Below are 57,671 nucleotides of genomic sequence, written 5' to 3' on the forward strand. Positions count from 1 at the left end.
ACCCCTGGGGGATGGCCATCCCCCAGGGGTCGCACCCATCATCAAACATCGGATGCAGTTTGAACATGCAAGGGGGCCACACGGCAGGTCCTATCAATAAAGGGCGGCGCATCGCTGCACCGCCCCTTCATTCAACATCCCTTCCGAAGAAGGGCGCCTCTCAGAACTCCGTCCATTCTTCCTGAACCACCGCCGCAGCACTGGCCTGTCGGCCGCCGAAGGCCTTGGCGACCTTGCCGGCAAGGGCGCGGGCCGGTGAGGCGACCGGGCGGGCGTTTGCGGCGGCAACACTGGCGCGCGGCGCCGGGGCGGCCTGGCCGAGCTTGAACTGGCGCAGCAGCTCGTCCAGCGCGCTGGCTTCCTGGGCGAGCGCATGGCTTGCCGCGGTCTGTTCTTCGACCATGGCCGCATTCTGCTGCGTGCCCTGATCCATATTGTTGACGGCGGTGTTGATCTCCTGCAGGCCGATCGACTGTTCGCGGGTGGCGGTGACGATCGCGCCGACATGGCGGTTGATCTCCTGCACCTCGGCGACGATCGCCTCCAGCGCCTTGCCGGTCTCGCCGACGAGGGAGACGCCGGCGATGACCTGTTCGCCTGACGTGGTGATCAAGGCCTTGATCTCCTTGGCGGCATTGGCCGAGCGCTGGGCGAGTTCGCGCACTTCCTGGGCGACGACCGCAAAACCCTTGCCGGCATCGCCGGCGCGGGCCGCTTCCACACCGGCGTTGAGAGCCAGCAGGTTGGTCTGGAAGGCGATATCGTCGATGACGCCGATGATGTTGGAGATTTCGCCCGAAGACTTCTCGATCTGCTGCATGGCGGAAACCGCCCTGCGGACGACATCGCCGGATTTTTCGGCGCCGAGGCGGGTGCGCTCGACGAGATTGCCGGCATCCTCGGCGCGCTTGGCGCTGTCGCGGACGGTCGTCGTCACCTGCTCGAGCGCTGCTGCGGTCTGTTCGACGGCAGCGGCCTGCTGTTCGGTGCGGTGGGCCAGATCGTCGGCGGCCGAGCGGATTTCGCCGGCGCCGGCATTGATCGCCGAGGCGTTGCGGCCGACCGACTGAAGGGCGGCCTGCAGCTTTTCGACGGCATTGTTGAAGTCGTTGCGCAAGCTGTCATATTGCGGCGCGAAGGGCGTCTGGATGCGCGCGGCGACATCGCCGTCGGCAAGGCCGGCAAGGCCGCCGGCCAGGGCGTCGACGGCATGGCGCAGTTCGCCTTCCTCGCGTGCCTTCTGCTCATCGCTTGCCTGGCGCTGGCGCTCGGCGTCATCACGCATACGGTCGGTTTCACCGGCAAGGCGCAGCTTCTCGATTGCCGCCTGCTTGAAGACCAGCACCGATTGGGCCATGCGGCCGATTTCGTCGCCACGCTCGACAGCCGGAACCTCGATATCGTTCTGACCGCCGGCGAGACGATCCATGGCCGCCGTCATGCCGACGACCGGGCGGACGATGGTGCGCGACATCAGCCAGGCGAGCAGGGCGGCGGCGAGCGAGGCGAGAATGCCGCCGGCCAGCAGCGTCGTCTTCAGATCGCTGTTGGCCTCGGCGCGCACCGCAGCGAGCGCATCCGACTTGGCGCGGGCGGTGGCCTTGATCTTGGCCGAGGCCTGGCGGAAGCCGTCGAGCTGGCCCTTGGTTGCGTTGACGCCGATCTTGACGACCTCTTCGATCGGCATGTCGGTTTCCTTGCGTGCCTTGGTCTGCGGCTCGGCAAGTTCATGGAAATAAAGGTCGGCCGCCTTCTGCATGCCGTCGATCATCTCGATCAGCTGCGGCTCGGCCGCGGCCGTCTGCCTGGCGGCGGCAATCGCCTTCAGCATGCGCTCGCGATTGGCGAAGACATCGCCATAGGTGCTGTCGCTACGGAAGAGGATGAAGCCGCGCAGGTTGACGGCCTGCTCGAGCATCGCCTGCAGCGCATCGTCGATCTGATTGACCAGCAGTTCGGACTTTTCCTGCTCGGCGGAAGCGGCCGCCGACGCCGTCGCCTTGGAATAGACGAAAGCGGAAACGGCGACGAAAATAAGAATGAGGGCTGCGAACGTGGCCGCAAGCTTTCCGTTCAAGGATATGTTTTTGGCGGACATCGGTGATTTCTCCTGGCGACAGTCGACGCGGCGAAAGGCGGGAGCGCGAGACGCGCAACCGCAAACCTTCTGAATTGGAACATGATCGGCGGGGAGACGCCTTGCGCCTTCATGGCACGAAGCGGTTCAAACGAACCGCTGCAATCGCGCCAAAGCTATGCGGGCGAGCTTTAGATTTGCTTAAATTATCCGTCGCTGCAGCGGCCGCGCCGATGATTAAACGTGCTTAATTTCTCTGGTTATGCATGTTCGTTATCCCGGAAGCGCTGTCCGCTTCCGGGCGACATGCATTAGGGCGTCTTCGATTCCGCTTCCGGCGGATTGAGGATCAGGATGTCGAAATCCTTCTCGGGATCGAAATCCTCCGCCGTCATCCGGAAGGTCGTCGGGCCGATCTTCTCGACGTTGCTGCCGCAGAAGCTGATGAGACTGCCGGGCTTGCCCTTGTCGATCGTCAGCTGGAAGCGCCGGATCGGCCCCGCCCAGTTGGCGCCGGTCGACAGCACATAGGAGATCCAGCTTTCGGTATAGTTGGCGCCGCCGGCCTCGGCCTCCCCGGCCCGCTGCCGGACGGTCCTGACGAAGTCCGCATCCAGGCAGTATTTGCGGGAATATTCCTCGAAGCGTTCGCCTTTCGCCTCGCCACCTTCGAGAAAGCTGATGGCGACGGTGCCGCCGACGGCCGGCGTATAACGATGCTGGACACTGACCTTCTTCTTCGCCGGAAAGGTGGTGCGCCACCAATAGGTCGAGCGCAGCGTCCAGAGCGGCACGAGAGAGATGCTGGCATCGCCCTCGTCCATGGGATAGACGAGACCGCGAGCGGTCCAGTCCTTCTGGACGGTTTCGGGGAGCTTGGCCAGTGCTGCGGCCGTCTTCTGGCTGTAGGGCAGGACCGGAATGGCGTATTTGGCGAGCTCGTCGGTGACGTCGATGCCGAGCGAGACGACGCGCTGCTGCAGCTTGGCGGTGATCGGCCTGCCGTCCTGCATGGTGGAGAAATGCAGGAAATTGTCGCTGTCGTAATCCGATATGGCGGAGGTGTTGTCGACCTGGCCCGTGATGTCGGGCATCGGGAAGGCGACCAGGCTTTCGACGTCCTTGTCGGACGTGTTCTCGAAGACATAATCGACACGCACCTGCGACGCGGAGATGAAGAGATCCTCCTCCGCCATGCTGACATCGTCGGACTGGGCAAAGATCAACCCACCGGTCCTGACCTCGGCCATGGTGTCGTTCGCCAGCGCCGGCGATGCGATCCCCGCCGCGACGAGAAGAGTGAAGAGCTTCAGCATAAAACACCCCCGTGTCTGCGGCCGCCCCGCGATTGCCGCGGCAGAATTATCGCCGAAAGCTTTTGAGGGTCAATGACGCTCCCGGGAACAAAACGCTTGCAACCGGCGGCTTTGCCGGTCATTCACAGCCGATGTCCGATCAAAACAGCCAACGCCTCGACCAGCTTCTCGTCTCCCGCGGCCTTTTTGCCAGCCGCTCGCGGGCGCGAGACGCCGTGCAACGCGGCACCGTCAGGATCGCCGGCCAGGTGGTGACGAAGGCTGGCGCGCTCATCGGCGAAGATGCCGTCATCGAGATCGACGATCCGGCGCAGGACTATGTCTCGCGCGCAGCACTGAAGCTTGCCGCCGCCCTCGACCATTTCCGGCTCGATCCCGCCGGCCATCACTGTCTCGATATCGGCGCTTCCACTGGCGGTTTCACCGAGGTGCTGCTGCAGCGGGGTGCCCAGCATGTCACCGCGATCGATGTCGGCCATGGGCAGATGCACCCGCGCATATCTGGCGATGCACGCGTGACCAATCGGGAAGGCCTCAATGCCCGCAATTTGACGGCTGACGATATCGGCCGACCCGCCACCTTCATCGTCTCCGACGTTTCCTTCATCTCGCTGAAGCTGGCGCTGGCGCCGGCTCTTGAGATCGCCGAGCCGGGCGCCGTCGCCGTGCTGCTGGTCAAGCCGCAGTTCGAGGCGGGGCGCGAGGCGATCGGCAAGGGCGGGTTGCTGAAAGACCCCACCTCCGCGCCCGCCGTCGCCGCGGAACTCGCGCGCTGGTTCACCGAGGACATGGGCTGGAACAGCCTTGGCCTCATCCCCTCCCCGATATCAGGCGGCGACGGCAATCGGGAATACCTTCTGGCAGGATTGAAACCGTGAGCACCGAAACCGTCACGATCGAAAAACTCGGCGCCCAGGGCGACGGCATTGCGAGCAGCGCCGGCGGACCTGTCTACGTGCCCTTTTCCCTGCCTGGAGAAAGCGTGGCGATCGCCCGCGTCAAGAGCCAGGGCACGATCATGTCGATCACGACCGCCTCGCCCGACCGGCAGGAGCCGCCCTGCCGGCATTTCGGCCCGGACGGTCTCAACGGCACCTGCGGCGGCTGCACGCTGCAGCATATGGCAGATGGTCCCTACCGCGCCTTCAAGCGCCAGCTGGTCGTCGATGCGCTGAGATCCAAGGGGCTGACGCCTGATGTCGGCGAGATCGTTCCGGCCCGGCCGGGCGAGCGCCGCCGCGTGGTGTTTGCGGCGCGCAAGACCGAGAAGGATATGCTGATCGGTTTCAACCAAGCCGAAAGCCATCATATCGTCGCGATCGAGGAATGTCCGATCTCTTCGGCAGGGATCATCGCCCGGCTGCCGGCGATCAGGGCGATCGGCGCCTCGCTTGCGACCAATGCCGAACCCTTCCGCATTGCTGTGCTCGAAACGCTGTCCGGGCTCGATGTCGCCGTCGACGAGGTGAAGAAACTGTCCGACCCGCAGCGGCGCAAGGCGATCGAGACCGTGCTCAGCCTGCGCGGCATTGCCCGTGTTTCGCTGAACGGCGAAATCCTCGTCGAGCCGACAAAGCCGCTCATCGATTTCGGCGGCGTCCAGGTTTCGCCGCCGGCGGGCGGCTTTGCTCAGGCGACCAAACCGGCGGAAGAGGCGATGGCGGAACTGGTGCTTGCGCATATCGGCAAGGCCAAGCGGATCGCCGATCTCTTTGCCGGCGCCGGCACGTTTTCGCTCAGGCTGGCGCGCATCGGCCGGGTGCATGCGGTCGAGGCCGAGGCAGCGGCGCTTACAGCCCTAGACCAGGCCGCCCGCAAGACACAGGGGCTGAAGCCGGTCAGCGTCGAAAAACGCGATCTCTTCCGCCGTCCGCTGATGACGCAGGAGTTCAAGCCCTACGACGCCGTCGTCTTCGACCCGCCGCGGGCCGGCGCGGAGTTCCAGTGCAAGGAACTCGCCCGCTCCGCGGTGAAGAAGATCGTCGCCGTCAGCTGCAATCCGCTGACGCTGGCGCGCGACCTCGCAATCCTCGTCGAGGGCGGTTATCGCATCACCGGGGTGACGCCGATCGACCAATTCCTCTGGACCGCGCATGTCGAGGTGGTGGCGACGCTGGAGAAATAGGCACCGATTGCCTTTGGCGTCAGCGACGCATGAAGGCTTCGAACGCGGCCCGGGCCTCGGCGCTCTTGAGGCGCGCCGCAAAATGCCGGGCCTCCTCGTCGATGCGGGCGATCATTTCGCCGCGCTCGCCGCGGATGAGATCGCGGGCGATGCGCAGCGCTTCCGGCGGCTTGGCCGCGAGGCGCGCTGCGGTGGCAAGCGTCAGGCTATCGACCTCTGCGGCTTCAACGACCTTCCAGACCAGACCCGCTTCCTTCGCCTCTTCAGCCGAAAAGGCTTCGCCGGCCGCAAGCAGGGCGAAGGCGCGCTGATGGCCCATCAGCCGCGGCGCGACCAGGCTGGAAGCCGCCTCCGGCACCAGCGCCAGATCGACGAAGGGTGTGCGGAATTGGCTTCGATGCGAGGCGATGGTCAGGTCGCAATGGAGATGGATCGTGGTGCCGATGCCGATCGCGAGGCCATCGACGCCCGAAACGATGGGTTTTTCGGCATTCACCAGCGCATAGAGGAAATCGAGGAGCTCCGGCCCCAGGCCGCCGCCCATCGCCGCAGCGAGAAAATCGCCCATATCGTTGCCGGCCGAGAAAGAGCCTTCGGTGCCGAGGAAGGCCGTGGCGCGGATCTCGGGATTGGCGTTCGCCGCATTCAGCGCATCGGTCATCACACGGTACATGGCCCGTGTGATGGCGTTCTTCTTTTCAGGCCGGTTGAAGCGGATGAGCTGGACGCCGGGATAGGCGGCAGGCTGCTCGACGACGATATGATCGGTCATTGATTTTCCTCTCAGGTCAGCAGGATGCGGGCGGCGGCAAGGCTTTCCGCGCCGTTGACGACCCGGTCGCGAAGGGCGGCAGACTCGGCGAGCAGATTTTCGGCGGCAAAGCGGCAGAGTGCGATGCGGCCTTCGCCCGCGCCATCGGCGCTCTCGGCGAGAGCGCCCTTGGCGAGATAGCAGCCGGTAAGCGTAAGCCCGAACAGGCGCTGGTAGGGTGTCGCGCCGGCGAGCGCCTCGGCGGTCCTGCCATCGGCAAGCATCTTCAACAGCCAGGCGGTGGTCGCGTCGAGGTCGGCGATAGCGGCGTCGATCCTGGCAGCCGTTTGACCGAAGCCACCGAGATTGGAGTGACGGATCCTATCGGCGATCGTCCTGAGTTCGGCGATGAAGCCTCTCACTTGATCGCCGCCGGAGAGCGGCAGTTTGCGGGTGACGAGGTCGATCGCCTGGATGCCGTTGGTGCCCTCGTAGATCGGGGCGATGCGGGCGTCGCGGAGATAACGCGCCGCACCCGTCTCCTCGATGAAGCCCATGCCGCCATGCACCTGGATGCCGAGCGAGGCGACGTCGACGCCGGCATCGGTCGAAAAGGATTTGGCGATCGGCGTCAGCAAAGCGGCGCGCTCCTGCCAGTGGCGGCTGGTCTCGCCGGCCCGATGGGACATGTCGATCGCATGGGCGCAGGCATAGGAGATGGCGCGTGCGCCCTGGGTCAGCGCCTTCATGGTGGCGAGCATGCGGGCGACGTCGGGATGTTCGACGATCGGGCTCATGCCGGCGCCGGTCCAGCCGGGCGCCCTGCCCTGGGTGCGTTCTCTGGCATAGGCGAGCGCCTTCTGGGTGGCGGCCTCGGCGATCGCCACGCCCTGCATGCCGACGGCCAGGCGGGCATTGTTCATCATCGTGAACATGCAGGCGAGCCCCTTGTTCTCCTCGCCGACCAGCCATCCGACAGCGCCCTTTTCACCGCCGAACTTTCCGTCGCCATAGATCATCGTGCAGGTCGGCGAACCGTGGATGCCGAGCTTGTGCTCCAGCGAGTGGCAGAACAGATCGTTGCGGGGCCCAAGCGAGCCGTCGTCGTTCACCAGGAATTTCGGCACCAGGAAGAGCGAGATGCCGCGGGTGCCGGCCGGCGCATCCGGCAGGCGGGCGAGCACCAGATGGATGATATTGTCGGCCGCGTCATGTTCGCCCCAGGTGATGAAGATCTTCTGGCCGAAGAGCCGGTAGCTGCCGTCGGCGCAGCGTTCGGCGCGCGCCTTGAGCACGCCGAGGTCGGAGCCGGCATGCGGCTCGGTCAGGTTCATGGTGCCGGTCCATTCGCCCGACACCATCCTTGCCAGATATTTCTCCTTCAGCGCCGCGCTGCCATGGGTGCTGACGGCCTCGATGGCGCCCATCGTCAGCGTCGGGGCGAGAGCGAAGGCCATGGAACCGGAATTCCACATTTCGAGTGCGGCGACATTCAGCATATGCGGCAGGGCTTGGCCGCCGAAAGCTTCGGGCGCCGTCAGCCCGTTCCAGCCGCCGGCGATCCAGTTGCGATAGAGATCGCGCCAGCCGTCCGGCAACCTGACCTCACCGTCCTCCAGGCGCGCACCCTGGCGATCGCCGATATCGGCGAGAGGCGCCACTTCCTCTGTGGCAAAACGTCCCGCCTCGGAAAGGATGGCATCGATGAGATCCTCGCCGAGATCGCCGAAAAACCCTTCTGAAATCGCCTCGCCCATGCCGGCTACGTGCTTCAACGTGAACGCGATTTCCTCGACGGGCGCCTTGTACATGCTCTTTCCTCCCTGGGATCGGCCCGCACCTCGGCAAAGCCCCTCCGAGGCAAGGGCTAATTGATTTTTACGTAAACGTCAATTTCGATTTCCCGGTCTGCCATGCGATAGTTTACCCCGCATGACGCTTGGCTCTTGCAACCTTGCACAAATGAACGTCATGGAGAATCTCTAATGCATGACGCCCGGAAGTGTGCAGGATGCGGCGCGCTTCAAAGGAATGACATCGCCTTCGCAAAGGACCGGCGACCAATGGATACATTGCCCGTCAATATACCCGGCTTCGTCTGGGCCTATCGCTTCTCGCCGGATGAAAAGACGGCGGTGCGGCTGAACAATAGTGCGACGGTGGCGGAACTGACCGCCGACAACTGTTTCTACTGGCTGCACCTCAATCTTGTCGACGCCCGCGTGCCCGCCTTGCTCGAGACGCTCGCCGGGCTGACGGAGGACGCGAAATCGGCGCTGACGACGCGTGACACGCATGCGGCCATCACCGTCGACGAGCAGATGCTCTACGGCACGCTCGTCGACTGCCAGCGCGACTTCGCTCAGGACACCAACAATCTCGGCTGGCTGCATTTCGCCATGTCCGACCGCTTCATCATCACCACGCGGCTGCAGCCACTGCGCAGCGTCGAGCGGGCGCGGGCGCTGATCGAGAAGAATCCGGGCAAATTCTCACGGCCGGTCGATCTGTTCGAACTGCTGGTGATCGAGTTTCAGCGCACGCTGATCGCGATCGTCATGGAACTTACCGAAGAACTGAACCAGATCGAGGATATCGTCTACGACAATGCGCCGCGCGACGAACGCCGGCGGCTGGCGCCGGTGCGGCGAACCGTGGTGAGATTGCATCGACATCTGCGCACGGTGCTGGCGCTGATGCGCCGCGCGGCGGCGGCCGACGACGACGAGATGCCCTTCGGCTTCGACGACGTGGCGCGGCGGCTGACGAGCCGGCTGGAAACGGTCGATCACGATATTTATGCGCTGCAGGACCGGGCCCGCCTGCTGCACGAAGAAATCGATTCGAAACAATCCTCCGAGACCAACCGCCATCTCTACCTGCTGTCGATCATGACGGCCTTCCTGCTGCCGCCGACGCTGGTGACCGGTTTCTTCGGCATGAACACGGCCAACCTGCCCTTCGCCGTCGGCGACTACGGCACCGAATACGCCGTCGCCCTGATCGTCGCGTCGATTGCCTTTGCCTGGTGGCTGCTGCGGCGGGTCAATATTCTTTGAGGGGGAGGCTTGACGTGATTGTTGGGCGGAGAGGCTTGGGTTCGGTCCTATTCCATCAAACGTCGCTGTACTTGCCACAGAACTCGTCCCACCCTCAGTCGTCCTCGGGCCCGGCCCGAGAATCCACGTAGGCCACCTCCATCAGCAGCGGAGATGGATCCTCGGCTCAAGGCCGAGGATGACGGAGGGTGAGGTAGCGTCCGGCCAAACTCACCGGCGACGCTGTGACGGGCCTCTTCGCGACGAACACGGCCCACGCCCTTCGCCGTCGGCAACAACGGCACCACTACGCCGTCGCGCTCATCCTATGGATATTCTTTGGGGGCGGCGTGACTGCCGGGCTCGCGTCCTCCAATTTCCTCCCACGTCGCGGCACTTGGCAGAAAGCGCACCGCACTCTCCGTCATCCTCGGGCTTGACCCGAGGATCCACGGCCTCGCTCTTAAGCGGGCATGGATCTCGGCTCAAGGCCTGCGATGACGGAGGGTGGGGCAAGGTTCCGGCCAAACTCGCCACCGAGGCAACACCTCGCCCGGAACGGTTCTTGCACGGTTACTAATGTATTCACCGTGGGGAGACCTAATGTCATGAAATGGTGCACATCCGCAGAGTTTGCCCCTCTGATGCTCGTTGTGAGTGGGCCGGAAAAATACAAGCTTGTTGCAACCCTTGGGCAGGCCGCCGAGATGCTGACCGTCGGCTGGCCGATCGACGATGGAGACGAATATCTTATTGCGATCAGGGCGTGCCGGGATGCAATTCATGGGGAAATTCCGGCTCGGGACGCGCGAGCAGCGCTTATCCGTGCCGCCGACGAAGCTGGCATTTCGGTGATCACCGTCGTTCACTGAGTTTCGCAGCGGCGGCGGGTGACTATTCTTTGAGGGTAAAAGATTTGGGATTCTGAGAGTGGCGTTGCCTCATCCGCCTGCCGGCACCTTCTCCCCGTTTTCCGGGGAGAAGGTGAGGGTGAGGGCAAATGCGTCACCTCAATAAGGCGAATAGCACTGCTGGCGAGGGCCGTTATAGGGCTGGAAGGTGTTGTCGTAAGCCCGATAGGACCGGTAGCGATTGGCGCACCAGGCGACGTGAGCCGAACCCATGCGGGGCGCGGGCTCGACGTAACGCGGAGCGGCGATGGCGCCGCCGATGACTGCGCCGGCGCCGAAAGCGGCGAGCGGATACCAGTAGCCGTTATAATGGCGGTAGCCCGGGCGGTAATAAGAATATCCGCGATAGCCGCCGTAATAGCCCGGCCGGTAGTAGGCGCCAGGTCGATAGTAGGCGCCGGGGCGATAGCCGGGCCGGTAATAATCGCCGCGATAGTAGCGGCGATACTGGACATTCTCGACGGCGGAGGATTTTTCCACCTGCGGGGCGGTGGGCATCTGGATTGCCTGCGACGGCACGAAGCCCGTCAGAACGACGGCGGCGGCCAGAACTGCGGATGCGATCTTATTTCTCAGCCCGATCATTTCTCTCTCCCATTCAAACAGCGAGCACCGCCTGCCCGGCAACGCCTTCGCGCCCGAATGGTTCCGAAAGCGGCCGAGGGCCGACCGCTTTCCTTTTTAGAGAGGTCGAACTGAACCGGAGATTAACCGGCGCCGGCGATGCGATCAGGCGACGGCGGAGATTTTCGACTGGTCGCCCTGCAGGCGGTTCACCATGAAGTTCGAATACCATTCGAGGAACTGCATGACGCCGCCCTCATGCAGGGAGGAATAAGGCCCGGGCTCATAGGCCGGCGAGTGAATGCCGAAAGCATTCTCCTCGACGATGCGGCGATCCTGGTCGTTGGTCTCGGTCCAGACGTGGGTCAGTTCCTCGAGATTGTAATCCACGCCTTCGACGGCGTCCTTGTGGACGAGCCACTTGGTGGTCACCGCCGTCTCGTTGGCGCTGAGCGGCAGCACCCGGAAGGAGATGGCGTGGTCGCCCAGCAGATGGTTCCACGTCGTCGGATAGTGGAAGAGCAGCATGGTGCCGATATGGCTGATCGAGATATCGTCGGCGAGCGGGCGCTTGACGGCGCGCTTGCCCGACATTGTGTAGCTTTCGGCATCCTCGATCAGCGGCATGCGGGCGGTGCGGAACTGGCCGTCCGGCGAAATCTGGAACTTGCTCGGCAGGCCGGCGGCCTCGCAGCGCGCCCAATGGCCGGCGATTTCGGGATCGTCGGCGCCGCCATCCGTGCCGGTGACGCTCGGGGCTTCGGGATAGGTGCGGCAGAGTTCGGGGTGATTGGCGGCGCAATGATAGCACTCGCGGTTGTTTTCCCAGACGAGCTTCCAGTTGCCCTTCTCGATGATCGTGCTCTGGAAGGCGACCTTGCTCTCGCTGATCCGGTGCGGCGCGACATAGGGCTCGATCTTGTCGCGCACCGTCTGGAAATCCGGAGCGGTGTTGGCCAGGCAGATGAAGACATAGCCTGCGACGACTTCGCAATGGACGGGCTTCAGATTGAAGCCGGTCTTATCGAAATCATCGCCCATGTGGCGGGCGAAGGCGAGCTTGCCTTCGAGATCATAGGTCCACTGATGATAGGGACAGACGAGGCGCACGGAGGAGCCGTGCTCCTTGGTGCAGACGCGCGAGCCGCGATGACGACAGCTGTTGTGGAAGGCGCGGATGACATTGTCTTTACCGCGGACGATGACGACGGGATAGCTGCCGATCTGGACGGTGAAATAGGCGCCAGCCTTCGGCAGTTCGCAATCATGGCCGATAAACAGCCAGTCGCGGTAATAGATCATCTCCATGTCGAGCTGGAAATAATCCTCGTCGATATAGAACGGCCGTTCGAGGCTGAAGCCCTCCCGGCGGTTCTTGAGCTGACGCAAAACGTTGCTGCGAATATCCATCTTCATGTCCTCGTGCACCCGGTTGCCGCCTGACGCTGAAGGCCGGCGGAAGCGCGCCCGCTTCCTTCTCCTTCGAGAGAATTGTTCATGGCGGTCATTTAATCACCTGAGCCCATTTAATCATCTGGGTTGTCTGCCGCTTGGTTGTAATGCGACATCGGCTTCGAAATTGACGACAGGATGCAAGCAGCCCGTTCGGAGCGATCGCATCCCCCGACTCCGCAGGTCATTATCGTCAATTGCGACATGGCGTAAAGACCCGATCCGCCAAGAGCGAGGCTGCCGGACAGCCGGAATTATCGCATTTGCGACATCGGCGGATATCGGCCCTGCATGCAGGCGGCGACCGGCGCCGTTTTAACACCGCCTTAAGCATACGCTCCTATCCTGCTGACGATCCGAGACCGACGAAGCACGCGAATCATGGCCAAACTCCGGTATTTCGACGCGAAAGAAACGAGCAGATCGCAGGAGCCGCAGCTGGTTGCCGCGCATTCCGAATTCCTGCGCACCGGCCGCATTCCCCGCGAACGGCGGCACTGGCTGGCCGAGGAAAAGCGCTATCTCACCCATGACGAGGTCGCCGCCAAAACCGGACGCAAGCTGCAGGTGGCCGGCGAGAGGACCCATCAGCACATCAACGGCTTTCACCACTCGATCCAGTTTCCGAAGATGATCTTCCACCGGACGCTGGAGGACAGCCCGCATCTCGGCTATTGCCACGTCACCGCAGCGCGGACGAAGTTCGCCCATTATGAAGAGGTGAGCTGGGCCTTCTATATCGCCAATTTTTATTCCGATATCGGCGAGAACGACAACTTCTTCGAACGGATCGATGTCGGCTATTCCCGCATGTATTTCGCCGTCGCCATCAAACCGGGCGAGAACTCCGCGGAAAAGATGACGATCGACCGGTCGGTGCGCGGCAACGGGCTGCTCTTCCGCACCCACGATCCGCAAGCGGCGATCCGCAACATCCTGCTGCTCGGCGCCCGCAACGAACAGCTGCGCGAAATCATCCGCCAATTGTGAACAAACAAGGCGATTGATCGCGGGCGGCGGAAAGCCTAATGACTGCCGGAACCAGACACGGGCAGCACATGGCACGCATCATCGACATAGAGGCAGACAGGCAGGCAGCGCTCGAAGCCGCCTCAGCCGCACTCGCCGACGGCTTTGCCATCGCCATTCCGACCGAGACCGTCTACGGCCTTGCCGCCGACGCCACCAATCCGGCGGCGATCACCCGCATCTACGAGACCAAGGGCCGGCCGCGCTTCAACCCGCTGATCTGCCATATGGCCGATCTTGCGATGGCCGAAGAACATGCCGAATTCGATCCCGTGTCGCGGGCGCTCGCCGCAGCCTTCTGGCCCGGCCCGCTGACGCTGGTGCTGCCGCTGAAGCCCGAAAGCCCGATCCATTCGCTGGCGACCGCCGGGCTCGACAGCGTCGGCATCCGTGTGCCGAAGGGTTTTGCGGGTGCCCTGATCGCCGCCTTCGGGCGGCCGCTCGCAGCCCCCAGCGCCAATACCTCGGGCGCGATCAGCGCCACGAGTGCCGCCCATGTCGAGGCCGATCTCGGGGCGAAGGTGCCGTTGATCCTCGATGCCGGCCCCAGCGCCGTCGGCGTCGAATCGACGATCGTCAAGGTGGAGGGCGACCGGCTGCGACTGCTTCGGCCCGGCGGCCTGGCGGCACGCGAGATCGAGCGCGTCGCAGGCAGGCCGCTGCTCAGGGCGAAGACGGCATCGGCGGCCATCGAGGCACCGGGTATGCTCGCCTCCCATTATGCGCCAGGCGCCGCCGTGCGCCTCAATGCGCGCGCCGTCGAACCCGGCGAAGCGCTGATCGGCTTCGGCAGTGCCGCGGTCTCCGGCGCGCAGGCTGCGCGGATCGTTCTCGATCTCAGCCCGCGCGGCGACCTCGCCGAGGCGGCTGCCAATCTTTTCGACTATATGAAGCGGGCCGATGCCAGCGGGGCATCGAGCATCGCCTTTTCGCCCATTCCCGAAGAGGGGCTCGGCGAAGCGATCAACGATCGCCTGCAGCGGGCAGCCGCGCCCCGCGACTGACAGACCTTATAGGACGCGAGATAGGATCGATCTGATGAGCAGCCCCGGCATTTCCACCGATCTTCTCGCCCGCTTCGCCGCTATCGTCGGCGACAAATATGCGCTTCGCGACGAGGGGGATCTTGCCCCGCATCTGATCGAAAACCGCGGCCTCTATCATGGCTCCTCCCCCCTGCTGTTGAAACCCGGCTCGGTCGCGGAAGTCTCCGCGATCATGAAGCTTGCGACGGAGACCGGAACGGCGATAGTGCCGCAGACCGGCAATACCGGCCTCGTCGGCGGCCAGACGCCGCGGGCCGGCAAGGCCGACATCATCCTGTCGCTCGAGCGCATGAACAGGATCCGCGATGTCGATCCGGTGGCGAACGTCCTGGTCGCCGATGGCGGCGCCATCCTGGCCGAGGTGCAGAAGGCGGCCGAGGCGCATGGGCGGCTGTTTCCGCTGTCGCTCGGCTCGGAGGGCTCCTGCCGCATCGGCGGCAATCTTTCCACCAATGCCGGCGGCACGGCCGTATTGGCCTACGGCAACATGCGCCAGCTCTGCCTCGGCCTTGAAGTGGTGCTGCCGACCGGCGAGATCTGGGACGGGTTGCGCCGCCTGAAGAAGGACAATACCGGCTATGACCTGCGCGATCTCTTCATCGGCGCCGAAGGCACGCTCGGCGTCATCACCGGCGCGGTGCTGAAGCTGTTCCCCCAACCGCTCGGCCATCAGGTGGCCTTCGCCGGGCTGAATTCGGTCGAGGATGCGCTCGGCCTCTTCAACCTTGCCGCCAGCCTCTGCGGCGCCTCTCTGACCGGTTTCGAGCTGATGCCGCGTTTCGGTGTCGAGATCACCACCCGCCATATCGACGGCGTGCGCGATCCCCTGGACACGGCCTATCCCTGGTACGTGCTGATCGACATTTCGACGTCCGACTCGGCCGAGACGGCGGAGCGGATGATGAACGGCGTGCTCGAACAGGGTTTCGAGGCCGGCCTGGTCCTCGATGCCGCAATCGCCGCCTCGGTCGCCCAGCAGAAGGCGATCTGGCACATGCGCGAGAGCATGTCGGATGCCCAGAAGCCCGAAGGCGGGTCGATCAAGCACGATGTTTCCGTGCCGGTGTCGCGTATCCCGCATTTCATGGCCGAGGCCGAAGACGCGGTGATGGCGGCGATGCCGGGCGCCCGCATCTGCGCCTTCGGCCATATGGGCGACGGCAATATCCATTACAATATTTCCCAGCCGGTCGGCGCCGACAAACCCGCCTTCATCGCCCGCTGGCGCGAAATGAACCATATCGTCCATGGGCTGGTACTGGCGCATGGCGGCTCGATCTCGGCCGAACACGGCATCGGCCAGCTGAAGCGCGACGAACTGGCGGCGATCCGCCCGGCGATCGAAATCGACCTGATGCGCCGCATCAAACGCGCCTTCGATCCGGCCGATATCATGAACCCGGGTAAGGTGGTCAGTCTCGAGGTGTGAGGTCGACGAGACCAAGCCTGTTCGGCGATATCAGTCTGAAGAAAGACCCCTCCCCAACCCCTCCCCACAAGGGGGAGGGGCTAACTTGCGGCCCGGATCGGCGGCCAAAAATCAAAATCTCGCACGCTGTTACCGTTCCGCCGTCTCCGACGATGCGGTTTGTGCAGGACAGCGCGGCATTCAAGCCCCTCCCCCTTGTGGGGAGGGGTTGGGGAGGGGTCTTTCTTCTGCCGGAATTGCCTCAGGACGACTGCGTGCCGCCGCCGGTGAGGATCTGCAGTGCCGGCGATTGCTGGGTGCTGTTCTGGACGTCGTACATGGCGGTGAAGCGGCGCAGCAGTTTGTCGACCTTCTTCGGATCCTGGAGATCCTCGAGCTTGACGAAGCGGTTGATCAGGTCGGCCTGCTTGGCGACGTCCATGCCCGAGATCTGCGACGGCAGGCTGTAGGCCGTGGTGATGACCTGGTAGAGCGCTTTGTCGCCGAGGATCGAATAGATCGAGGTGATGCTCGGGGCCTTGCGGCTGAAATAGAGCGCCAGGCGGACGCCGTCATTGCTTTCACCCTGCTGCGTTTCCATCGTCTGCTGGACATAGAGCTGCTGGGTACGGTCTTCCGCCGCCTTGTTCTGAATCGTGCCCATCTTGGCGCGGGTCAGATTACCGTCCTTGTCGAAGTTGAAGGCGGCGACGATATCCTTGAAGCGGGCATCGGCCTTGGTGTTGAGATAGCTCTTCTTGTCGTCGGGATCGGAGGTGAAGATCTTCTTCAGCGTCGCCTTGTCGTAATCCTTCGGGTCGAGATTATTCGCCTTCAGCACCAGATCGGTCAGGCGGCTGTCATCGAGGAAATCGTCGAGCGACTTCACCTTCGCCATGCCCTTGGCGAAATAGTCGACCTCGGTGGTCGCATCCTTCGACGCCTTGTCCTTCACCGGGCCGGCCTTCAGCAGCATGGTGACATGCGCCTTGTAGTCGGTGGCGTATTTGGCCATGGTCGCGTCCGGCAGCGCCTGGAAAGGTGCGGCCGCCTTGCCGTCGGGACCGAAATTGAAGGCGCGGGCAAGGTTGGTGATGCGCTCGTCCTTCAGCGAGGCGATATAACCCTTCGGGTCATAGGCATCGCTCGTCAGGATCTTGCGCATCATCGAGCGCGATACTTCCTGGTCTGTCAGACCGAAGGCCTGCAGCGCCACATGATAGGGATCCGGCAGATCATCGTTGCTCTTGGTGAAATCGGCCGACGAATTGCTGCGCATGAAGTCGTTGACGGTCTTGATGTCGGAAAAGTTCAACAGGCTGCTGCTGTCGGCCATCATGCTCGAATAATTGGATGCGACCTCATCGATCGCCTCGTCGCGCTCGTCGTCGTAACGCGCCATATAGTTGTCATTGGTGGTCTGCGCCTGATCGGCCGTCTGGACCGAGCTTACCACCGGCAGCGACCCATCGGCGGCAAAATTGAAATCGGCGTTGAGATCGGCGTGGCCGGCGGCGGCCGCCGCCGTCGCATCGGTCAGGATGCTCTTCAGATCGGCGTTCGAAATGCCGGTCGGCAGATTATAGGTGCTCTTCAGGAAATTGGTGATCGCGTCATCGGCGAGAAGGTCGTCGACATTGCCGATCGTCGACATCCGCGCCGAATAGTCGTCCGTGCGGGTGCTGGCGGCGAACTTCGTGTCGCGGATCTGGGTGGCCGTCTGGGCGGCCATGCCGTCCTTCAGCGTGCCGTCCGCCTTGAAGTTGAAGGCGGCGGCAACGTCGGCATAGGTGCCGGTGCCGCTCTGGTCAGTCAGGATCGCGCGAAGATTGACGTCGGTGACCGTCGGCGGGATGCCATAGGCATTGCGCACGAAATTGTTCAGCTTGCTGTCCGACAGCAACTGATCGACGTTGGAGATGCCGGCGATCGTCGCCTGGTAGTAGACCGCCGCATCGTCGGCCTTGCCAGCGGTGCTGGCGCTCTGTGAGGCGCTCTGCGAGGCGTAAAGGGTCGCGACCGATCCGTCCGCCTTGAAATTGAAGAGATCGTGGACGTCGCTGTAGCCCTGGGCGCTGGCCGCGGTGCGATCGACGAGGAAGGTCCTCAGCGTCGCATCGGAAACGCTGTCTGCAATCTGCATGCTGGTTCTGAGATAGCTGACCGCAACGGAATCGGACATGATGTCGTCGACACTGGTGACACTGCCGATCATGCTGTCGAAATGCGCCGCGTTTGCCGCGGACTTGTCGGTGGTCGACTTGCGCTGCGCTGCGGTCTGAATTGCCGAACCGTTGATCGAACCGTCCGTATTGAAGTTGAAGTCGGCATTGAGATCGGCGTGGCCCTGGGCCGCGGCATAGGTCGAATCGGTCAGGATATTCTTCAGGTCGGCATTGCTGAAACTCGTGCCGAGGCCATAGGCATCCTTGATGTAACGCGCCATGACGCTATCGGCCAGCAGATCGTCGACATTGGTGATGGCACTCGACTGCGAGGTCACGGAATAATAGTTGGTCGTGCTCGATGCAGCCGATTTCAGTTTGTTCGCCTGGTCGACCGACTGGACGCGCGCCGTGCTGGAGGTCGACCCGTCAGCCTTGAAGTTGAAGGCATTGTAGACGTTGGTAAAACCCATCAGCTGGGCATAACCCGGATCGGTCAGCACCGTGCGCAGCGCTGCGGCGGTGAAGTCGGCGCCCATGCTGTAGGCCGTCGTGATGTAGGAGGTTAGGCGTTTGTCGGCGACCAGATCGTCGACATTGGTGATCGTGCCGATCTTCGCCGTGTAATAGGCCTTGTTATATTCGGCCGCCGTCGCGCCGACATAGTAGACATCGGAACCGACCGAATTGTCGATGATGACCGATTGGGAATTCAGCGTATAGGTCTCGATGACCGACGCCTTCTGCGCGGCGGTCTGCGCCGTGCCGGTGACGGTGCCATCGGCATTGAAGCTGAACTGGGCGGCAAGCGCCTTGTATTTGTCGCCGCCTTGCGTGTTGACGACGCTTGAGGGGTCGTTGAGATCGCTCGTCAGCACCTGGCGCAGGAAGTCCTTCGACGCATAGGTGGGATCGATGTTGAACGTCTTCAGCACATAGGTGCGCAGCCGGGTGTTGTTGACCAGGTCGTCGACCGTCTGCACGCTGTCGATATTGTTGCTGTAATAAGTGCTCTCGGCGCTCGCCGCCTTATCGGCATCGGCGAAGGACTGCTTGTAGAGGCCGATCATGTCGTCCTCCTGCGCGTCCGTCTGCACATCCTTGGCAGGCGCATTGAAATTAAAGGCGGCGGCGAATTCGCGGTAGCGGGTATCGGAGAGCTTGTTGGCGTAGCTGTTCGGGTCGGTCAGATCGCTTTCCAGCACCTTTTTCATGAAGGCCTTGGCGTAGGTCATATCCTCGAGGCCATAGGCCTTCATCGCATAGCTGTAGAGCTTGTAGTTGCCGAGGAAATCGTCGACGTCTTTGACCTTGTTGATATTGTCCGCGTAATACTCGGCATCCTTCTTGACCGTCGCCTGTGACGCAACCTTATTGAGGCTGGACGTCATATCCTTCGACAGGATCGTGTAAGCGAGGGAAGCCGTGATCATGAATAGCGCCCTTTTCGGCAAAATCTCTAAAAGAACGACGAACTGCTGGTGAGCCCATTTTGCCATGGAAAGCTTACCCGAGGCTTACCTCAGGATGCATCATTTCCGCACAGCACAGCGTTCACCTTCCGGAAACCCTGCCGGATTCGGTTTTGATAACCATCAGAGGAGGCAAAGTTTTCTTAACCGCAATTTTTAAGCTGTACGGAAGGGCAGGCCCCTATTGTCGGCCATAGAGGACGAAAAGTCCCAAGGAGAAGACCGGAAATCGGCTCTCAGGTAAGACAAGGGTAGAATGACATGAACAATCCCGTAAAGAAGCCGGCCTGGGCCGGCACGACGTTACGCCTCGATCCGTCCCGCTTTCCTCAGCAGGTCAGCTACGCCATCCATGATTGTTCGGATGACGTGAATATCACCATCGACGAACGCGGCGCGGTGCTGCGCAAGGTCCTGCCTTCCAGCGGGCTGCCGCTGTCGATTGCGCTGCCGAAGCGCGTCTTCAAGGGTGTCGCCGCCCGCGCCATCGACCATGGCGACGGCGAGGTTACCGTCACGCTCGAGCTGCACCACGCCGATCCCGAGCTCTGCATCCCGCTGCTCGTCGCCCATGATCTCAGCGATATCGCCGCCGACTGGCGCAGCTGGTCGGAAGCCTTCCGCATTCCGATGCTGATGGTCGAGGCCGACGGCGTCGCCCGTCCGCTCGAAGATCATATCGGCGGCCTGCGCACCAGCGATCTCAAGCCGCGCCGCCGTCATTCCTATTTCGCCAATCGCCGCCCACGTTTCCTCGTGCGCCGCACCACCGGCCAGCTCGGCGTCGCCATGCGGATCGAAGGCAAGGAAATCATCGCCCGCCACTGAGCGATATCGCGACACTTCGGTTTCGTAGCATTTGAAACCCGGCGCCCGCGCCGGGTTTGTCGTTTCCTGCATCGTCCCAATCAGGGAATGGCGAAGAGCAGCGAGACGAAGAGGCCGAAGAAAATGATCAGGCCGACGCGGTTGTTCGACTTGAACAGCGCCAGGCATTGGGCGGCATCCTCGATATCGAGCCGGACGATCTGCCAGGCAAACATGCCGGCCGCGCCGAGCAAGGCCAGGAAAGCGATGAGATTGGCGCCGGCGAGCGCGAAAGCCATAAACATCAGCACCAGCGTCAGCCCGTAAAGGCCGATCAGCCAAATCCTCGTCCTGTCGCCGAACAGGCGCGCGGTCGAGCGGACGCCGATCAGCTCGTCATCCTCCTTGTCCTGATGGGCGTAGATTGTGTCGTAACCGATCGTCCAGGCGACGGAGGCGGCATAGAGCAGGACGGACGCAAAGGAAATCCCGCCCAAAATGCCGGCCCAGCCCATCAGCGCGCCCCAGGAGAAGGCAAGGCCGAGATAGAATTGCGGCCAGTCGGTGAAGCGTTTGGCATAGGGATAAAGCGCCACGATGCCGAGCGAGAGCACGCCGAGAAAGACGGTGAACCAGTTGAACTGCAAGAGCACGAAGAGACCGACCAGCGCCTGCAGGCCGATGAAGATTTTCGCCCGGGCGCGCGTGACGCGGCCGGAGGGGAGCGGACGCGAACGCGTGCGCGCCACTTCCATGTCGATCTCGTGGTCGACGAGATCATTATAGGTGCAGCCGGCGCCGCGCATAGCAACGGCGCCGATGAAATAGAGGAACAGGTGCGCCACCAGCAGGCTGCCGGAATAGAGCCCCTGGCCGATCGCCGCATTGGCGGCCAGCGTCGCCGACCAGAAGCACGGCCACATCAGCAATTGCCAGCCGATCGGGCGATCCCAGCGGGCCAGCTGCGCATAGGGCCAGAGCCATGGCGGCAGGATCCGGTAGACCCAGTTGTCGGAAGGCGCGTCGGAAACGCGATCGTTAAGGTGGTCGGTATCTTGCATGCCGCCATCTAGCGACCGGCCGGCGATCCGGTCAAGAATTGTTATGCGCCCGCGCCTTCGAAAGAACGCGCGGGCTTCGGCCATCACTGCAGGGAGAAATTGAACTTGTAGGTCGCCGAAACGCCGATCACGACCTGGTTCTTCGAACCGCGATCGCGCACCAGGCTGCTGTCGGCAGCCGGACCGGCCAGCCGCTTATATTCGAGGAAGGAGCTGGCCGAGAGGTTTTCCGTCGCCTTCCAGGTGATGGCCGTTCCCGCGCCATAGGACTGGATGCCCGACGACGGCTTGTAAGGATCAAGGCCGCTTGCCGCGGCATGTTTGGCGCTGACGCCGTAATAGGCGTCGTAATAGCCGGCGGTGGCGAATGTCGCGCGCGGGCCGCCTGACAGCTGCAGGTTGGGCGCAATATCGGTGAAGGCATCGACGGCGAGATCGGCGACGACGCCGTCGTGGGACCGGATGCCCTGGCGGACTTCGGCGCGGGCGCGCAGGAAATCGGTTGGGTAAACCTCGACGAAGCCGCCGGCTTCCGCCCCCCATTTGACCTTCCGCAAGCCCTTCAGGTCACTGTCGTCGCCGGCATCGCGCGACGGGACGAATTTGCCGACGAGGCCGGCGCGGAAGGCACCCTTGTCGATGAGGGCGAAAGACGGATTGTCGTTGCGTGAGGAAAAACGCGGGCCTGCACCCTGGCGGCCGACCGAGATCAGCGGGCTGAACTTGAATTCATTATGCGACGAGCCTTCGAATTTCGGAGCGGAGAAACCGGCGACGCCGACGCTCAGATACCAGTCGCCGGACCAGAAGGGCTGGCCGCTTTCCTGCGCGGCGGCCAAAGCTGGGAATGAAAGGGCAATAGCCAAAGAGATCGATACGACTGATCGATGAAACACGTCCGCACTCCAGAAAACGCAAAAACAAAGCCGCGGAGGGCGGCGGCGGCTACATTTATCGTGAGGTCGTTACCCCAATGTTAACCACGGAGACACAAAGGACGTGAAATGAATGGTGTGGAGATCCGCGAGAGCAGCCCCTCATCCGGCTGCCGCCACCTTCTCCCCGCTCGCGGGGCGAAGAGACCAAGCCGCAACCTCTCCGTACCCACCTCGCTCCCGCAAGGCACGCCCCCTCGCCCCGTTTACGGGGAGAGGGTTAGGGTGAGGGGCAGCTTCCGCGCAAACCGGACGTAAAATCGCTCCTGCAATTTTGGTGGAATTGCTTACCGCTGGTTCCACCCGCGGATAACCGGTTCGGTCAGATCATGCTCGTAGCCGAGCACGCTGATGCTTGTGGTGTCGAGGGAGAAATACACGCCGCCTTCCGGCGGCAGGCCGAGCCAACGGGCGGCGAGCACGCGCAGGAAATGCGAACTCGAGAAGATCAGAATGGTGCTGGCGGCCTCGCGAAGCGCATGGATGACGGCGTCGGCGCGGGCGCCGACATCGGCGGCGAACTCGCCGTTCGGGCAGCCATCGCGAAAGAGCTGCCAGCCGGGGCGGCCGGCGAGGATTTCCTTGGTGGTGATGCCTTCATAGGCGCCGTAATCCCATTCGGCGAGATCCTCCCTGATCACTGCACCCGATCCGAAACCGGCGAGCGCGCAGGTCGTGCGGGCCCGTGCGGACGGGCTCGACCAGACGGCGGAGAAGGAAAGGCCGGCCAGCCGTTCGGTCAGCTTGCGGGCGGCGGCCTCGCCATTCACAGTCAGCGGAATATCGGTTCGTCCGGTATGGCGCCCGGACCGGCTCCATTCGGTTTCACCGTGGCGGACGAGGTAGATTTCGGGAAACGCATTGCTCATCGGCATGCCCTTTCATTATGGCCGGCGCTGCCGCTCAGAAGGTCACCTTTTCGAGCGGCGGGCGCCTCGCCTCGAATTCCTGCAGCTTGGCTTCGTTGCGCGCAATGTAATTGCGGTTGTCGGGTACGGTGAACTGGTTCTTGGCGATCTGGATCTGCAGGATGAAGAGTTCGTCCCAGCGGAAACCCATTTCGGAACCGGCCAGGTAGAATTCCCACATGCGGAAGAACTGCTCGTCGTAAAGCGCCACCGCTTCGGCCTTGCGCGCCACGAAACGTTCGCGCCAATGGCGCAGCGTATAGGCATAATGCATCGGCAGGATTTCGACATCCCTGACCAGCAGCCCGGCCTTTTCGAGCGGCGGCAGGACCTCGCCGACGGAAGGAATGTAGCCGCCTGGAAAAATATACTTCTCGATGAAGGCGTTGGTGCCGAAGCTCGGCCTCGGGCGGCCGATCGAATGCAGCACCATGACGCCGTTATCGTCGAGCAGATCGGCTACCTTGCGGAAGAAGTTGGGGTAATTGCCGATCCCGACATGTTCGAACATGCCGACCGAGACGATACGGTCGAACTTTTGGCCGGCCATGCTGCGATAATCCTGCAGCTCGAAACGCACCCGATCGGCAAGTCCGCGCTTTGCAGCCCGGTCACGCGAGACCTTCAGCTGTTCTTCGCTGAGCGTGATGCCGGTAAAATCGGCTCCATCGGTCGCTTCCGTGAGATACAGGCCCATACCGCCCCAGCCCGAGCCGATCTCCAGGATACGCTGGTTGGGCCGAAGCAGGAGCTTGGCGGCGATATGGCGTTTCTTGGCGAGCTGCGCCTCGTCGAGACCAATGCCCGGCGGCTCGAAATAGCCGCAGGAATATTGCCAGTCCTCGTCGAGGAAAAGATCGAAGAGCTTGGCCGACAGGTCGTAGTGATGGGCGACATTGTGCTTGTTGCGGTTGACAGGCATGCGGCTCTTCAGCTGCTGCAAGGCAATGCGGCCGACGAGCAGTGCCGCCATCTTGAAATCGAAGATCTCGTTGGTGGTGTTCTGTTTCACCAGCGACAGGAAATCGTAAATATTGCCCTGTTCGAGAATGAACCGGCCCTGCATGTACATTTCGCCGAGCTTCATCGTCGGGTCGCGGCGGATGGCGTCCTCGGCCTCCTGATCGGCAAGGCGGGCCACCACGGTTTCACCGCTGCCGTCGCCGACCATGTGGGTGTCGCCATTGGCAAGGGTAAGTTTCAACGAACCCTTGCGGATGATTTGCTGGACGATCGAAAGGAAAGCCGACGCCATGGACGCCTCGCAAATGTGACAGGATAGTCACATCAACTTAGTGGCTCTCTTTCGCCTTACAAGCGCCGGATTTAGCACTCTCGAAATAACGCCGACAAACTGTGACATTTTTGCCGAAATACCGGCTAAACCCTTATTTTCGCTTCATGGCTTCGGCGAGTGCGGCGCCGAAAGCCCCCTGGCTCTCTGGTTTCGCCGCCGCCGGCCGGCGCTCGTTCTGCGGCCGGGAACCCTGGTTGCCGCGAGAATCGCCACGCGGCGCGGATGCGGAAGAACCGTCGTCGCGTTTCATCGACAGAGCGATGCGCTTACGCTTGGCGTCGACTTCGACGACCCGCACCTTGACGACATCGCCGGCCTTGACGACCTCGTGCGGATCCTTGACGAAGCGATCGGCAAGCTGCGACACGTGCACCAGGCCATCCTGGTGCACGCCGATATCGACGAAGGCGCCAAAGGCGGCGACATTGGTCACCGTGCCTTCCAGCATCATGCCGGGCTTGAGGTCGGAAATTTCGTTGACGCCTTCGGCGAAGGTTGCGGTCTTGAAGCTCGGGCGCGGGTCGCGGCCGGGCTTTTCCAGTTCCGAGAGGATGTCTTTGACCGTCGGCAGGCCGAATTTCTCGTCGATGAACTGACGCGGATCGACCGATTTCAGGAGGGCGCTATCGCCCATCAGCGCCCTGAGATCACGGCCGCAGGCAGCGACGATCTTCTTGGCGACGCCGTAGGCCTCCGGATGCACCGAGGAGGCATCGAGCGGCTCCTTGCCGTTGGGGATGCGCAGGAAGCCGGCACATTGCTCGAAGGTGCGGCCGCCCAGCCTCGCGACCTTCAACAGATCGCGCCGCGTTTCGAAACGGCCCTCGCTGTCACGGTGGCGGACAATGGCATCGGCAATCGACGGGCCGAGGCCGGAGACACGCGATAGCAGCGGCGCAGACGCCGTGTTCAAATCGACGCCGACGGCATTCACCGCATCTTCCACCACGGCATCGAGCGAACGCGACAGCTTCTGCTGGTCGACGTCGTGCTGATACTGGCCGACGCCGATCGACTTCGGCTCGATCTTGACGAGCTCGGCCAAGGGATCCTGCAGGCGCCGGGCGATGGAAACGGCGCCGCGCAGCGACACGTCGAGATCGGGAAACTCGGCCGCTGCGGTCGCCGAGGCGGAATAGACCGAGGCGCCGGCTTCCGAGACGATGACCTTGGTCGGCTTCGGCGCCGGCAGTTCGGCCAGCATGTCGGCCACCAGCTTTTCGGTTTCGCGGCTGCCGGTGCCGTTGCCGATCGAGATCAGCTCGACATTGTGCTTGCGGATCAACGATGCGAGCTCGATCTGGGCGCCGCGCACGTCGTTCCTCGGCTGGAAGGGATAGACGGTCGACGTCGCAACCACCTTGCCGGTGCCGTCGACGACGGCGACCTTGACGCCGGTGCGGATGCCGGGATCGAGACCCATGGTCGCGCGCGAACCGGCGGGTGCGGCCAGGAGCAGATCCTTGAGATTGCGGGCGAAGACATGGATCGCCTCCTCTTCGGCCCTTTCGCGCAGTTCCCGCATCAGGTCGAGCGACAGCGACATGGAGAGCTTCACCCGCCAGGTCCAGCTGGCGACCTCCATCAGCCAGCGGTCGCCGGGGCGGCTCGCACCGATCTCGTAAGCAGTCGCGATCATCCGCTCGACCGGCTTGTTCGGCGAGGCGGTCTCGGCGTCGGCCTCGATCGTCAGCGTCAGCACCTCCTCGTTCCAGCCGCGCAGCATGGCAAGCGCGCGGTGGCCCGGCGCAGTCGCCCAGCGTTCGGAATGGTCGAAATAATCGGAAAACTTCTCGCCCGCCGCCTGCTTGCCGTCGACGACCCGAGCCTTCAGCAGCGAAGCCTGGCGCATATGGGCGCGCAATTTGCCGAGCAGGTCGGCATTTTCGGCAATACCTTCGGCGACGATGTCGCGCGCGCCTTCGAGCGCCGTCTTCACATCGGCCACATCGGCCGTGACGAAGCCTTCGGCGAGCACCGCCGGCTCCCGGCCGCGCTCGGTGAGGATCGCCTCGGCGAGCGGGCCAAGGCCGCGTTCGCGAGCGATTTCGGCCCGCGTGCGGCGCTTCGGCTTGTAGGGCAGATAGAGATCTTCGAGCTCGGCCTTGGTTGCGGCGCCAGCGACTTTGGCCATCAGCTCGTCGGTCATCTTGCCCTGGCCGGTGATCGATTCGACGATGGCGTCGCGCCGGGCTTCGAGTTCGCGCAGATAGACCAGCCGCTCGGCGAGATTGCGCAGCTGGGTATCGTCAAGCCCGCCCGTCACTTCCTTGCGGTAGCGGGCGATGAAGGGCACGGTGGCGCCCTCGTCGAGCAGCTCGATGGCGGCCTTGGCCTGGTCCGGCCGGGCGTTGATTTCGGCCGAGATGCGGGCTGCGAGAAAACGAAGGTCAGCGGCCATGGGATTTCCTGTTCCGACGAAAGTTGCGGGACCATAGCGGCGAAAAGCGGCAAGGCAATGCCCGACTGTGGTTTCCACAGCGGAAGTTATTGGATTGGGGGGTCATTGGCGTTGTGCCGTGTGGCCCCCTCATCCGCCCTACGGGCACCTTCTCCCCCGAGGGGAGAAGGGACATGCCGCACTGTTTTCCTCCACCACAAAGGACAGCGGCAAGAAGAGGCCGTTGCCGCACCTCCCCTTCTCCCCAGCGGGGAGAAGGTGGCGGCAGCCGGATGAGGGGGCCTCACGGCACCATGCCTACCAACCATCCACCCCATCGCCCTCCTCCGTTTTTGCGGTTGTGCAGATGCGGCATTCTTTGATAGCAGAAGCAACGTTTTTGGATCGCCCTGCCCGCGGGCGCAAGGAAAAGAGTGACATGCCAAACCTTCTTCTCGAACTCCGCTCCGAAGAGATTCCGGCCCGCATGCAGCGCAAGGCTGCCGGCGACCTGAAGAAGCTCGTCACCGATGCGCTCGTCGAAGCGGGTCTGTCCTATGAGGGCGCGCGCGAATATTGGACGCCGCGCCGGCTGGCGCTCGACATTCACGGCCTGACGGCGCGCTCGGCCGATGTACGCGAAGAGCGCAAGGGACCCCGCACCGACGCCAACGAAAAGGCAATCGAAGGCTTTTTGCGCGGCGCAGGCTTGTCCTCGGTCTCCGAAGCCCAGGTGGTGAGCGATCCGAAGAAGGGCGATTTCTATGTTGCGGTCATCTCCAAGCCCGGCCGCGCGACTGAAGAGATCGTCACCGACGTGATGCCCGGCATCATCCGCGATTTTCCCTGGCCGAAATCGATGCGCTGGGGCAAGGCATCGTCCAGGCCCGGGGCGCTGCGCTGGGTGCGGCCGCTGCAGTCGATCGTCTGCACCTTCGGCCCCGAGCATGAAGAAACCACCGTCATTCCGTTCGAGATCGACGGCATCACGGCTTCCAACGTCACCTATGGCCATCGCTTCCACGCGCCCGAGGCGATCACGGTGCGGCGCTTCGACGATTATGCGGCGAGCCTGGAAAAGGCCAAGGTCATCCTCGACGCCGAGCGGCGCAAGGACATCATCCTGCACGATGCCCGCGACATCGCTTTCGCCAATGGCCTCGAGCTGGTGGAAGACGAAGGCCTGCTGGAAGAAGTCTCCGGTCTCGTCGAATGGCCGCAGGTGCTGATGGGCAGCTTCGAGGAGGATTACCTCTCCATTCCCTCCGAGATCATCCGGCTGACGATCAAGACCAACCAGAAGTGCTTCGTCACCCGCAAACAGGGTGAAGAGACGCTTTCGAACAAGTTCATCCTTATCTCCAATATCCAGGCGCATGACGGCGGCAAGGAAATCGTCCATGGCAACGGCAAGGTGGTGCGGGCCCGGCTTTCGGACGCACTGCATTTCTGGAAGCGCGACCAGGGCGACCTGCCGGATCTGGAGACGCTGACGGCTTCGGCGGCAAAGTTCGGCCTCGACCTGAAGAAGCCGCTCGACCAGCGCATGGCCAAGCTCGATGCGCTCGATGTGACCTTCCATGCCAAGCTCGGCACGCAGGGCGCGCGCGTCGCCCGCATCCGCGCCCTGGCTGGAGAACTGGCAAAAATCACCGGCGCCGACGCGGCTCTCGTCGATCGTGCCGCCGTGCTCACCAAGGCCGATCTGCGCACCGAAGCGGTCGGAGAATTCCCGGAACTGCAGGGCCTGATGGGTCGCAAATATGCGGTGTTGCAGGGTGAGCATGCCTCCGTGGCCGCCGCGATCGAGGACCATTACAAGCCGCAGGGGCCGTCGGACCGCGTGCCGGAGGACAAGGTGGCAATCACCGTCGCGCTTGCCGACAAGCTCGACACGCTGATCGGTTTCTGGGCGATCGATGAAAAGCCGACCGGTTCGAAGGACCCGTTTGCACTGCGGCGGGCGGCGCTGGGCGTCGTCAGGATCCTCCTGGAACGAAGGATCCGCCTGCCGCTGCTGGCGACGACGCGGGATATCGACCTCCTCTCCTTCTTCCACGACCGCCTCAAGGTCTATCTGCGCGACCAGGGCGCCCGCCACGATCTCATCGACGCCGTGCTGACGCCTGAAGCCGACGACCTGTTGATGGTGGCGCGCCGGGTCGAGGCGCTGACGGCCTTCATCACCTCCGAAGACGGCAAGAACCTGCTTGCCGGCACCAAGCGCGCGACGCAGCTGCTCGCCGCCGAGGAGAAGAAGGGCACCGTCATTGCCGACGGCGTTTCGCCGGCGCTGCTGAAGCTCGACGCCGAAAAAGAGCTGTTCGCCGCAATATCAGCTGCCTCGAAGGATGCCTCGGACGCCGTCGCCGGCGAAGACTTCCGCTCGGCAATGGAAGCGCTCTCCAAGCTGCGCGGCCCGGTCGACCGCTTCTTCGAAGACGTGCTCGTCAACGACGAAGACGCCGCCATCCGCGCCAACCGCCTCGCTTTGCTCAGGCTGATCCGCGAGGCGACGGGAACGGTGGCTGATTTCTCGAAGATCTCGGGATGATATTGCCAGCATGAACGGGGCGTTTGCCACGTGCGAGGCGGGTGAGAATGGAGAGGTCGCGGCATATCCTCTTCTCCCCAGCGGGGAGAAGGTGCCGGCAGGCGGATGGGGCCACACGGCACATCCTTCACGGAAATTCTATTCCGGCGCGCCGACGGTAACACGGCGCCCTTACGCCTTGAGCACGATCGAGACCACCGCGGCGCGGTCGGAGCTCGTATGGGCATTGTAGGAACGACCGGCGTCGGCGGCCCCCTCATCCGCCCTACGGGCACCTTCTCCCCGCTGGGGAGAAGAGGGAATCGAGACGTTGCAGCAATCAAATGAGCGGCAGATGCGGTTCGCCACCCCTTAAAATACCCCCCAACGCTGGCATTGCCGCCACCACCGCGCTAATCAAGCAGTTATGCAAAGCAAGATCCTCGTCAGCGCCTGCCTCATGGGGCACGCCGTCCGGTATGACGGGCGGGCGAAGCCGTTGCTTCATCAGGCGATCGAGACATGGCGGGCCGAGGGGCGGCTCGTGACGATCTGTCCGGAGATGTCGGCGGGCATGCAGGTGCCGCGGCCGCCGGCGGAGATCGCCGATGCGGCAACCGGCGAGGACGTGCTGGCCGGCACGGCGCGGGTCGTGGAATTGACCGGCGCAGACGTGACGGTAGAGTTTCTGCGGGCGGCGGAAAATGCCGCGGCGCTCGCAAGGCAGGCCGGCTGCCGCTATGCGCTGCTCATCGACGGTAGCCCGTCCTGCGGGTCCGGGTTCATCTATGATGGCACGTTTTCCGGCCGCCGGCAGGCCGGCAGCGGCGTAACGGCGGCAGCACTGAAAGCGGCCGGCATCGAAGTGTTTTCCGATCGGGAGATCGAGCGGCTGATCGAGCGCATCGCACAATAGGTCTCCAAATGACACGGCCGCCGGAGAACCGACGGCCGTTAAGAATTTTGTGATAAAAACCCTTGTCGTACCCGCGCCGTTTAAGCGGCGCGGCGCCTCTGATGCGTGGCCGGGGCCGCACTTTCGCCACTGACGCGGAAGCCGCGGATGAGGTCGATCAGTTCGTCGGTGTCGCTGGCGAGCGTCTCGGCCGATGCCGTCGTCTCCTCGGCCATGGCGGCGTTCTGCTGGGTGGCGGCGTCGAGCTGGTTCATCGACGAGGAGATCGAGCGCAGCGTCGTGTCCTGTTCGGAGGCGCTATGGGCGATCTTGGCGACGATCTCGTTGGCGGCCTTGATCTGGTCGGAGATGCGCTTCAGCGCCTCGCCGGCCTCGCCGACCAGGCGGACGCCGTGATCGACCTGGCTGGAGGAGCGGGCGATCTGGTCCTTGATCTCCTTGGCGGCTGCGGCCGAGCGCTGGGCGAGTTCGCGCACTTCCTGGGCGACGACGGCAAAACCCTTGCCGGATTCACCGGCGCGAGCCGCCTCGACGCCGGCATTCAGCGCCAGCAGGTTGGTCTGGAAGGCGATCTCGTCGATGACGCCGATAATCTTGGTGATCTCCGACGACGATTTCTCGATGCCGCTCATCGCCTCGATCGCCTGGGTGACGATCGCATCGCTATGGGTGGCCTCGGTGCTGACCGAGTGGACGCGCTGGCTCGCCTCATGGGCGCCATCGGCCGTCTGGCGGACCGCAACGCTGAGCTCATCGAGAGCAGCCGAGGTTTCTTCCAGGCTCGCGGCCTGGCGCTCGGTGCGCTGCGACAGTTCGTTGGAGGCGCGGCGAATCTCTTCCTTGCTGGTGCCGATATCGCTGCCCTTGGCGCTGACCTTGGCCATGGCGGCTTCGAGATGCGACAGCGCATCGTTGAAATTGTCGCGCAGGGCGGCGTATTTCTGGCCGAGATCGGCGCAGCGGACGGTGAGATCGCCGCGGGCGATCAGCTCCAGCGCCTGGCCGATCGTCGCCACCACACGCGCCTGCAGCGCAGTTTCGTCCTGCTGCTGGCGCAGATTGTTTTCGCGCTCGTTTTCCAGCGCCAGCTGCTGGGCCGCCTCGCGATCCGACATCGCATGGCGTTCCCGGATCTTTTCCTGCAGCGACTGCGTCGCCTTGGCCATCATGCCGACTTCGTTGTTCATGGTCGTGTGCGGGATGGCAATGGAGACGTCCTCTTCGGCGACGGCCTTCAGGGCGGCATGGACGTTGTTGAGAGGTCCCGATATGCCGCGGATGACGACGTAGGCGGCCGCCATGGCCAGGAAAAACAGGACGATGCTGCCGGAGAGCGCGGTCAGGATCGTGCTGTTGATCTGAGCATCGAGATCGTCCATGTAGACGCCGGTGACGACGACGACTTTCCAGGGCTCGAAGGCCTGGCCATAGGCCGTCTTGCGGTAATCGCCGGCGGGCTGACCGGGTTTGCTGGTGGAATAGAATTCGACGAGACCGCCGCCCTGCTGCCCGAGCTTGACCAGCTCTTCGCGGTAGAGCTTGCCCTTGCTGTCGGCCTGCCCCTTGAGGTTCTGCCCGACTTTGGCGGCATCGTAGTGGAACATCATCTGGACGTCGTAGCTATAGCCGAAGAAATAACCGTCGGGGTCGTATTTCATGCCGTTGACGGTGGCATAAGCCTGCTTCTGGGCATCTTCGAGCGTCATTTCGCCCGCGGTTACCTTCGCCTGATAAAGCTTGAGCACGGAGACGGCCGACTGAACCTCGGCGCGGAGCATGTCGTAACGCTCCTTGTAGATCGCATCGACCGAGGAGCGGATCTGCAGCGACGTGGCGATCGCAAAGGCGATCATCAGGCCGACGACCAGCAGGATGAGCTGCTTCGATATCTTCAAATTTTTCATGACGCCTCGCAACGGGGAAGGAATGGCTGCATTCCGGTGCGGTTTTCTACCGCCTGTGCGAGCGCGCCAAACAAGGCGGCGCGTCTACCGCTGCTAAAACAACATGCTGCGACCGGTGAGCAACAATTGATGCTGACTTTATAAAAAAGATTTAACTTTATTAAAAACGATGCGGATTCCCCTAAAAATAAAGGGGTCCAGTTATACAGCGCAGCGTCGGATTTCCGATGATCGCAATATCGCTCGTGTTGGAAATCTCAACTTGCCCGGCCCATCAAAACAAGAATGCACCCCCGCTGCTCATCGAGGGTGCATTCGGCCCACCTGCGGTGGACCCCCAAACGATCGAAACCTTGATCGGGCGGGGGCAGGGAACTTTATTAAAAGCGCAGCTCGAATTCGGAAACGTTAAGGGCTGCCGGCTGTTCAGTCATACCGGCCGCAACAGGCCTGGCATCGCCGCCGATGACGGCCGCTGTTTGTGCGCTCATGTCGATGCCGTCGGCCGGTGGGGCGGACGGTGCGGCCGCCACCATCGCTTCCGGAGTCGCCTTGGTGACGAAGACGACGGGTGAGCCGCCCATCCAGCCTTCGGTGCGGTAGATCTTCTTTTCGCCGCCGACATCGCGAACTTCGCTCGCCTGGAGGACGCCGGGCTTCAGCTCCGGCACCGTATAGTCCTTCTTGGTCGGATCGGCCTGGAGCGGCGGGCAATCGGCGCAGCTTTCCGCGACGATGCTGCCTTCGGCGCGCGGAGCGGTCTTGCCGACCACCTCGATCGAGGACGCCATTGCCGAGCCCGCCATCAGCAGGATTGCCGCACCGAGGAAAATCTGACGCATCAACGCACCTCCGTCTTACCGTAGGAGCGGTATAACGGAGCTTTGTTTCCATCCCGTCAGGGGAAAGGGTAAAAATTTAAAGAACAGGTCAGTTTATACTTTGTCCGAGCCGGCTTCCCGCTCGATTGCCCGCCAGCCGATGTCGCGCCGGCAGAAGCCGTTTTCCCATTTCACCCTGTCGAGCAGCGCATAGGCGCGGTCCTTGGCCGCGGCGACCGTGCCGCCCGTGGCGGTGACGTTGAGCACGCGGCCGCCGGTCGCAACCAGCGCCCCGTCCCTCAAAGCCGTGCCGGCATGAAACACCTTCTCCCCCTCGCCGGCATCCGGCAGCGAGAGGATCGGGGTGTTCTTCTCGTAGGCGGCGGGATAGCCCTTCGAGGCCATGACCACCGTCAGGGCCGGATCGTCGTTCCATTCGGCGCTGACCTGATCGAGCGTGCTGTTGGCGGTGGCGAGCAGCAGCGGCAGCAGATCGCTCTTCAACCGCATCATCATCACCTGGCATTCGGGATCGCCGAAGCGGACATTGTATTCGATCAGCTCCGGCCCCTTTGCGGTGATCATCAGCCCGGCGAAAAACACGCCGGAGAAGGGATGACCGCTCTCGGCCATGCCGCGCATCGTCGGCTCGATGATCTCCTTCATGGTGCGCTCGACCATTTCGGCGGTCATGACGGGCGCCGGCGAATAGGCGCCCATGCCGCCGGTATTGACGCCGGTATCGCCCTCGCCCACCCGCTTGTGGTCCTGAGCGGTTGCGAGGGGCAGCGCATGTTTGCCATCGCAGAGGCAGAAGAAGCTCGCCTCCTCGCCATCGAGATAGGCTTCGACCACGACTTCGGCGCCGGCCGAGCCAAAGGCGCCCTCGAAACAGTCGTCGACGGCGGCCAAGGCCTCATCCAGCGTCATCGCCACCGTGACGCCCTTGCCGGCGGCAAGGCCGTCGGCCTTGACGACGATCGGCACGCCCTGGGTGCGAATATAGGCTTTGGCCTTCGGCGCGTTGTTGAAACGCTGGTAAGCCCCTGTCGGAATGCCGTAGCGGGCGCAGATATCCTTGGTGAAGCCTTTCGAGCCCTCGAGCTGGGCTGCGGCAGCGGAAGGACCGAAAACCACGAGGCCATCGACGCGCAGCCGGTCGGCGAGGCCGGCGACCAGCGGCGCTTCGGGGCCGACGACGACGAAATCGATCGCCTTGTCCTTGCAGAAGGCAGCCACCGCTTCATGATCCTCGATGTCGACGGGCACGAGCACGGCGTGCTCGCCGATGCCGGGATTGCCGGGCGCGGCGTAGAATTCGCTCAGCAACGGCGATTGCGCCAGCTTCCAGGCGAGCGCATGCTCGCGTCCGCCCGATCCGATCAACAGAACCTTCATGCGCCACCCTTTCCTTTTGTCCCTGGCGGTTAAGGGCCAAGGGCCGAAAGGTCAAGCGGGAAAGCTTACCAGCCACCGCCGCCCCCGCCTCCACCACCGCCGCCGGACGAGCCGCCGCCGGAAAAACCGGAGGACGAGCTCGACGGCGGCGGCGCGGGTATGGTCGAGGCGATGGTCGAGGCCATCGACGAGGAAAAACCACCGATGCGATCGGAAAAACTGCCGCTGTTGAAATTGCCGGAATACCAGCCGGGCGCATAGGCCGCGGCCGCACCGGCGGCAGCCGCCGCAAGCCAGGCTTCGAAGGTGCGCGACCAGGGTTTTTCGACGCCGAGCGCCACCGCATAGGGCAACAACGTCTCGAAGTGCTGCGGCGACATATCAGGCGCGCCGGCCATGTTCATGCGGTCCTTCTCGGCCAGCGTCAGATATTGCCGCAGGCCGTCAATGCCGTCCATCATCCTGGCGCCGAGCGGGGTCGGCGCGCCCATGATGAAGACATAGAGGATGTTGAGCAGCACGATGCCGCCGACGGCAAAGAGCATCGGCGTTTCGTGCAGCTTCACCAGCGAGGAGGCGAGCGCCAGGACCACGGTTGCCAGGATGCTGATGCCGACGAAAACGCCGATCGCCGTGGCGATGACGGCCATGATCTTGCCGAACAGCGACGTGCCGCGATGCAGTGATTTGACCAAACCGGCGACGACCACGGCAACAAAGACCGCGATGGCGATCGGGATCAGCATCAGCGCGATCGTGTCAGGCTCGAGCGAGCCGAAGACGAACAGCGCCACCAGGGCGGCGGCGCTAAGCGCGATGCCGCCTGCTGTATAACCGAGATTGGAATTGTAATATTTGCCGCGGTGTTCCTTCTCGATCGCAGAGCGGAAGGACTGGCCAACCGTTTTGACTCGCTCGCCATTCGCCTTGTCGATCGCCAGCATCGCGCCGGCCCCGCCGGCGACTTTGAGCAGTTCCGTTTCGCCGGCCTGGAATTTCTCTCTGCCAAGGGGCTTGCCGGTGCCGCGGATGACGATAGAGTTCTTGAAATCTTCGAGCTTGACGTAACCGCGGACGGCAAGATTGAGGACGCTCGCGGCAAGCGCCGTCCATCCGCCGCCGGAGAAGCCCTTATTGTCGATGTAATTGACCAGCGCCGGCGAAATGCCGTCAGGCGCATCCCAGCGCGGCACGACGACGCCGCGGGCGGGATCGCGGCCGACTTTCAGCCAGGATCTGAGATAATAGGCGAAAACCAGGATCAGGCCGCCGAAGCCGATGAAATAATTGCGGTTGTCCTTCAGCCACCAGGTGCTTTCCATATCCGCACTCGGCGGATCGATCGAGCCCTTCGGCATGCGGATGGCGAAGGTCAGGCCCTCATTGGGGCCAAGAGGCGCCGTGGTGGAAAAGATAAGGCCGGCCCCGGTCTCGCTGACGCTGGCGTTCTTTCCCCTGGCACCCTGAGGGCCGGTGAAGAAAGTGGTCTGCGTGGCGCCGACATCCGGCGGCAGCTTCACCGTCGCCGTGGCCGAGCGGATCGGGAAGATCCAGCCGTTGCCGGTGACGTTCCAGTAAAGTTCGTCATGATCGTCGAAATAGCGGATCTGGCGGTTGGTCCTGTAGGTGAAAATATAGCGGTGGCGCCCGGGCGTCACCGTCACGTCGGCGGAGCCGGCATAGATGCGGATACCGCCCGAAATCGATTCCGTATGCCAGGGCTCGTCCGCGCCGTCGCGCGTGACCGACACCATATCGAAATCGACGCTGCGGCGGCGGCCTTCGGCATCGGTGAAATAGAGCGGGAAGTCACGGAAGATGCCGTGATTGATCCGGTTGCCCTCGGCATTGACGGTGATCGTTTCCGCGACCGTCATCGCGCCGCTTTTTTCCAGCGCGATGTCGGAGGCGAAACTGTCGATGACCTCGGCGGCAAAGGCGCCCGGGGCGGCCAGCATCAACAGCAGTGCAAGACAAAATCCGAAAAACCGACGCCCCATCCCTGTCTCCCGCCGGCAGCCTCGGCTGCGTTTCCGTCAATCTTTGTACGTCACGCCGAGGGCGGCGAGCGTCCGCCAATAGGCGGGATAGGTCTTGCCGACACAATCGGGATCGAGAATGGTGATGCCGTCGATCTTCAGGCCGGCGAGCGCGAAACTCATGGCGATACGGTGATCGGCGAAGGTATCGATCTCGGCCGGCAGCGTTTGACCGATGAGAGCAGGATCGGAATGGACGATCAGATCGTCGCCCTCCTCGACGGCCAGATCTTCGCGGATATTGTTGAGCCCCGTGGACAGGGCGCGGATGCGGTCGCATTCCTTGACGCGCAGGTTGGCGATGCCGACGAAGCGGACCGGCGTTTCGTTGAAGGCGGCAAGCACGGCGATCGTCGGAACGGCGTCCTGCATCTGCGAGCCATCGATTTCAGCCGGCAGATGCGGGAATTGGGCGATCGTCTCGTAAGCCTTGGCATCCGGCTGGGTGAAGGCATCGTTCGGCACGCCGAGATCGATCTTGCCATCGCTCAGAACTTCGGCCGCCCAGAGGTAGGTCGCGGCGGATGCATCCGGCTCGATGACGAAATCGGCGGCGCGGTAGCCTGTGGGATCGACGCGCCAGGTGACGGGGCTGGTCTTGTCGACCTTGGCGCCGAAAGCCTTCATTGCCGCCGTGGTGAGGTCGATATAGCCGAGCGCGCCGATATCCTCGCCGACAAGTTCGATGTCGACGGGCCGATCGCCACCGGCCGCCATCATCAGCAGCGCCGAGACGTACTGGCTGGACAGCCCGCCATCGATCAGGATCCGGTCGGCCTCAAAGCGGCCGGTACCCCTGACGGTGACCGGCGGGCAGCCGGTCTCGGCAGTAACGTCGATGCCGAGCGTGCGCATCGCCTCGACCAGCGGGCCGATCGGGCGCTTGCGCATATGTTCGTCGCCATCGACGATGACGGTGCCGTCGACCAAGGCGGCCGCCGCCGTCAGGAAGCGGGTCGCCGTGCCGGCATTGCCGAGGAAGAGCGGCGCCTTCGGCGGCTGCAGCCTGCCGCTGCCGGTGACGACGAAGGTGGTGTCGTCGGGCTCGTCGATCGTAACACCCATCGCACGCAGCGCATCGGCCATATAACGTGTATCGTCGCTCTTCAGCGCGCCGGTCAGCCGGCTCGTGCCCTTGGCAAGGCCGGCGAGCAGCAGGGCGCGGTTGGTGATCGACTTGGAACCCGGCGGCATGGCGCGGCCCGAAAGCGGCTTGCCCGGCGGGATGATCGTGAGTTTGGCTGTGCTTTTCATGCTATGTCTTCCGTCCATGAGACGACCCTGGCGGCCGCAAATCTGCCCTTGCTCTTAATCGTTTTCTCGCAAAGGCAAAATGCCGGATCGTCAGAATTTGACGCTGGGGACGGCGCGATCGGCCTCGTTGGTGATTTCGAAATAGTCCCGCTTGGCAAAACCGAACTGGCCGGCGACGAGATTGGAGGGGAAGCTTTCGACCTTGACGTTCAGATCGCGGGCCGCACCGTTGTAGTAACGCCGCGCCATCTGCAGCTCGCCCTCCATGGTTTCGAGCGAGGCCTGCAGTTCGGCAAAGTTCTGGTTGGCCTTGAGATCGGGATAGGCCTCGGCGAGCGCGATGACCCGGCCGAGCGCCTGGCCGAGCAGACCCTCCGCCTGCGCCCTGCCCGCAACATCGCCCGATGGCACGGCCTGCGCCTTGTTGCGCAGCGAAACCACCTCTTCGAGCGTCGACTTCTCATGGGCCGCATAACCCTTGACCGTCTCGATCAGGTTCGGGATCAGATCGGCGCGGCGCTTGAGCTGGACGTCGATGCCCGACCAGGCCTCTTCCGCCATCTGCCGCGAGCGCACCAGGCCATTATAGATGAAGACGATGTAGAGTGCGATGACAACGAGAATAGCGAGTATCACATACATGCAGATCAGCTCCCCGATTTAATGATGGCACGTTAGTGATTCGGCATGACAAAGTCATCTTGGCGCGGTCATTCTTCGGCTGATTTTGACGAGACTTCGATGGATAGCCGCTCGTCTAGGAGCTTATCAGCCAATCAGGAGCATAACTTCTCTTTCGTCATACTCGGGACAAGACCACTGCTATCCGTTAAAAAATTTGGAATAGATGGTGTCATCCGTATTCCTCTCACCCGTTAGGAGGGCCAAAGGGAACGAATAAGGTGGCCGCTTGCTCCCTCATTCCTGTGCCTGTCACAGGAATCCAGTGCGCCCAAGTCCTTGGGCGCGAAAGACTCTTTTGTTTGAAGTATTGATTCAATCACGGCGCGGACGCGCCGTGGCTGGATTCCTGTGACGAGCACAGGAATGAGGGAGCTTGGGGGAAACGTTCCCGCTGAACTTTCTGCCGGCATTGCCGACAGTTATGTATCGGCAGTGAAGGTGAGAGGCATCCACCGACGCGCACCGGAGAGCGGTGGCACAACGAGACCGAGGTTTGTCAGCAAACTGGCAGCTCTTACGCCGCCTCTTTGGCCAGATTGACGCCGCCGGCGTCGGTCAGCAGGAAGGCTTCGCCGCAGGCCTTGGCGAGCGTGCGCACGCGCAGGATATAGCTCTGGCGCTCGGTCACCGAGATGACGCCGCGGGCGTCGAGCAGGTTGAAGACGTGGCTGGCCTTGATGCACTGGTCATAGGCCGGGAAGACGCATTTGTGCAGGCGCTGGTTGGCGTTGTCGCCGGGGGCGCCGGCGTCGAGTAGTGCGCGGCATTCCTTCTCGGCATCGACGAAGTGGCGATGCAGCATCTCGGTATTGGCGAATTCGAAATTGTGGCGCGAATATTCCTGCTCGGCCTGCAGGAAGACATCGCCATAGCTGATCTTTTCGTCGCCTTCGCGGCCGTTGAAGTTCAGGTCATAGACATTGTCGACGCCCTGGACATACATGGCGAGGCGTTCGAGACCATAGGTCAGTTCGCCTGCGACCGGCGAACATTCGATGCCGCAGACCTGCTGGAAATAGGTGAACTGCGAGACTTCCATGCCGTCGCACCAGCATTCCCAGCCGAGGCCCCAGGCGCCGAGCGTCGGGCTTTCCCAGTCGTCCTCGACGAAACGGATATCGTGCAGCAGCGGATCGAGACCGATCGCCGCCAGCGAGCCGAGATAAAGCTCCTGCAGATTGGGCGGGTTCGGCTTCAGGATGACCTGATACTGGTAATAATGCTGCAGCCGGTTCGGATTTTCGCCATAGCGGCCATCGGACGGACGGCGCGACGGCTGCACGTAAGCGGCCTTCCACGGCTTGGGGCCGAGCGCGCGCAGCGTCGTGGCCGGGTGGAAGGTGCCGGCGCCGACTTCCATGTCGTAGGGCTGCAGCACCGCGCAACCCTTGTCCGCCCAGTAGCTATGCAGGGTCAGGATCAGCGCCTGGAAGGAGCGCTTCGGGTTCATATGGTCTGGGATAGCGGACATGAAACGGCACCGATTGCTTGGGAATTATCGGCGCGACAGGTGCCATGGAGGGCGGCGGGGGTCAAGGCTTTTGCGGCGATGTACCGATCCAAGACCCCTCCCCAACCCCTCCCCACAAGGGGGAGGGGCTAACCCGGAGCACCCGCCTCGCTCCTCCCGAGACGTCGAAGATCTGGAAAGCGGGTGCGGCAAATTTAGCCCCTCCCCCTTGTGGGGAGGGGTTGGGGAGAGGCTTCCTTTGCCTCTAAATCGTGGTCTTGATCTTATTCCTCATCCCGCTTCAGCCGGTATTCCCCCGTCACCGGGTCCTTGACCAGCGTGCCGATCGCGCCGGTCTGGCGCTCCTTTTCGGCGCGGCGCGACTTTTCGGCGAGCTTGCGGGCATCGGAGACGAAGCGGCGGTAGAGCCACCAGGCGGAGAAAACCAGGACCAGGATCGTGATAAGCTGTGCCATTCCCCTCTCCTGCCCTCCTTAAAGCCCGAAACGGCTCCACAATGCCCTTTCTTCGGCCGCTTCGACAAGCCCCGTCGCGAGACCGGATGCCGCACTTTCGAGTGTAACAGGCGAGACGCCGGGAATACGGCGGCCGAACAGGCCGCGGCCGGCGGAGACGAGTTCCAGCTTGGTCTTCTGGCCGTAACGCCGCTTCAGTTCCTGGCGCATGTCGCCGAGGCCATCGACAAGGCCGAGCTCAAGGCCGCGGGTGCCGCTCCAGAACAGGCCGGAGAAGACCGCCGCATCGTCCTTCAGCTTGCCGGCGCGGCGCTCGCGCACCATCGCGATGAAAACCTGGTGGATTTCGAGCTGCAGGCTCTTCAGATACTCGATGTCCTTTTCCTTTTCCGGCTGGAACGGATCGAGGATCACCTTGTTTTCACCGGCGGTATAGACGCGGCGTTCGACGCCGATCTTCTTCAACAGTTCGGGAAAACCGAAACCGCCGGAGACGACGCCGATCGAGCCGACGATCGAGGTGGCGTCGGCGATGATCTCATCGCCGGCAAGCGCGATCATGTAACCGCCGGAGGCTGCGACATCCTCGACGAAAACCAGCACTTTCTTCTGCTTCTCGCGGGCGAGTTCACGAATGCGGGTGAAGATCAGCCGGGACTGGACGGGCGAACCGCCCGGCGAATTGATTGATATGGCAACCGCCGGCGCGTCCTTCACGGCGAAGGCCTTTTCCAGAACCGGCGCGACATTGGCGAGATTGAGAGCCGGCCGGAACTGGCCGCCGCCGCTGACGATTGCGCCCTGCAGCCGGACGACCGGGATGGTCAGACCATCCTTGCGGAACCGTTTCGGCAGCAGTTTTCTCAACAATCCGGCCATTTCGCATCCTTCGCTTCGCGTCGTCCGATCGTCAATCGCGATCGGCATCCATGTATGCGCTGGAACGACAAACGCAATGGCCGCGTTCTCGAAAACATGCAGTTTGATTTTCTTGTTGCGAATGACTTGCATTATCATTCTAATCCGTCATAGTGCAGCCGAGATAAACAGGTGGAAAACGCATGGACGCCCTAAACCCGAATGCAAGAAGCGGCTGGCGGCACGAACGCGGCGAGGCATCGCTATCGGATGTCTACCGCACCGTCGGAACGGGGCGTCACAGCTCGGTATGGCGGCGGGCGGCGGCCTTTGCCGGGCCGGGCTACATGGTCGCCGTCGGCTATATGGACCCCGGCAACTGGGCGACCTCACTCGCCGGCGGCTCCAAATTCGGTTATGCGCTGCTGACCGTCGCCCTGCTTTCCAACCTGATGGCAATCGTGCTGCAATCGCTCTGCGCGCGTCTGGCGATCGCGTCCGGCCGCGACCTCGCACAGGCCTGCCGCGACGCCTTTCCGAAATGGGTTTCGGTGCCGCTCTGGGCCTTTGCCGAGATCGCCATCATCGCCACCGACATCGCCGAGGTCATCGGCACGGCGATCGGCCTCAACCTGTTGATGGGCATCCCGCTCGAACTCGGCGTGCTGATCACCGCGCTCGACGTCTTCGTCATCCTCTTCCTGCAGAAGCTCGGTTTCCGCTGGGTGGAGGCCTTCATTATCGCGCTGCTCGGCGTCATCGCGGTCTGCTTCGGCGTGCAGATCCTGCTGGCCGACCCGCAATGGGGCGCCGTCGTCACCGGCTTCTTCCCGACAACCGAGATCGTCACCAATCCGGAGATGCTCTATCTGGCGCTCGGCATTCTCGGCGCGACCGTGATGCCGCACAATCTCTACCTTCATTCCGGCATCGTGCAGACGCGGGCCTATGGCCATACCGTTCGCGAGAAGAAGGAGGCGCTGACCTTTGCGACGATCGACTCGACGGTGGCGCTGTGCTTCGCGCTGCTGATCAACGCCTCGATCCTGATCCTGGCGGCTGCCGCCTTCAATGCGCATGGGAAGACCGACGTCGTCGAACTCGGCGATGCCTATTCGCTGCTGTCGCCGCTGCTCGGTCTCGCCATCGCGCCGACGCTGTTCGGCATCGCGCTGCTGTGCTGCGGCCTCAACTCGACGGTGACCGCGACGCTTGCCGGCCAGATCGTCATGGAAGGCTTCCTCAAGATCAGGCTGAAGCCGTGGATGCGCCGGCTGATCACCCGCGCCATCGCCATCGTGCCGGCGGCGATCGTCACCATCTGGTATGGCGACAAGGGCACGGCCGAGCTGCTGATCCTGACACAGGTGGTGCTCAGCCTGCAGCTTTCCTTCGCCGTCTTCCCGCTCGTCATGTTCACCGCCAGCAAGGCCAAGATGGGCGAACTGGTGGCGCCGCGCTGGCTGAGCGGCATCGCCTATCTGATCGCCGTCGTCATCGCCGGCCTGAACGTCAAGCTGCTCTTCGATTTCGTCACCGGCTGAAGCAATTCCAGGAAAAGTGTGATGCGGTTTTCCGTCCGGAATTGCGTTAGAAATTAAAGCCTGGCGTAAGCCGCCCGGCCATTGTTGAAGTCATCGACGAGAGGGGAGAACTTGTGGCTCCCCTCTTCGTGCATGATGAGGGCGGCGCGCAGCGACAGCCGCGCCCGCGATCCCTTGATCGCGGTCACCAGGATACGCACGGCATTTTCACCCGCGCGCGGATGGATGGCGGTCACTTCGATGCCGCCGAAGCGCCGGCCGCAGGCATCGATGATCTCGGCGATCGATTCCGGCCTGGCGATCAGCGACAATTGCCCGCCCGGGATCATGATCGCGCCCGCCGTGCGGATCCAGCTTTCGAACAGGCCGTCGGTCATCGCATGGGCTTCGGCCTTCAGCGCATCGGGCGTGCGCCGGTCGCCGGCATCGTTGAAGGGCGGGTTCATGATGACGTGGTGGAAGCTCTCATCGATGAGGCCGGCATCGTTGCGCGCCCTGGCCGTCAGCGTCACATCGGCCTCGACGACGCCGACGCGGCCCGCGACATGGGCATTGCCGGGCAACAGGATGCTGCGGCGGGCATAATCGGCCATCTCGGCAGACCGCTCGAACAGCACCACCTCGGCATCGGCAAGCCGCGAGGCGACGGCAAGGCCGGCAGCACCGGCGCCGGCGCCAAGATCGGCAACCCTGACCGGGCGCTCGTCGGCGACGAGGGCTGCCAGCAGCATCGCATCCATGCCGGAGCGATGGCCCCTGCCCTTCGGCTGCACCACATGAAAAGCGCCGCGGTGGAAGGCATCGATGGTGTCCGTGGGCTTCCCGGTCATGTCAGGCTCATTTCTTCTCGCGCAGCTCGCCGCCGAGACCGGCATCGATCAGGATGCGGCGCGCCTGATCGGCCATCTCCTCATCGACCAGCAGACGGCGCGGCAGCATGCCGAGCGAGCCCTCCAGCACGCTCATGCCCTGGTCGGCGATGAAGCAGTGAATTCCCGCATCCTTCATCAAACTCTCGGCAAAGGACAGCAGAACGGGGTCGTTGGCGCGGATAAGCTCATGCATTTGCCGTCGTTTTCCTTCCAATTTCGTTCAGCGCGACAATTCACCCCTTGCCGCGCCCATCGCCCCTTTCTATTGTCGGGTGCAATGAATGAACAGGAGTCCGGGTCGTTGGGCGTGGTCATACCGCTTGAAGAAAGCAAAAACAAACTGGCATCCATCAAGCCATTGGTCGATCTCACCAGGGCGGATATGGAGCGGGTGAACCAGCTTATTCTGTCCAAGGCCGGCTCCGACGTGCAGATGATCCCCGAGGTGGCGAACCATCTGATCTCGTCCGGCGGCAAGCGGCTGCGGCCGATGCTGACGCTGGCGGCCGCCGCGCTGTTCGACTACAGAGGCGACAATCACGTCAAACTCGCGACCTCGGTCGAATTCATGCACACGGCAACGCTGCTGCATGACGACGTCGTCGACGAAAGCGACCTGCGCCGCGGCAAATCGACGGCTCGGATGATCTGGGGCAACCAGGCAAGCGTGCTGGTCGGCGACTTCCTGCTCGGCCAGGCCTTCCGCATGATGGTCGAAGTCGGCTCGCTCGATGCGCTCGACGTCTTGTCCTCGGCCGCCTGCGTGATCGCCGAAGGCGAGGTGCTGCAGCTTTCCGTCGCCAAGAACATGGAGACGACGGAAGACGATTATCTCGCCGTCATCCGTGCCAAGACCGCCGCACTCTTTGCCGCCGCCGCCGAAGTCGGACCGATCGTCGCCGAGGCCGGCAAATCCGGCCGCAACGCGCTGAAGTCCTATGGGATGAATCTCGGGCTTGCCTTCCAGCTCGTCGACGACGCACTCGACTATGGCGGCAAGGCGGCCGATCTCGGCAAGAATGTCGGCGACGATTTCCGCGAGGGCAAGATCACCCTGCCTGTTATTCTCGCCTATCGCCGCGGTACCGAGGACGAGCGCGCCTTCTGGCGCGATGCGATCGAAGCCGGCAACAGCACCGACGCCAACCTCGAAAAGGCGCTGGGGCTGATCACCAAATACGGCACGCTCAGCGACACGATCGGCCGCGCCGTCCACTACGGCACGATCGCCCGCGACGCGCTTGCACCGCTGCCCGATACGGCCTGGAAATCCGCCCTGATGGAAGTGATCGATTTCTGCATCGAGCGCGTCAACTGATCAAACGTCCTTGATTGCAGGCTGATTTTCTTGCGGCGCCGCTTCAAAAAAGCCATCCTGTTGTGAATCAGTGATCGCAACTGATTTGCGACCGGCATCATCGCCGGACGCTCTCGAAGAAAGGTTTCCCTAATGCGGCAGAGATTTGCCATCCGTCTTCTTACGAGCGCAGCACTGGCGGCTGTTCTTTCGCTCGGCGTCGTCGCCGGCGTGAGTGCCGAGGATGCGGCCAAGACGGGCGATGTGGCGAAGACCGACAGCTTCGATGCAGACAGCGTCACCACCTTCTCCGGCGCCTTCCTGGCGGCGCGCACGGCCGATGTCGATCATGATTATGAAACGGCGATCGAACTCTACAAGAAGGCGCTGCAGATCGAGCCCGGCAATCCGGAGATCCGCCAGCGGCTGATGATCTCGCTGCTGCTCAACGGCGACATCAAGGACGGCGTCAAATATGCCGACGACCTGAAGGGCGATCCTTCCGTCGAGCGCATCACCACGATCGTGCGCGGCATGGATGCCATGCGCCGCGACGACTATAAGTCCGCCGAGGCCATCCTCAAATATAAGGGGCCGAACGATCTCGACCGGATGATGAACGACCTGCTGCTCGCCTGGGCCCGCGTCGGCGCCGGCCGCGGCAAGGAAGCGCTCGCCATGGTCGAGAAGATGAAGGGGCCGGACTGGGTCCGCATCTTCCAGAATTACAATGCCGGGACGATCGCCATCGTCGCCGGCGACGTGAAATCCGCCCGAAAGCATCTGAACGATGCCGTGCTCGACAAGGAAGGGGGTGCGACGGCGCCTGACACCTTCATGCGCGCTGTCATGGCGCTTGCCCGCCTTGAAACCCAGCAGGGCAACAAGCAGAAGGCGCTCGACGCCGTTTCCGTCGGCGACAACCTGCTGCCGAATTACGCGCCGCTGAATGCGCTGCGCGACAGCATCGAAAAGGACGAGAAGCAGGAGCAGCAGGTCAAGACCGCCGAAGAAGGCGCTGCCGGCGTGCTGTTTTCGGTCGGCGGCGCGCTGAACCGCGACGGCGCCGAGGATATCGTCTCGCTCTACCTGCAGACGGCCAATGCGCTCGATCCGAACAGCGCCGATACGCTGGTGCTGCTCGGCGGCATCGCCGAAAAGCAGAACCAGATGGACCGCGCCATCGCGCTCTACAAGAAGGTGCCGGAGAATTCGCCGATGCGGCGCATCTCCGAGCTGCAGCTCGGCCTTGCCCTTGCCCAGGGCGGCAAGGTGGACGAGGCGCGCAAGCACCTGCAGGCGCTGATCGCCTCCGACCCGAAGGACATCCGCAGCTATCTCGCCTATGGCAGCGTGCTTTCCGATGCCAAGGACTACGAGGCGATGGCCGCCAATTACGACAAGGCCGTCGAAGCGATCGGCCCCATTCCCGGCCGCGCCAACTGGAGCGTCTTCTTCCAGCGTGGCATCGCCTATGAGCGGCTGAAGAAGTGGGACCAGGCGGAGCCGAACTTCCGCAAGGCGCTGGAACTCAATCCCGATCAGCCGCAGGTGCTGAACTATCTCGGCTATTCCTGGATCGACATGAACCGCAACCTCGACGAAGGTCTCGGCATGATCAAGAAGGCCGTCGACCTTCGCCCTGACGACGGCTACATCATCGATTCGCTCGGCTGGGCCTATTTCCGCCTCAACCGTTTCGACGATGCCGTCGACGAATTGGAGCGGGCCGCCCAGATCAAGGCCGGCGACGCGACGATCAACGACCATCTCGGCGATGCCTATTGGCGCGTCGGCCGCAAGCTCGAGGCCGTCTATCAGTGGAACCGGGCGCTCAGCTCCGAGCCGGAGGCCGCCGAAATCCCGAAGATCAAGGACAAGGTCGCCAACGGCCTGCCGCCTGTCAGCGACGATGCCAAGGCCGCCGACAAGAAGCAGCCGGACCCGGCGCCGGTCACCCCGCCGCCGGTCGACAAGAAATCCTGACGGGCGCGACACATGCCTGAGGAAGGCCTGGCCGAGGCTTTCGGCGTCACCGAAGCGGCGCGTGCGAAGATCAACCTCGCTTTGCATGTGACGGGCCAGCGAGCCGATGGTTACCATCTGCTCGATATGCTGGTGACCTTCGCCGATTGCGGCGACCGGCTGGGCTTCCTGCCCGCGCAGGCCGATGCGTTCACCCTGTCGGGCCGTTTCGGCGAGACGCTTGCCGGCGACGGCGGCACCAATCTGGTGCTGCGGGCGCGCGATCTCTTGCGCGAGGCGGTCGGCGTCCTCGCCTTCCCCGTCCATATCCATCTCGAAAAGAACCTGCCTGTTGCCTCCGGCATCGGCGGCGGTTCGGCCGATGCGGCGGCGACGCTGCGCGGTCTGATGCGGCTCTGGGGCATGAGCCTGCCGGTGGAAACGGTTGCCGGTCTCGCGCTCAAGCTTGGCGCCGACGTGCCGATGTGCTTCGAGAGCCGGCCGCTGATTGCCCGCGGCATCGGTGAAAAGATCGAGGCCGTGCCGGATCTGCCCGCCTTCGCCATGGTACTCGCCAATCCGCTGAAAGGCGTCTCGACGCCGGAGGTTTTCCGGCGGCTGGCCACCAAGAACAATCCGGCTCTGAACCTGGCTGCCGATCTCGCTGGGACTGCCGGCTGGCTCGCCGCGATCGGCGCCGCCCGGAACGACTTGGAGCCGCCGGCGCGCGAACTTGTCCCTGAGATTTCGGCGATCTCGGCGATGCTGCACGCCGAGGGCGCCCTGCTCACCCGCATGTCCGGCTCCGGCGCCACCTGTTTCGGGATCTTTTCGAACATTGCGGCTGCGCAACAGGCGGCTGCGGCCCTTCACGACGCGCGGCCCGACTGGTATTTCCAGGCGACGGAAACGGTTTCGGGAGGCATGTGATGGCAGGCCTGGACGAAAAGCGGCCCTTCATCGCCGTCGGTATCGCGGTGCTCACCGTCTCGGATACGCGCACGCCGGAGACGGACAAATCAGGCGACACGCTGGCGGCGCGAATCACCGAGGCCGGCCACAAGCTGGTCGACCGGGCGATCGTGCCCGATGATCGCGAGAAAATCGCCGCGCGGGTGAAGGCCTGGACGGAGAGCAAAGACATCGACGTCATCATCACCACGGGTGGTACCGGCTTTACCGGCCGCGACGTGACGCCGGAGGCGCTGGAGCCCTTGTTCGAAAAGCGCATGGACGGCTTTTCCGCCATCTTCCACCGCATCTCCTATGAGAAGATCGGCACGGCGACGATCCAGTCGCGCGCCACGGCAGGCGTTGCCAATGCCACCTTCATCTTTGCGCTGCCGGGCTCGCCGGGCGCCTGCCGGGATGCATGGGACGGCATTCTGAAAGGACAGCTCGACTATCGCAGCGTGCCGTGCAATTTCGTCGAGATCATGCCGCGGCTGGACGAGCACCTGAAACGCGGCGCGACCAAATAGACTTCGCTATGTCGCAAGGCCCGGCAGGGCGGGCATCGTCTCCCAGCTGTCACCCGACAGCAGGATGCAGCTTATGCCGTGAACATCCGTGACGACGAGGGTCCAGGTCCCACTTTCGGAGGCATAGACCTCGAGAACGGCGTTCTGGTTGACCAGTCCGACTGCCGTCAGCTTTTCAGCGAAGTTCCTGTCGAGGAAATTGATGACCTCGGCTCGGGCTGCGCAACTGAGCATCGCCTGCGATGCTACCGGGTGCGGATGCGCGATCACCAAAACCGGCAATATGACGGCCAGCAGGCCGTAGATCATACCGCGTACGCCGTAGTTCCTACCGCGTGGCATGACGCACCTCCTTTCGCCGGGAACCCGGCAGAAGAGGAGATTTTTCGCGGACCTGTTCTGCCGTTCACCGGCATTCCATGGCCATTCCGTTGCGAAGCGCGGCGCTTCGACGGCGCCATAGCGAATTATAGCGCGAAATCCTATTGGGCGCCATCTTTTGCGCGATGGGGGAGAGCGCGATGCTCCTCACTGCCACGCGACATCGCGGCAGGCGGCGAGATCAGCCCATCACCTGTGAAGACCCCTCCCCAACCCCTCCCCACAAGGGGGAGGGACTAACCCAGAGCGCCCGCCCCGTCCCACTCGAAACGTTGCAGATATGGAAACGGGTGCGGCAGGTTAAGCCCCTCCCCCTTGTGGGGAGGGGTTGGGGAGGGGTCTCATCGGTGGATCAAACCCGCGCCGCGCGGGCCACCCAGGCGGGAATCAGTTCGCTGGCGAGTTTGCGCGGTTTCTGGCCTTTGCCGAATTCGGCAAGCGGCATGCCGCTCCTGGCGGTCGCGAGCGCCTGGCTCTTCGGCATCAGCAAACCAAGCTCCAGCGGCGCCACGGCGCGGCCGATGCGCTGGAACAACGGACGGCGGTAGCCGCGCGAGGCGGTGAAGCGAGCCGGCAGTTTGTTCAGTGCCACATATTCGGCGATCTCGTCGATCCAGCCGGCCTGCGGCCTGGCGCCCGGCTCGACGAAGAGCAGCCATTCGCCGCGCGCCGATCGGACGATATCCTTGATATCCCAATGCGAATGGAACCGGCAGCCGGCAGCATCGGCCACCCGCGAGGTGCCGTCGCGCGAGCCGTGGTCGAGCACGACCACATCGCTCACGAGCCCCTCCACCGCGCCGGCCACCAGCACAGACAGGGTTTGAGCCAGCTCGGATTCCTGATCCTGACATTCGAGAACAACGGTCAACATCGGCTATCTATAATGCGGCGCACAAAATTCTGCCAGCAGCATTTCCCTTATTTTGTTCTTGCATTGTTCTTGTTTTGTGGATAGGAATTTAATCATCAAAACGGGCGGAAGCGATGGCTTTCCGCCACGGGAGAATCCGATGAGAGAGCAGTCCCTGGCAGGGCAGGCCGCATTCGCGCCTGCCAATACGGCAGATATTGCCGATGCGATGATCGTTTCCTCCGGCCTGCGAGTCGAGGTCGACCGGCGGCGCGGACGTGGGGCTGGGCTCAACCCGACAGGGCGGTTCGAGGCGCTGCAGCGGGAGAGCTTCGACGACGGCTGGCAGACATGGGAAGAACTGCCGCCCTTCAAGACGGAAGTGCAGGTCGAGAAGCCGCGCACGGCGATCACCCGCAACGAATCGCCCGACATTTCCTTCGACCGCTCGATCAATCCCTATCGCGGCTGCGAACATGGCTGCATCTATTGTTTCGCCCGGCCGACACACGCCTATATGGGACTTTCCGCCGGGCTCGATTTCGAGACGAAGCTGTTTGCCAAGCCGGATGCGGCAAAACTGCTGGAACGGGAACTCGCCAAGCCGGGTTACAAGGTGCGGGTGATCGCGATCGGCACCAATACCGATCCCTACCAGCCGATCGAAAAGGAATGGCGCATCATGCGCGGCATTCTCGAGGTCCTGAACAAGGCGAACCATCCGGTGTCGATCGTCACCAAGTCGGCGATGATCCTGCGCGATCTCGACATTCTGCAGGAAATGGCGGCGAAGAACCTGGTGCGTGTCGGCATCTCGGTGACAACGCTCGACCGCAAGCTTGCCCGGGCGATGGAGCCGCGCGCCGCCACGCCGCCGCGGCGGCTGGAGACGATCCATGCGCTCGCCGAAGCGGGCATCCGGACGGCTGTGATGGCCGCCCCGCTGATCCCGGCGCTGAACGATCACGAGCTGGAGCGCATCCTCGAATCGGCCAAGGCTGCCGGGGCCGCCGAGGCGAGCTACGTCATCCTCAGGCTGCCGCTCGAGGTCAGCCCGCTGTTTCGCGACTGGCTGCTGCAGCATTATCCCGATCGCTACCGGCATGTGATGTCACTGGTGCGCTCGATGCGCGGCGGCAAGGATTACGATGCCGAATTCGGCAAGCGCATGAAGGGCGCCGGTCCCTATGCCTGGCAGATCGCCCGCCGCTTCGAAATGGCGGCCCGGCGTTTCGAGCTGACACGCCGCAGCGTACCGCTGCGCGACGATCTGTTCGTGCCGCCCGATGGCAGCGGCGTGCAGCTGTCGCTGCTCTGATTTTATTCTCACGCAATTCTTGGCAAAAGCGCTTCGCCCTTTTCCTGGAATTGCTTGTCGCTTGCGCATCGGCTGCTCAGAAAAACCGCCCTGTTTTCGAGCCCCGAGCGCAATTCCCGCGGATGGCCCTGACCGCCACCATCCGCCGGACCGGTCCCCGGCCGCCGCCCTGATCCGGGGACTTGCGGGAAATCGGGTTGGCGTGCGAGGTTCAGCCGCATGAAACCTCGCACGCCACCCGATTCTCCCCTGCTTTTCGACACGGCTCCGCTCGTGCCGGATTTCAAACTCGAGCTCAAAGCCCGCAAGGCCGGCCACTGGCCGGTCGCCGGCGCCGACGAGGCCGGCCGCGGACCGCTGGCGGGACCTGTGGTTGCCGCCGCCGTCATCCTGGATCCCAAGCGTATTCCCGAAGGCCTCAACGATTCCAAGCAGCTTTCGGCGCAACGGCGCGAGGAACTGTTCCTGCAGATCCTGGCGACCGCCACCGTCTCCATCGCCTCCTCCAGCTCGACGCGCATCGACGAGACCGACATTCGCAAGGCGAGCCTCGACGCCATGCGCCGCGCCATCCGCAGCCTTGCCATTCCGGCGAGCTACGTGCTGACCGATGGGCTGGATGTGCCGCCCGGCCTCGATTGCCCCGGACAGGCGGTGGTCAAGGGCGATGCCCGCTCGGTCTCGATCGCCGCCGCCTCGATCGTCGCCAAGGTGACGCGCGACCGGATGATGGCGCGGGCGCACAACGTGTTTCCGGATTACGGCTTTGTCGCGCATATGGGCTACGGCACGGCGCAACACCGCGCCGGCATCGAAAAACACGGCCCCTGCCCCCTGCACCGGATGAGTTTCAGGCCGCTGCGGAAGGTCGAGGACGGTCCTGGGATGGATGAGTTGATTTCGGAGTAGCGGGGTTCACTCAGGCTGCCGGCAAAGTCGGCCGGACGCGGCTTGCTCCCTCTTCTCCCCATCGGGGAGAAGGTGGCCCGTAGGGTCGGATGAGGGGGCCACACGGCAGAACATTTGTTGTTCTCGTGCCGAGGAAAGCGAAGAGCAATGAATGCTGTGCCGTGTGGCCCCCTCATCGCCTCGCTATTGCTCCGGCACTTCTCCCCGCCGGGGAGAAGAGACTCGTGGCAAAGCCGCGCCCAATGCCAGCAGAGCCTCGCCGCGAGACGGCTAAAACCAATATTCGCCTAAAAACCAAAGGCCGGGACATGCCCGGCCTTCGCTCTCATTCCATTCGAAAACAGCTCAGTTGAGCCGCGTCTTGACCTGGCCGATGGCATTGCCGAAGAGTTCGGACTGGACCTTGCCGTCCGCCTGCTTGGCGAGCACCGTTTCGGCGGCCGCGATTGCGAGATCGACGGCGGCGGAACGGACCGCCTTCATCGCCTCGGCCTCGGCCTGCTTGATCTTCTGCTCAGAAAGCGCCGTGCGGTTGGCGACGAATTCTTCCGTCTTCTTCTTCGCCTCGGCGGTCAGCATTTGGGCTTCACGCTCGGCAGCGGCAACGATGTGGGCCGCTTCGGCTTCCGCTTCCTTGCGCTTGCGCTGGTATTCGGCGAGCAAGTGCTGGGCCTCTTCGCGCAGACGCTTGGCTTCGGCCAATTCGTTGCGGATCTGGTCGGCGCGGTCGTCGAGCGACCGTGCCATCATGCCCGGAACCTTCAGGTAAACGACCAGCGCCAGGAAGAGCACGAGGCCGACAAAGGCGAAGAAAGTGGCGTCAAGGTGAAAAATATCCATCGATCAAGCCTCCTTCTTGGCGGCCGCGACGGCGGCGGCGACATCTGCCTGAGCAGCGGTGCCGCCGATCAGCTGTTCGACGACGGCAGCCGCCGTTTCCTCGGCAATGGTGCCGACGTCGGCGAAGGCCTTCGCCTTGATGTCGGCGATACGGACTTCAGCAGCCTTGATCTTTTCCGACAGGCTCGCCTCGACAGCGCGGCGATCCTCTTCGGCCTTGAGCTTGGCGGCGTCACGTGCGGCAGCGCCGATCGCATTCGACTTGGCGCGAGCAGCCGCCAGTTCACCTTCATAGGTCTGGACGGCAGCGTCGGCTTCCGCCTTCAGGCGGCCGGCTTCTTCCAGATCCTGGGAGAGGCGCGTGTGGCGCTGATCGAGGATAGCCCCGATGCGCGGCGCGATGACCTTTTGCATAAGGAGGTAGAAGACGCTGAACGTAATCACCAGCCACAGCAGCTGGGATGCGTAGGTCGTCGAATCGAAAGGCGGGAACGGGCCGCGGGCGTGTTCGCCTTCGGCAACACCGGTCTCGGTATGGACCTCGCCTGCGGCCGGAGCGGCGTGCGCATCCGTGCCGGTCGCTGCCGCCGGTGCTTCTTCAGCGTAAGCCGGGGTCACAAAAAACATGCTCACCTCCAGGTGGACTGCAAATGCAAAGGATCACGGCGTGCGATCGCAGGCCGTGATCCATCTATTCGCCGAGATCAGACGGCGAAGAGGAGGAGGAGAGCAACGAGCAGCGAGAAGATGCCCAGAGCTTCCGTAACGGCGAAGCCGAATACCAGACGGCCGAACTGGCTGTCAGCGGCAGACGGATTGCGCAGAGCGCCGGAGAGGTAGCTGCCGAAGATGTTGCCGAGGCCGAGAGCCGTACCGGCCATACCAAAGCAAGCCAGGCCTGCACCGATGAACTTTGCTGCTTCCGCTTCCATGTTAAACTCCTTTGAAATGGTTGTTGCGGCGAATGACTGACGCCCTTTGACGTCGATGTCGTTATCCTTAGTGCCCGCCCGGATGGATCGCGTCGTTGAGGTACATGCAAGTCAGTACCGCAAAGACGTAAGCCTGGAGAAAGGCGACGAGGAACTCGAGACCGGTCAGGGCGACGGTCATGAGGAGGGGAAGAACGGCTCCGCCGACACCGACTGTACCGAGAGCTCCAAGCGATACTACGAAGCCTGCGAACACCTTCAGCGTGATGTGACCGGCGAGCATGTTGGCAAAGAGACGAACGGAGAGCGAAATCGGGCGGGACAGGAAGGAAATGATTTCGATCACGATGACCAGCGGCAGCAGAATGCCCGGCACGCCCGAGGGCACGAAGACATTCAGGAAGTGGAAGCCGTGTTTATAGAAACCGTAGACGAGAACCGTGCCGATGACGAGGATCGCCAGCGCGAAGGTGACGATGATCTGGCTGGTGATCGTGAAGAAATACGGGAACATGCCCAGCAGGTTCGCCGTCAGCACGAACATGAAGAGCGAGAAGACCAGCGGGAAGAATTTCATTCCCTGCTTGCCCGCGCCTTCCTTCAGCATGTTGGCGATGAATTCATAGGACATTTCCGCGACCGACTGCGAACGGCCCGGCACGATGGCACGGTTCGAGGTCGCGAAATAGAGGAAGCCAGCGGCAACGGCAGCCGAAGCAGCCATGAAGAGCGATGCATTGGTGAACGAAAAATCAATTCCGCCGATTTCGATCGGCACAATCTTCTGGATCAGGAACTGATGAGTCGGATCGTTAGACACCGCTTGTTCTCTCTCTTTGGCCCGCAGGACGCGGGGTCATTGCACTGGACCGGGACCGGTCCCTATTTCTTGTCGTCATCAAGGGGATGGGCCACCACCCCCGCAGAACGCAGCACGTTCAGAACGCCGGCACAGAATCCGAGAAGCAGAAGAACAATCAACCCCCAAGGCGCCGTGCCAACAAAACGGTCGAGAACATAGCCAAGAACGGCACCGACGATGATCGCGGCAATGAACTCGCTGGAAAGCTTCATCGCCTGGGCATAACCTTTGCGGCTTACCTCGGCTTGGGCCTCGCTTGCGCGTTCCACTCCCGCCTCTCTGCGCTTGGACGCGAGTTCCGCTTCCAGTTGCGCACGGCGCTTTTCAAGACTTTCCTCGCGGTCATCCGCCATGGATCTCTCCTCGCCTGCCCGTCGCCCGCACTCCCGCTACCCCGGTCATTCGGACCCCGGACGCGAAGGTTGAGACCCTTCCGGCCCGTTCTGAAGTCGCGCGCAACATAGTTTTAGGGATTGGTATAGTCAAGGCGTAGACAGCTTCTGTCCAGCCAGAAAATAATTCCGTCGAATCAATGAGATAAGCCGATTTTTGGTCGATCGCTTAAATTCGATGGAAAGAATCCGCTTTTAAGCCCGGCAAATCGGCTTGCCGCGGCTGATTTATCTCAGCTCCAGCCGCCGCCATAGGTGCGATAGAAGACGTGAAGACCGATGCGGCCGACCTTTTCCATGGTCTTTGCCCATTTCGGCCTGACATAGACGGCATGGTAATGCGTCGCCGAGCCCACCTGCGGCAACCAGATCTTGCCAGATGTCACTGCCATCGCCACATCGCGGGCCATCCGCCAATGATATTCCGAGTTCACCCTGTCCTTGATGCTGTCGCAGGCGAAGGAAAACTGGCAGCGGTTGCGCCAGTCCTCGTTCTGGTAGACGACGCCGCAGATGGTTTTCGGATAGGCAGGGTTGCGGACGCGGTTGAGGATGACCTGGGCGACGGCCGCCTGGCCCTTCACCGATTCGCCACGCGCCTCGAAATAGATGCCGGAGGCAAGGCATTGCTGCTCGCCGGCGGAAAAGACGCTTGGCGGCAATATGCTTGCTGCCCAGGCGTGATCACGCGGGCCGATCTCCGGAACGAAGCGGCCGCTGTCCGGCTCGGTCAGGATCGAATCGAAGGGCGACTGGCGGGAATAGTCGGGTGCTGCCGGCCCATAGGCGGTGGCAAGCACATCGGCTTTGTTGCTGGTGACGAGGCTTGCGAGCATCGCCGGCACGCCCCTATCGGTCACGACAGGCTGCTTCTTATAGAAAGACGTGGCGATCTCGATTTCCTTGCCCTGGATCTTCGGCTTGACGAAGGCCGACCTGTCCTTGAGATCGAAGCTCGGGGTGAAGAGCATCTTCGTACGTTCGAGGATCGAGCCGGCGGAAAAATCCTTCGGCGGCTGCATCTTCTCGACGGCGACGACGCGGCCCTTCTTGGTGGAGCGGTTGACGCGATCCTCGTCCGGCGTATCCTCGTGGCCCTTGTCCTTGGCGGTAAAGGCAACCTTGCGGCCATCCGGCAGCATCATGCCGGCGCCTGATGAGATCGAACCCGTCGCCGCCGGATCGGCAAAGGCAAGTTCGGCCTGATGGATGGAGCCGGCCGGCGAATTGGTCAGCACCATGCGCCAGTTCTCCCCTTCCCGGTCGAGACCGGCAAGCATGGCGGCGAGATCGGCATGGGATGCGACGCTCGGAAAAATCAGCCAGCCGGCGAGCCCGAAGATAACAGGCGAGACCCAGTTCTCGGGAAGAAGACGCAGCTTGCTACGGGAAGAGCTCTTTCGACGCAACACGAACTCCGGGCATGGGACGCGGGAACATGTCCCTATAAATCCCGCATTAACCTTGATGTCTGGTTAACGGGGCGTGCCGGAATGTGACCATGCGAATGTTTGGATGTTCTCATGTGTTGTAAAAGTCCCCTCCCCAACCCCTCCCCACAAGGGGGAGGGACTAATCCGGAGCGCCCGCCTCGTTCCACTCGAAACGTCGCAGATAGGGAAAACCGGTGCGGCAGGTTAAGCCCCTCCCCTTGTGGGGAGGGGTTTGGGGCGGGGTCTTCACCCCACCCGTCAAATAATGACGTGCGATCCCAGTTCCACCACGCGGTTGGCCGGCAGGCGGAAGTAGTCGGAAGGGTTGGCGGCGGCGTTGGCAAGCGCGATATAGAGCCGGTCCTGCCAGTAGGGCATGCCCGACTTGGCGTCCGGCACCAGCTTGCGGCGGCCGAGATAGAAGGAGGTCGACATGATGTCGAACTTCAGTCCGGTCTTGCGCAGCGTCGCCAGCGCCTGTGAGACGTTCTGCGATTCCATGAAGCCGAACAGCAGTTCGACGCGCGAGAAACGCTCGGAAATCTGCTCGACCTTGTAACGGTCCTGGCTCGGCACACGCGGCTTGTTGACGGTACGGATCGTCAGGATGACGTTGCGGTCGTGCAGCACGTGATTGTGCTTGAGATTGTGCAGCAGGGCGGCGGGTGCGGATTCCGGATCGCTGGTCAGGAAGATCGCGGTGCCGGGAACCTGGGCCGGCGAATGTTCGCTCTTGCGCTCGATCGAGCTGACGAAGGAGGCGAGCGGAATATCGGTGTGGCGGGTCTTTTCCATCAGGATCGCGGTGCCGCGGCGCCAGGTCCACATGATGACGGTAAAGGCCGTGGCGATCAGGATCGGGATATAGCCGCCGTCGTGGATCTTCAAAAGATTGGCGCCGAGGAAGATCAATTCGAGTATGACCAGCGGCGCCAGCGCGATCACCGCAACCGGCAGCGACCAGTTCCAACGGGCGCGAACGAATTCGAAGGCCATGATCGAGGTGACGACCATGGCGCCGGTGACGGAGATGCCATAGGCGGTCGCCAGCGCGTCCGAGGTCTTGAAACTCAGGACCAGGAATATGACCCCGATGAACAGCACGGCATTGACCGAGGGCACGAAGATCTGCCCGGTATTGGTTTCCGAGGTGAAGAGGATTTCCATGCGCGGCAGGAAGCCAAGGTTGATGCCCTGGCGCACCATCGAGAAAGCGCCTGTTATAACAGCCTGGCTGGCGATGATCGTCGCCGCGGTCGCCAGGATGACGACCGGCAGCAGCGCCCATTGCGGATACATCAGGTAGAAGGGATCCGACATCGTCTCCGGCTTGCCGAGCACGAGTGCGCCCTGCCCGAGATAGTTCAGCGTCAGCGACGGGAAGACCAGCAGGAACCAGGCCCACTGGATCGGGCGACGGCCGAAATGGCCGAGATCGGCATAAAGCGCCTCCGCACCCGTCACCGTCAGGAAGACGGCGCCGAGCACGACGACGCCGTAGAAGCCCTCATGCAGCA

The 57,671-nt window shown here is 62.9% G+C and carries 49 protein-coding genes (1 of these 49 running past the window's edge); 17 read left to right on the top strand and 32 right to left on the bottom strand.

Annotation, left to right across the window (positions count from 1 at the left end; genetic code table 11):
- Positions 1-160 precede the first annotated feature (160 nt).
- Both CO666_RS23070 and CO666_RS23075 read right to left on the bottom strand, forming a co-directional pair.
- A complete protein-coding gene (locus tag CO666_RS23070) occupies positions 161-2,098 on the bottom strand; it encodes a methyl-accepting chemotaxis protein (RefSeq protein WP_097614493.1) in 1,938 nt (645 codons plus the stop codon).
- A 290-nt stretch (positions 2,099-2,388) separates the two neighbouring features.
- Positions 2,389-3,393: a DUF4424 domain-containing protein gene (locus CO666_RS23075; RefSeq protein WP_097614494.1), complete on the bottom strand. Its 1,005-nt coding sequence runs from the start codon at positions 3,391-3,393 to the stop codon at positions 2,389-2,391.
- A gap of 131 nt (positions 3,394-3,524) precedes the next feature.
- Between CO666_RS23075 and CO666_RS23080 the strand changes: the two genes are divergently transcribed.
- Together CO666_RS23080 and CO666_RS23085 are read left to right on the top strand one after the other, a co-directional pair.
- The gene (locus CO666_RS23080) at positions 3,525-4,271 is read left to right on the top strand and encodes a TlyA family RNA methyltransferase (RefSeq protein ID WP_097614575.1); all 747 of its coding nucleotides are present in this window, start codon (positions 3,525-3,527) and stop codon (positions 4,269-4,271) included.
- Positions 4,268-5,518 (top strand): class I SAM-dependent RNA methyltransferase, encoded by a 1,251-nt coding sequence (locus CO666_RS23085; protein ID WP_097614495.1) that lies wholly within the window; start codon positions 4,268-4,270, stop codon positions 5,516-5,518. Before CO666_RS23080 ends, CO666_RS23085 begins: the two co-directional genes overlap by 4 nt.
- 19 nt (positions 5,519-5,537) lie before the next feature.
- Here the strand turns inward: CO666_RS23085 and CO666_RS23090 are convergent, their stop codons facing one another.
- Complete coding sequence (locus tag CO666_RS23090) at positions 5,538-6,290, bottom strand: crotonase/enoyl-CoA hydratase family protein (protein ID WP_097614496.1); 753 nt, start codon at positions 6,288-6,290, stop codon at positions 5,538-5,540.
- A gap of 11 nt (positions 6,291-6,301) precedes the next feature.
- Positions 6,302-8,080 carry an acyl-CoA dehydrogenase family protein gene (locus CO666_RS23095; RefSeq protein ID WP_097614497.1) on the bottom strand — a complete coding sequence of 593 codons (1,779 nt, stop codon included), beginning with the start codon at positions 8,078-8,080 and terminating at the stop codon, positions 6,302-6,304.
- Between the two features lie 252 nt (positions 8,081-8,332).
- On the opposite strand from CO666_RS23095, the gene CO666_RS23100 reads away from it, so the two are divergent.
- A complete protein-coding gene (locus tag CO666_RS23100) occupies positions 8,333-9,328 on the top strand; it encodes a transporter (protein WP_097614498.1) in 996 nt (331 codons plus the stop codon).
- Positions 9,329-9,915: 587 nt separating this feature from the next.
- On the top strand, positions 9,916-10,179 hold the full coding sequence (locus CO666_RS23105) for a DUF982 domain-containing protein (protein WP_097614499.1): 264 nt from the start codon (positions 9,916-9,918) through the stop codon (positions 10,177-10,179).
- A 138-nt stretch (positions 10,180-10,317) separates the two neighbouring features.
- On the opposite strand, the gene CO666_RS23110 is transcribed toward CO666_RS23105, so the two are convergent.
- Both CO666_RS23110 and CO666_RS23115 read right to left on the bottom strand, forming a co-directional pair.
- Entirely contained in the window at positions 10,318-10,803 is a 486-nt protein-coding gene (locus CO666_RS23110) for a BA14K family protein (protein WP_097614500.1), read from the bottom strand.
- Between the two features lie 144 nt (positions 10,804-10,947).
- The gene (locus tag CO666_RS23115; protein WP_097614576.1) at positions 10,948-12,192 is read right to left on the bottom strand and encodes an aromatic ring-hydroxylating oxygenase subunit alpha; all 1,245 of its coding nucleotides are present in this window, start codon (positions 12,190-12,192) and stop codon (positions 10,948-10,950) included.
- 423 nt (positions 12,193-12,615) lie between these two features.
- On the opposite strand from CO666_RS23115, the gene CO666_RS23125 reads away from it, so the two are divergent.
- The 3 genes from CO666_RS23125 to CO666_RS23135 all read left to right on the top strand — a co-directional run bounded on the left by CO666_RS23125 (position 12,616) and on the right by CO666_RS23135 (position 15,738).
- On the top strand, positions 12,616-13,224 hold the full coding sequence (locus tag CO666_RS23125) for a DUF6656 family protein (protein WP_097614501.1): 609 nt from the start codon (positions 12,616-12,618) through the stop codon (positions 13,222-13,224).
- A 68-nt stretch (positions 13,225-13,292) separates the two neighbouring features.
- Entirely contained in the window at positions 13,293-14,267 is a 975-nt protein-coding gene (locus CO666_RS23130; RefSeq protein WP_097614502.1) for an L-threonylcarbamoyladenylate synthase, read from the top strand.
- A gap of 34 nt (positions 14,268-14,301) precedes the next feature.
- On the top strand, positions 14,302-15,738 hold the full coding sequence (locus CO666_RS23135; protein WP_097614503.1) for an FAD-binding oxidoreductase: 1,437 nt from the start codon (positions 14,302-14,304) through the stop codon (positions 15,736-15,738).
- Between the two features lie 241 nt (positions 15,739-15,979).
- Here the strand turns inward: CO666_RS23135 and CO666_RS23145 are convergent, their stop codons facing one another.
- The gene (locus tag CO666_RS23145; RefSeq protein ID WP_097614505.1) at positions 15,980-19,315 is read right to left on the bottom strand and encodes a DUF1217 domain-containing protein; all 3,336 of its coding nucleotides are present in this window, start codon (positions 19,313-19,315) and stop codon (positions 15,980-15,982) included.
- Positions 19,316-19,615: 300 nt separating this feature from the next.
- Here CO666_RS23145 and CO666_RS23150 point away from each other — a divergent pair, with 300 nt between their 5' ends.
- Positions 19,616-20,182 (top strand): DUF6101 family protein, encoded by a 567-nt coding sequence (locus CO666_RS23150; RefSeq protein ID WP_010066354.1) that lies wholly within the window; start codon positions 19,616-19,618, stop codon positions 20,180-20,182.
- An 80-nt stretch (positions 20,183-20,262) separates the two neighbouring features.
- Here the strand turns inward: CO666_RS23150 and ubiA are convergent, their stop codons facing one another.
- From ubiA to CO666_RS23175, 5 genes are all read right to left on the bottom strand, one after another.
- A complete protein-coding gene (gene ubiA, locus CO666_RS23155) occupies positions 20,263-21,222 on the bottom strand; it encodes a 4-hydroxybenzoate octaprenyltransferase (protein WP_097614577.1) in 960 nt (319 codons plus the stop codon).
- Between the two features lie 83 nt (positions 21,223-21,305).
- Positions 21,306-22,118, bottom strand: coding sequence for a MipA/OmpV family protein (locus tag CO666_RS23160; protein WP_097614506.1), 813 nt, complete (start codon positions 22,116-22,118; stop codon positions 21,306-21,308).
- A 326-nt stretch (positions 22,119-22,444) separates the two neighbouring features.
- Positions 22,445-23,026 (bottom strand): histidine phosphatase family protein, encoded by a 582-nt coding sequence (locus CO666_RS23165; protein WP_097614578.1) that lies wholly within the window; start codon positions 23,024-23,026, stop codon positions 22,445-22,447.
- 34 nt (positions 23,027-23,060) lie between these two features.
- Positions 23,061-24,320, bottom strand: coding sequence for a cyclopropane fatty acid synthase (locus CO666_RS23170; protein WP_097614507.1), 1,260 nt, complete (start codon positions 24,318-24,320; stop codon positions 23,061-23,063).
- Positions 24,321-24,453: 133 nt separating this feature from the next.
- Entirely contained in the window at positions 24,454-26,763 is a 2,310-nt protein-coding gene (locus tag CO666_RS23175) for a Tex family protein (RefSeq protein WP_097614508.1), read from the bottom strand.
- A gap of 418 nt (positions 26,764-27,181) precedes the next feature.
- Between CO666_RS23175 and glyS the strand changes: the two genes are divergently transcribed.
- Positions 27,182-29,296: a glycine--tRNA ligase subunit beta gene (glyS, locus tag CO666_RS23180; protein WP_097614509.1), complete on the top strand. Its 2,115-nt coding sequence runs from the start codon at positions 27,182-27,184 to the stop codon at positions 29,294-29,296.
- Between the two features lie 406 nt (positions 29,297-29,702).
- Entirely contained in the window at positions 29,703-30,191 is a 489-nt protein-coding gene (locus CO666_RS23185) for a 2-thiouracil desulfurase family protein (protein WP_097614510.1), read from the top strand.
- 80 nt (positions 30,192-30,271) lie between these two features.
- On the opposite strand, the gene CO666_RS23190 is transcribed toward CO666_RS23185, so the two are convergent.
- The 9 genes from CO666_RS23190 to CO666_RS23235 form a co-directional block, all read right to left on the bottom strand.
- Positions 30,272-32,095, bottom strand: coding sequence for a methyl-accepting chemotaxis protein (locus CO666_RS23190; RefSeq protein ID WP_097614511.1), 1,824 nt, complete (start codon positions 32,093-32,095; stop codon positions 30,272-30,274).
- 380 nt (positions 32,096-32,475) lie between these two features.
- Entirely contained in the window at positions 32,476-32,937 is a 462-nt protein-coding gene (locus tag CO666_RS23195) for a plant virulence effector HPE1-like domain-containing protein (protein ID WP_097614512.1), read from the bottom strand.
- A gap of 93 nt (positions 32,938-33,030) precedes the next feature.
- Positions 33,031-34,314, bottom strand: a complete 1,284-nt coding sequence (purD, locus tag CO666_RS23200; RefSeq protein ID WP_097614513.1) for a phosphoribosylamine--glycine ligase — start codon at positions 34,312-34,314, stop codon at positions 33,031-33,033.
- Between the two features lie 65 nt (positions 34,315-34,379).
- On the bottom strand, positions 34,380-36,314 hold the full coding sequence (locus CO666_RS23205; RefSeq protein ID WP_097614514.1) for a DUF2207 domain-containing protein: 1,935 nt from the start codon (positions 36,312-36,314) through the stop codon (positions 34,380-34,382).
- A gap of 36 nt (positions 36,315-36,350) precedes the next feature.
- The gene (locus CO666_RS23210) at positions 36,351-37,607 is read right to left on the bottom strand and encodes a 3-phosphoshikimate 1-carboxyvinyltransferase (protein ID WP_097614515.1); all 1,257 of its coding nucleotides are present in this window, start codon (positions 37,605-37,607) and stop codon (positions 36,351-36,353) included.
- Between the two features lie 90 nt (positions 37,608-37,697).
- Positions 37,698-38,249 carry a LemA family protein gene (locus CO666_RS23215; RefSeq protein ID WP_097614516.1) on the bottom strand — a complete coding sequence of 184 codons (552 nt, stop codon included), beginning with the start codon at positions 38,247-38,249 and terminating at the stop codon, positions 37,698-37,700.
- 556 nt (positions 38,250-38,805) lie between these two features.
- A complete protein-coding gene (locus CO666_RS23225; RefSeq protein WP_028756701.1) occupies positions 38,806-39,762 on the bottom strand; it encodes a glycine--tRNA ligase subunit alpha in 957 nt (318 codons plus the stop codon).
- A gap of 263 nt (positions 39,763-40,025) precedes the next feature.
- Positions 40,026-40,217 (bottom strand): hypothetical protein, encoded by a 192-nt coding sequence (locus tag CO666_RS23230; protein ID WP_003584596.1) that lies wholly within the window; start codon positions 40,215-40,217, stop codon positions 40,026-40,028.
- Positions 40,218-40,235: 18 nt separating this feature from the next.
- Positions 40,236-41,096, bottom strand: a complete 861-nt coding sequence (locus CO666_RS23235) for a S49 family peptidase (protein ID WP_097614579.1) — start codon at positions 41,094-41,096, stop codon at positions 40,236-40,238.
- A 182-nt stretch (positions 41,097-41,278) separates the two neighbouring features.
- Here CO666_RS23235 and CO666_RS23240 point away from each other — a divergent pair, with 182 nt between their 5' ends.
- On the top strand, positions 41,279-42,619 hold the full coding sequence (locus tag CO666_RS23240; RefSeq protein ID WP_097614517.1) for an Nramp family divalent metal transporter: 1,341 nt from the start codon (positions 41,279-41,281) through the stop codon (positions 42,617-42,619).
- Positions 42,620-42,672: 53 nt separating this feature from the next.
- Here CO666_RS23240 and CO666_RS23245 read toward each other — a convergent pair whose 3' ends face one another.
- Together CO666_RS23245 and CO666_RS23250 are read right to left on the bottom strand one after the other, a co-directional pair.
- Entirely contained in the window at positions 42,673-43,449 is a 777-nt protein-coding gene (locus tag CO666_RS23245) for a tRNA1(Val) (adenine(37)-N6)-methyltransferase (RefSeq protein WP_097614518.1), read from the bottom strand.
- A 7-nt stretch (positions 43,450-43,456) separates the two neighbouring features.
- Positions 43,457-43,684: a putative signal transducing protein gene (locus CO666_RS23250; RefSeq protein WP_085736404.1), complete on the bottom strand. Its 228-nt coding sequence runs from the start codon at positions 43,682-43,684 to the stop codon at positions 43,457-43,459.
- A gap of 108 nt (positions 43,685-43,792) precedes the next feature.
- On the opposite strand from CO666_RS23250, the gene CO666_RS23255 reads away from it, so the two are divergent.
- The 4 genes from CO666_RS23255 (at position 43,793) to moaB (ending at position 48,234) form a co-directional block, all read left to right on the top strand.
- Positions 43,793-44,809: a polyprenyl synthetase family protein gene (locus CO666_RS23255; RefSeq protein WP_097614519.1), complete on the top strand. Its 1,017-nt coding sequence runs from the start codon at positions 43,793-43,795 to the stop codon at positions 44,807-44,809.
- Between the two features lie 132 nt (positions 44,810-44,941).
- Positions 44,942-46,774, top strand: a complete 1,833-nt coding sequence (locus CO666_RS23260) for a tetratricopeptide repeat protein (protein ID WP_097614520.1) — start codon at positions 44,942-44,944, stop codon at positions 46,772-46,774.
- Positions 46,775-46,786: 12 nt separating this feature from the next.
- A complete protein-coding gene (locus CO666_RS23265) occupies positions 46,787-47,683 on the top strand; it encodes a 4-(cytidine 5'-diphospho)-2-C-methyl-D-erythritol kinase (protein ID WP_097614521.1) in 897 nt (298 codons plus the stop codon).
- The gene (gene moaB / locus CO666_RS23270) at positions 47,683-48,234 is read left to right on the top strand and encodes a molybdenum cofactor biosynthesis protein B (protein ID WP_097614522.1); all 552 of its coding nucleotides are present in this window, start codon (positions 47,683-47,685) and stop codon (positions 48,232-48,234) included. Before CO666_RS23265 ends, moaB begins: the two co-directional genes overlap by 1 nt.
- Positions 48,235-48,240: 6 nt before the next feature.
- Here the strand turns inward: moaB and CO666_RS23275 are convergent, their stop codons facing one another.
- The gene (locus tag CO666_RS23275; RefSeq protein ID WP_097614523.1) at positions 48,241-48,576 is read right to left on the bottom strand and encodes a hypothetical protein; all 336 of its coding nucleotides are present in this window, start codon (positions 48,574-48,576) and stop codon (positions 48,241-48,243) included.
- A gap of 391 nt (positions 48,577-48,967) precedes the next feature.
- The gene (locus tag CO666_RS23280; protein ID WP_097614524.1) at positions 48,968-49,489 is read right to left on the bottom strand and encodes a glycosyltransferase family 2 protein; all 522 of its coding nucleotides are present in this window, start codon (positions 49,487-49,489) and stop codon (positions 48,968-48,970) included.
- Positions 49,490-49,628: 139 nt separating this feature from the next.
- Here CO666_RS23280 and CO666_RS23285 point away from each other — a divergent pair, with 139 nt between their 5' ends.
- The gene (locus tag CO666_RS23285; RefSeq protein ID WP_097614525.1) at positions 49,629-50,786 is read left to right on the top strand and encodes a PA0069 family radical SAM protein; all 1,158 of its coding nucleotides are present in this window, start codon (positions 49,629-49,631) and stop codon (positions 50,784-50,786) included.
- A 219-nt stretch (positions 50,787-51,005) separates the two neighbouring features.
- Entirely contained in the window at positions 51,006-51,695 is a 690-nt protein-coding gene (locus CO666_RS23290; RefSeq protein ID WP_097614526.1) for a ribonuclease HII, read from the top strand.
- Between the two features lie 345 nt (positions 51,696-52,040).
- Here the strand turns inward: CO666_RS23290 and CO666_RS23295 are convergent, their stop codons facing one another.
- The 7 genes from CO666_RS23295 to CO666_RS23325 form a co-directional block, all read right to left on the bottom strand.
- Entirely contained in the window at positions 52,041-52,535 is a 495-nt protein-coding gene (locus tag CO666_RS23295; protein ID WP_085736397.1) for a F0F1 ATP synthase subunit B, read from the bottom strand.
- Positions 52,536-52,538: 3 nt separating this feature from the next.
- Positions 52,539-53,162, bottom strand: coding sequence for a F0F1 ATP synthase subunit B (locus CO666_RS23300; protein WP_012556745.1), 624 nt, complete (start codon positions 53,160-53,162; stop codon positions 52,539-52,541).
- A gap of 77 nt (positions 53,163-53,239) precedes the next feature.
- Entirely contained in the window at positions 53,240-53,467 is a 228-nt protein-coding gene (locus CO666_RS23305; protein WP_003588243.1) for a F0F1 ATP synthase subunit C, read from the bottom strand.
- Between the two features lie 67 nt (positions 53,468-53,534).
- Positions 53,535-54,287 carry a F0F1 ATP synthase subunit A gene (locus tag CO666_RS23310; RefSeq protein WP_097614527.1) on the bottom strand — a complete coding sequence of 251 codons (753 nt, stop codon included), beginning with the start codon at positions 54,285-54,287 and terminating at the stop codon, positions 53,535-53,537.
- A gap of 62 nt (positions 54,288-54,349) precedes the next feature.
- Positions 54,350-54,682 carry an AtpZ/AtpI family protein gene (locus CO666_RS23315; RefSeq protein ID WP_097614528.1) on the bottom strand — a complete coding sequence of 111 codons (333 nt, stop codon included), beginning with the start codon at positions 54,680-54,682 and terminating at the stop codon, positions 54,350-54,352.
- 272 nt (positions 54,683-54,954) lie between these two features.
- Positions 54,955-56,130, bottom strand: coding sequence for a cell wall hydrolase (locus tag CO666_RS23320; RefSeq protein WP_097614529.1), 1,176 nt, complete (start codon positions 56,128-56,130; stop codon positions 54,955-54,957).
- 282 nt (positions 56,131-56,412) lie between these two features.
- Positions 56,413-57,671 carry the 3' portion of a potassium transporter Kup gene (locus tag CO666_RS23325; RefSeq protein WP_097614530.1) on the bottom strand. The gene runs 640 nt beyond the window's last position, so the window shows 1,259 of its 1,899 coding nt (coding positions 641-1,899); its start codon lies off the right edge, out of view — the gene reads right to left on this strand; the stop codon is at positions 56,413-56,415.

The sequence above is a fragment of the Rhizobium chutanense genome (assembly GCF_002531935.1).
In the GTDB taxonomy this organism is placed as follows: domain Bacteria; phylum Pseudomonadota; class Alphaproteobacteria; order Rhizobiales; family Rhizobiaceae; genus Rhizobium; species Rhizobium chutanense.

Bases quoted from the DNA above. Each gene is read 5' to 3' on its own strand.
- CO666_RS23070 (WP_097614493.1), bottom strand. From the start codon at position 2,098: ATGTCCGCCAAAAACATATCCTTGAACGGAAAGCTTGCGGCCACGTTC.
- CO666_RS23075 (WP_097614494.1), bottom strand. From the start codon at position 3,393: ATGCTGAAGCTCTTCACTCTTCTCGTCGCGGCGGGGATCGCATCGCCG.
- CO666_RS23080 (WP_097614575.1), top strand. From the start codon at position 3,525: ATGTCCGATCAAAACAGCCAACGCCTCGACCAGCTTCTCGTCTCCCGC.
- CO666_RS23090 (WP_097614496.1), bottom strand. From the start codon at position 6,290: ATGACCGATCATATCGTCGTCGAGCAGCCTGCCGCCTATCCCGGCGTC.
- CO666_RS23095 (WP_097614497.1), bottom strand. From the start codon at position 8,080: ATGTACAAGGCGCCCGTCGAGGAAATCGCGTTCACGTTGAAGCACGTA.
- CO666_RS23100 (WP_097614498.1), top strand. From the start codon at position 8,333: ATGGATACATTGCCCGTCAATATACCCGGCTTCGTCTGGGCCTATCGC.
- CO666_RS23105 (WP_097614499.1), top strand. From the start codon at position 9,916: ATGAAATGGTGCACATCCGCAGAGTTTGCCCCTCTGATGCTCGTTGTG.
- CO666_RS23110 (WP_097614500.1), bottom strand. From the start codon at position 10,803: ATGATCGGGCTGAGAAATAAGATCGCATCCGCAGTTCTGGCCGCCGCC.
- CO666_RS23115 (WP_097614576.1), bottom strand. From the start codon at position 12,192: ATGGATATTCGCAGCAACGTTTTGCGTCAGCTCAAGAACCGCCGGGAG.
- CO666_RS23125 (WP_097614501.1), top strand. From the start codon at position 12,616: ATGGCCAAACTCCGGTATTTCGACGCGAAAGAAACGAGCAGATCGCAG.
- CO666_RS23130 (WP_097614502.1), top strand. From the start codon at position 13,293: ATGGCACGCATCATCGACATAGAGGCAGACAGGCAGGCAGCGCTCGAA.
- CO666_RS23135 (WP_097614503.1), top strand. From the start codon at position 14,302: ATGAGCAGCCCCGGCATTTCCACCGATCTTCTCGCCCGCTTCGCCGCT.
- CO666_RS23145 (WP_097614505.1), bottom strand. From the start codon at position 19,315: ATGATCACGGCTTCCCTCGCTTACACGATCCTGTCGAAGGATATGACG.
- CO666_RS23150 (WP_010066354.1), top strand. From the start codon at position 19,616: ATGAACAATCCCGTAAAGAAGCCGGCCTGGGCCGGCACGACGTTACGC.
- ubiA (WP_097614577.1), bottom strand. From the start codon at position 21,222: ATGCAAGATACCGACCACCTTAACGATCGCGTTTCCGACGCGCCTTCC.
- CO666_RS23165 (WP_097614578.1), bottom strand. From the start codon at position 23,026: ATGAGCAATGCGTTTCCCGAAATCTACCTCGTCCGCCACGGTGAAACC.
- CO666_RS23170 (WP_097614507.1), bottom strand. From the start codon at position 24,320: ATGGCGTCGGCTTTCCTTTCGATCGTCCAGCAAATCATCCGCAAGGGT.
- CO666_RS23175 (WP_097614508.1), bottom strand. From the start codon at position 26,763: ATGGCCGCTGACCTTCGTTTTCTCGCAGCCCGCATCTCGGCCGAAATC.
- glyS (WP_097614509.1), top strand. From the start codon at position 27,182: ATGCCAAACCTTCTTCTCGAACTCCGCTCCGAAGAGATTCCGGCCCGC.
- CO666_RS23185 (WP_097614510.1), top strand. From the start codon at position 29,703: ATGCAAAGCAAGATCCTCGTCAGCGCCTGCCTCATGGGGCACGCCGTC.
- CO666_RS23190 (WP_097614511.1), bottom strand. From the start codon at position 32,095: ATGAAAAATTTGAAGATATCGAAGCAGCTCATCCTGCTGGTCGTCGGC.
- CO666_RS23195 (WP_097614512.1), bottom strand. From the start codon at position 32,937: ATGCGTCAGATTTTCCTCGGTGCGGCAATCCTGCTGATGGCGGGCTCG.
- purD (WP_097614513.1), bottom strand. From the start codon at position 34,314: ATGAAGGTTCTGTTGATCGGATCGGGCGGACGCGAGCATGCGCTCGCC.
- CO666_RS23205 (WP_097614514.1), bottom strand. From the start codon at position 36,314: ATGGGGCGTCGGTTTTTCGGATTTTGTCTTGCACTGCTGTTGATGCTG.
- CO666_RS23210 (WP_097614515.1), bottom strand. From the start codon at position 37,607: ATGAAAAGCACAGCCAAACTCACGATCATCCCGCCGGGCAAGCCGCTT.
- CO666_RS23215 (WP_097614516.1), bottom strand. From the start codon at position 38,249: ATGTATGTGATACTCGCTATTCTCGTTGTCATCGCACTCTACATCGTC.
- CO666_RS23225 (WP_028756701.1), bottom strand. From the start codon at position 39,762: ATGTCCGCTATCCCAGACCATATGAACCCGAAGCGCTCCTTCCAGGCG.
- CO666_RS23230 (WP_003584596.1), bottom strand. From the start codon at position 40,217: ATGGCACAGCTTATCACGATCCTGGTCCTGGTTTTCTCCGCCTGGTGG.
- CO666_RS23235 (WP_097614579.1), bottom strand. From the start codon at position 41,096: ATGGCCGGATTGTTGAGAAAACTGCTGCCGAAACGGTTCCGCAAGGAT.
- CO666_RS23240 (WP_097614517.1), top strand. From the start codon at position 41,279: ATGGACGCCCTAAACCCGAATGCAAGAAGCGGCTGGCGGCACGAACGC.
- CO666_RS23245 (WP_097614518.1), bottom strand. From the start codon at position 43,449: ATGACCGGGAAGCCCACGGACACCATCGATGCCTTCCACCGCGGCGCT.
- CO666_RS23250 (WP_085736404.1), bottom strand. From the start codon at position 43,684: ATGCATGAGCTTATCCGCGCCAACGACCCCGTTCTGCTGTCCTTTGCC.
- CO666_RS23260 (WP_097614520.1), top strand. From the start codon at position 44,942: ATGCGGCAGAGATTTGCCATCCGTCTTCTTACGAGCGCAGCACTGGCG.
- CO666_RS23265 (WP_097614521.1), top strand. From the start codon at position 46,787: ATGCCTGAGGAAGGCCTGGCCGAGGCTTTCGGCGTCACCGAAGCGGCG.
- moaB (WP_097614522.1), top strand. From the start codon at position 47,683: ATGGCAGGCCTGGACGAAAAGCGGCCCTTCATCGCCGTCGGTATCGCG.
- CO666_RS23275 (WP_097614523.1), bottom strand. From the start codon at position 48,576: ATGCCACGCGGTAGGAACTACGGCGTACGCGGTATGATCTACGGCCTG.
- CO666_RS23280 (WP_097614524.1), bottom strand. From the start codon at position 49,489: ATGTTGACCGTTGTTCTCGAATGTCAGGATCAGGAATCCGAGCTGGCT.
- CO666_RS23285 (WP_097614525.1), top strand. From the start codon at position 49,629: ATGAGAGAGCAGTCCCTGGCAGGGCAGGCCGCATTCGCGCCTGCCAAT.
- CO666_RS23290 (WP_097614526.1), top strand. From the start codon at position 51,006: ATGAAACCTCGCACGCCACCCGATTCTCCCCTGCTTTTCGACACGGCT.
- CO666_RS23295 (WP_085736397.1), bottom strand. From the start codon at position 52,535: ATGGATATTTTTCACCTTGACGCCACTTTCTTCGCCTTTGTCGGCCTC.
- CO666_RS23300 (WP_012556745.1), bottom strand. From the start codon at position 53,162: ATGTTTTTTGTGACCCCGGCTTACGCTGAAGAAGCACCGGCGGCAGCG.
- CO666_RS23305 (WP_003588243.1), bottom strand. From the start codon at position 53,467: ATGGAAGCGGAAGCAGCAAAGTTCATCGGTGCAGGCCTGGCTTGCTTT.
- CO666_RS23315 (WP_097614528.1), bottom strand. From the start codon at position 54,682: ATGGCGGATGACCGCGAGGAAAGTCTTGAAAAGCGCCGTGCGCAACTG.